40 protein-coding genes (2 of these 40 cut by a window edge) are annotated in these 57,671 nt (G+C 74.0%); 23 read left to right on the forward strand and 17 right to left on the reverse strand.

Annotated elements, in window-relative coordinates:
• Together ACFYP3_RS06150 and ACFYP3_RS06155 are read right to left on the reverse strand one after the other, a co-directional pair.
• On the reverse strand, nucleotides 1-1,273 hold the beginning of the coding sequence (locus tag ACFYP3_RS06150) for a BTAD domain-containing putative transcriptional regulator (RefSeq protein ID WP_388827493.1). The gene continues 2,123 nt to the left of window position 1, outside the view; only the first 1,273 of its 3,396 coding nucleotides appear in the window; it begins with the start codon at nucleotides 1,271-1,273; the stop codon falls past the left edge of the window.
• 171 nt (nucleotides 1,274-1,444) lie between these two features.
• Nucleotides 1,445-2,422, reverse strand: coding sequence for a LuxR C-terminal-related transcriptional regulator (locus tag ACFYP3_RS06155; protein WP_388827496.1), 978 nt, complete (start codon nucleotides 2,420-2,422; stop codon nucleotides 1,445-1,447).
• Between the two features lie 263 nt (nucleotides 2,423-2,685).
• Between ACFYP3_RS06155 and ACFYP3_RS06160 the strand changes: the two genes are divergently transcribed.
• The 18 genes from ACFYP3_RS06160 (at nucleotide 2,686) to ACFYP3_RS06245 (ending at nucleotide 35,282) form a co-directional block, all read left to right on the forward strand.
• Nucleotides 2,686-2,889, forward strand: a complete 204-nt coding sequence (locus tag ACFYP3_RS06160) for a hypothetical protein (RefSeq protein ID WP_388827498.1) — start codon at nucleotides 2,686-2,688, stop codon at nucleotides 2,887-2,889.
• Between the two features lie 8 nt (nucleotides 2,890-2,897).
• The gene (locus ACFYP3_RS06165) at nucleotides 2,898-3,212 is read left to right on the forward strand and encodes a hypothetical protein (RefSeq protein ID WP_388827501.1); all 315 of its coding nucleotides are present in this window, start codon (nucleotides 2,898-2,900) and stop codon (nucleotides 3,210-3,212) included.
• 11 nt (nucleotides 3,213-3,223) lie between these two features.
• Nucleotides 3,224-3,436: an MbtH family protein gene (locus ACFYP3_RS06170; RefSeq protein ID WP_376609272.1), complete on the forward strand. Its 213-nt coding sequence runs from the start codon at nucleotides 3,224-3,226 to the stop codon at nucleotides 3,434-3,436.
• Between the two features lie 4 nt (nucleotides 3,437-3,440).
• Nucleotides 3,441-4,289: a dimethylargininase gene (gene ddaH / locus ACFYP3_RS06175; RefSeq protein WP_388827504.1), complete on the forward strand. Its 849-nt coding sequence runs from the start codon at nucleotides 3,441-3,443 to the stop codon at nucleotides 4,287-4,289.
• A gap of 44 nt (nucleotides 4,290-4,333) precedes the next feature.
• Nucleotides 4,334-5,362, forward strand: coding sequence for a TauD/TfdA family dioxygenase (locus ACFYP3_RS06180; protein ID WP_388827664.1), 1,029 nt, complete (start codon nucleotides 4,334-4,336; stop codon nucleotides 5,360-5,362).
• The gene (locus ACFYP3_RS06185) at nucleotides 5,355-7,145 is read left to right on the forward strand and encodes an amino acid adenylation domain-containing protein (RefSeq protein WP_388827507.1); all 1,791 of its coding nucleotides are present in this window, start codon (nucleotides 5,355-5,357) and stop codon (nucleotides 7,143-7,145) included. Before ACFYP3_RS06180 ends, ACFYP3_RS06185 begins: the two co-directional genes overlap by 8 nt.
• On the forward strand, nucleotides 7,142-7,960 hold the full coding sequence (locus tag ACFYP3_RS06190; protein ID WP_388827510.1) for a thioesterase II family protein: 819 nt from the start codon (nucleotides 7,142-7,144) through the stop codon (nucleotides 7,958-7,960). The genes ACFYP3_RS06185 and ACFYP3_RS06190 overlap by 4 nt, the downstream gene beginning before the upstream one ends.
• Nucleotides 7,957-9,039 (forward strand): 4-hydroxyphenylpyruvate dioxygenase, encoded by a 1,083-nt coding sequence (hppD, locus tag ACFYP3_RS06195; RefSeq protein ID WP_388827513.1) that lies wholly within the window; start codon nucleotides 7,957-7,959, stop codon nucleotides 9,037-9,039. Before ACFYP3_RS06190 ends, hppD begins: the two co-directional genes overlap by 4 nt.
• Nucleotides 9,036-10,142, forward strand: a complete 1,107-nt coding sequence (locus tag ACFYP3_RS06200; protein ID WP_388827516.1) for an alpha-hydroxy acid oxidase — start codon at nucleotides 9,036-9,038, stop codon at nucleotides 10,140-10,142. The genes hppD and ACFYP3_RS06200 overlap by 4 nt, the downstream gene beginning before the upstream one ends.
• Nucleotides 10,139-11,449, forward strand: a complete 1,311-nt coding sequence (locus ACFYP3_RS06205) for a PLP-dependent aminotransferase family protein (protein ID WP_388827519.1) — start codon at nucleotides 10,139-10,141, stop codon at nucleotides 11,447-11,449. Before ACFYP3_RS06200 ends, ACFYP3_RS06205 begins: the two co-directional genes overlap by 4 nt.
• 61 nt (nucleotides 11,450-11,510) lie before the next feature.
• A complete protein-coding gene (locus tag ACFYP3_RS06210) occupies nucleotides 11,511-13,037 on the forward strand; it encodes an AMP-binding protein (protein ID WP_388827522.1) in 1,527 nt (508 codons plus the stop codon).
• 52 nt (nucleotides 13,038-13,089) lie between these two features.
• Entirely contained in the window at nucleotides 13,090-14,841 is a 1,752-nt protein-coding gene (locus ACFYP3_RS06215) for a condensation domain-containing protein (RefSeq protein ID WP_388827525.1), read from the forward strand.
• A gap of 67 nt (nucleotides 14,842-14,908) precedes the next feature.
• Nucleotides 14,909-22,777 carry an amino acid adenylation domain-containing protein gene (locus tag ACFYP3_RS06220; RefSeq protein ID WP_388827528.1) on the forward strand — a complete coding sequence of 2,623 codons (7,869 nt, stop codon included), beginning with the start codon at nucleotides 14,909-14,911 and terminating at the stop codon, nucleotides 22,775-22,777.
• A gap of 46 nt (nucleotides 22,778-22,823) precedes the next feature.
• Nucleotides 22,824-29,993, forward strand: a complete 7,170-nt coding sequence (locus tag ACFYP3_RS06225) for an amino acid adenylation domain-containing protein (protein WP_388827531.1) — start codon at nucleotides 22,824-22,826, stop codon at nucleotides 29,991-29,993.
• Nucleotides 29,990-31,270, forward strand: a complete 1,281-nt coding sequence (locus ACFYP3_RS06230; protein WP_388827534.1) for an MFS transporter — start codon at nucleotides 29,990-29,992, stop codon at nucleotides 31,268-31,270. Before ACFYP3_RS06225 ends, ACFYP3_RS06230 begins: the two co-directional genes overlap by 4 nt.
• Nucleotides 31,271-31,628: 358 nt before the next feature.
• Nucleotides 31,629-32,999 carry a hypothetical protein gene (locus ACFYP3_RS06235; RefSeq protein ID WP_388827537.1) on the forward strand — a complete coding sequence of 457 codons (1,371 nt, stop codon included), beginning with the start codon at nucleotides 31,629-31,631 and terminating at the stop codon, nucleotides 32,997-32,999.
• Nucleotides 33,000-33,157: 158 nt separating this feature from the next.
• On the forward strand, nucleotides 33,158-33,808 hold the full coding sequence (locus ACFYP3_RS06240; RefSeq protein WP_388827540.1) for a hypothetical protein: 651 nt from the start codon (nucleotides 33,158-33,160) through the stop codon (nucleotides 33,806-33,808).
• Nucleotides 33,809-34,007: 199 nt separating this feature from the next.
• Nucleotides 34,008-35,282, forward strand: a complete 1,275-nt coding sequence (locus ACFYP3_RS06245; RefSeq protein ID WP_388827543.1) for a YhgE/Pip domain-containing protein — start codon at nucleotides 34,008-34,010, stop codon at nucleotides 35,280-35,282.
• A 57-nt stretch (nucleotides 35,283-35,339) separates the two neighbouring features.
• Here ACFYP3_RS06245 and ACFYP3_RS06250 read toward each other — a convergent pair whose 3' ends face one another.
• Nucleotides 35,340-36,848, reverse strand: a complete 1,509-nt coding sequence (locus ACFYP3_RS06250; RefSeq protein ID WP_388827546.1) for a hypothetical protein — start codon at nucleotides 36,846-36,848, stop codon at nucleotides 35,340-35,342.
• Between the two features lie 230 nt (nucleotides 36,849-37,078).
• Between ACFYP3_RS06250 and ACFYP3_RS06255 the strand changes: the two genes are divergently transcribed.
• Nucleotides 37,079-37,645 (forward strand): DM13 domain-containing protein, encoded by a 567-nt coding sequence (locus ACFYP3_RS06255; RefSeq protein ID WP_388827549.1) that lies wholly within the window; start codon nucleotides 37,079-37,081, stop codon nucleotides 37,643-37,645.
• A 274-nt stretch (nucleotides 37,646-37,919) separates the two neighbouring features.
• The gene (locus tag ACFYP3_RS06260) at nucleotides 37,920-38,873 is read left to right on the forward strand and encodes a polyphosphate kinase 2 family protein (protein WP_388827552.1); all 954 of its coding nucleotides are present in this window, start codon (nucleotides 37,920-37,922) and stop codon (nucleotides 38,871-38,873) included.
• Here the strand turns inward: ACFYP3_RS06260 and ACFYP3_RS06265 are convergent.
• From ACFYP3_RS06265 to ACFYP3_RS06325, 13 genes are all read right to left on the reverse strand, one after another.
• Complete coding sequence (locus tag ACFYP3_RS06265) at nucleotides 38,870-39,112, reverse strand: hypothetical protein (RefSeq protein ID WP_388827555.1); 243 nt, start codon at nucleotides 39,110-39,112, stop codon at nucleotides 38,870-38,872. The genes ACFYP3_RS06260 and ACFYP3_RS06265 overlap by 4 nt on opposite strands.
• Nucleotides 39,113-39,200: 88 nt before the next feature.
• Nucleotides 39,201-39,467: a DUF4235 domain-containing protein gene (locus tag ACFYP3_RS06270; RefSeq protein WP_388827558.1), complete on the reverse strand. Its 267-nt coding sequence runs from the start codon at nucleotides 39,465-39,467 to the stop codon at nucleotides 39,201-39,203.
• Entirely contained in the window at nucleotides 39,464-39,862 is a 399-nt protein-coding gene (locus ACFYP3_RS06275) for a DUF3618 domain-containing protein (RefSeq protein ID WP_388827561.1), read from the reverse strand. The genes ACFYP3_RS06270 and ACFYP3_RS06275 overlap by 4 nt, the downstream gene beginning before the upstream one ends.
• Nucleotides 39,859-40,272, reverse strand: a complete 414-nt coding sequence (locus tag ACFYP3_RS06280) for a phage holin family protein (RefSeq protein ID WP_388827564.1) — start codon at nucleotides 40,270-40,272, stop codon at nucleotides 39,859-39,861. The genes ACFYP3_RS06275 and ACFYP3_RS06280 overlap by 4 nt, the downstream gene beginning before the upstream one ends.
• 244 nt (nucleotides 40,273-40,516) lie before the next feature.
• Nucleotides 40,517-41,563 carry a YihY/virulence factor BrkB family protein gene (locus tag ACFYP3_RS06285; protein WP_388827567.1) on the reverse strand — a complete coding sequence of 349 codons (1,047 nt, stop codon included), beginning with the start codon at nucleotides 41,561-41,563 and terminating at the stop codon, nucleotides 40,517-40,519.
• A gap of 178 nt (nucleotides 41,564-41,741) precedes the next feature.
• On the reverse strand, nucleotides 41,742-42,740 hold the full coding sequence (locus ACFYP3_RS06290; RefSeq protein ID WP_388827570.1) for a magnesium and cobalt transport protein CorA: 999 nt from the start codon (nucleotides 42,738-42,740) through the stop codon (nucleotides 41,742-41,744).
• A gap of 146 nt (nucleotides 42,741-42,886) precedes the next feature.
• Nucleotides 42,887-45,127, reverse strand: a complete 2,241-nt coding sequence (locus tag ACFYP3_RS06295) for a catalase (protein WP_388827573.1) — start codon at nucleotides 45,125-45,127, stop codon at nucleotides 42,887-42,889.
• A gap of 82 nt (nucleotides 45,128-45,209) precedes the next feature.
• On the reverse strand, nucleotides 45,210-46,394 hold the full coding sequence (locus ACFYP3_RS06300; protein ID WP_388827576.1) for a zinc-dependent alcohol dehydrogenase: 1,185 nt from the start codon (nucleotides 46,392-46,394) through the stop codon (nucleotides 45,210-45,212).
• 351 nt (nucleotides 46,395-46,745) lie between these two features.
• Entirely contained in the window at nucleotides 46,746-48,212 is a 1,467-nt protein-coding gene (locus tag ACFYP3_RS06305; protein ID WP_388827579.1) for an aminotransferase class I/II-fold pyridoxal phosphate-dependent enzyme, read from the reverse strand.
• Nucleotides 48,213-48,254: 42 nt separating this feature from the next.
• On the reverse strand, nucleotides 48,255-50,375 hold the full coding sequence (locus ACFYP3_RS06310; protein WP_388827583.1) for a S9 family peptidase: 2,121 nt from the start codon (nucleotides 50,373-50,375) through the stop codon (nucleotides 48,255-48,257).
• 39 nt (nucleotides 50,376-50,414) lie between these two features.
• Entirely contained in the window at nucleotides 50,415-52,196 is a 1,782-nt protein-coding gene (locus ACFYP3_RS06315; RefSeq protein ID WP_388827585.1) for an N-acetylglutaminylglutamine amidotransferase, read from the reverse strand.
• Nucleotides 52,197-52,569: 373 nt separating this feature from the next.
• The gene (locus ACFYP3_RS06320) at nucleotides 52,570-52,833 is read right to left on the reverse strand and encodes a DUF5133 domain-containing protein (RefSeq protein WP_388827667.1); all 264 of its coding nucleotides are present in this window, start codon (nucleotides 52,831-52,833) and stop codon (nucleotides 52,570-52,572) included.
• A 37-nt stretch (nucleotides 52,834-52,870) separates the two neighbouring features.
• Nucleotides 52,871-54,223, reverse strand: coding sequence for a PP2C family protein-serine/threonine phosphatase (locus tag ACFYP3_RS06325; RefSeq protein ID WP_388827588.1), 1,353 nt, complete (start codon nucleotides 54,221-54,223; stop codon nucleotides 52,871-52,873).
• A gap of 271 nt (nucleotides 54,224-54,494) precedes the next feature.
• Here ACFYP3_RS06325 and ACFYP3_RS06330 point away from each other — a divergent pair, with 271 nt between their 5' ends.
• Both ACFYP3_RS06330 and ACFYP3_RS06335 read left to right on the forward strand, forming a co-directional pair.
• Entirely contained in the window at nucleotides 54,495-54,773 is a 279-nt protein-coding gene (locus ACFYP3_RS06330) for a GlsB/YeaQ/YmgE family stress response membrane protein (protein WP_388827591.1), read from the forward strand.
• Between the two features lie 167 nt (nucleotides 54,774-54,940).
• A complete protein-coding gene (locus ACFYP3_RS06335) occupies nucleotides 54,941-55,831 on the forward strand; it encodes an SDR family oxidoreductase (RefSeq protein ID WP_388827594.1) in 891 nt (296 codons plus the stop codon).
• A 66-nt stretch (nucleotides 55,832-55,897) separates the two neighbouring features.
• Here the strand turns inward: ACFYP3_RS06335 and ACFYP3_RS06340 are convergent, their stop codons facing one another.
• The gene (locus ACFYP3_RS06340; RefSeq protein ID WP_388827670.1) at nucleotides 55,898-56,809 is read right to left on the reverse strand and encodes an SDR family oxidoreductase; all 912 of its coding nucleotides are present in this window, start codon (nucleotides 56,807-56,809) and stop codon (nucleotides 55,898-55,900) included.
• Between the two features lie 164 nt (nucleotides 56,810-56,973).
• Between ACFYP3_RS06340 and ACFYP3_RS06345 the strand changes: the two genes are divergently transcribed.
• Nucleotides 56,974-57,671: the 5' portion of an amidohydrolase gene (locus ACFYP3_RS06345; protein ID WP_388827597.1), read on the forward strand. Its footprint extends 508 nt past the window's final position; 698 of the gene's 1,206 nt are visible here — the first part of the coding sequence; the start codon lies at nucleotides 56,974-56,976; the stop codon falls past the right edge of the window.

A 57,671-nucleotide genomic window follows, 5' to 3' on the forward strand; every position in this document is an offset into this window, starting at 1 on the left:
GTTGGGCGGGCCGGACGTACCCGGCCGCGCCCTGCCCCTGCGTGAGGCCGGTCGCTGCGGCAGCCCCCGGCACCGCGGCCCGGACCCCGTGCCGCATCCCCGCATGGCCGGCTCCCTGGTCCCCGGCCCGCGGAGCCCCGAAGGCGCCGGGAACCCCTGGGACCCCGGTATCTTCGGGGCCTCCGCTGGCTGCCGCGGCACCGGGCCCGTGCGCCTCCGCCACCGTGGTCCCCGCCACCGTGGTCCCCGCCGTCCCGGCCGGACCGGTGCCGTAGGCACCCGCCGGCTCTGCGGCGGGCGCCCCCGCGAGCCCGGCCGGCGCCCCGGCAGCCCCGGCGGACGCCGCCGGGAACCCCGCGGATCCCGCGGGGGCGCCGTCGGAAGCCGGTGCGCCGCCCGGGGCGACCCCGGGCGTTCCCCCGGGTGCCGTCGGCACGGCGACGCCCGAGGGCGCGGCCGGAAGCCGTGCGGGCGGCTCGCCCTCCCGGCCGGGGGCCCGGGACGCGGCGGCGGGGAGGAGGGCCGGGTCGCCCGACAGGATGCGGGCGTGCAGGGCGCGGAGGTCCGGGCCCGGGTCCAGGCCGAGTTCGTCGGCCAGCACCTCGCGGGCCCGGCCGAAGACGGCGAGGGCGTCGCCCTGCCGACCCGCGGCGTACAGCGCGCGCATCAGGAGCCCGTACGGGCGCTCCCGCAGCGGCTCTTCGCGGATGAGGGCGGTGAGCTCGGGCACGGCCCGCTCGTGCCGCCCGAGCAGCAGGTCCACCCCGAGGCGCTCCTCCAGCAGGTGCAGCCGCAGCTCCGTCAAGCGCGAGCGCTGGCTGTCGGCGAACGGCCCCGGCACCCCGGCCAGTGGCTCGCCGCGCCACAGGGACCCGGCCTCGGCCAGGGCTTCGGCGCAGTCCTCCAACTCACCGGCCGCGTGGGCGCGGGCGGCCTTCGCGGCCAGCTCCTCGGCCCGTACGGCGTCGACGGAGCCCGGCGGCACCGCCAGCCGGTAGCCGTCGTTCGCGGACTCCAGGATCCGGGCCCCGGTCTGCCCGGACTCGCCGCTCTCCAGCAGCTTCCGCAGCCGCCAGACGTAGGTCCGCAGGATCATCACCGCGGAGCCCGGGGCGGACTCCCCCCAGACGGCGGCGGTCAGTTCGTGCAGGGGCACGACGTGGCCCGCGCGGAGCACCAGGACGGCGAGGGTGGCCTGTTGCTGCGGCGGCCCACCGGCCAGCACCTGTCCCCCGTGGGACACGCCCATGGATCCGAGCACGAAGAATTTCACGAGTTCCCCCTGTGCGCGCGCACAGCTCCACACGGCGGTTGGTCCCCAGTTGTCCTGGCCCGCCGATGTACGGAGCGTCATCCTAAGCGGTTCACATGACCATGCCGTCGGAACGGGTCGCGGCGGCGGCCCGGCCGGGCCCGCGCGGCCGAGCGAGGGACCCGGTCCGGGTCACACCCATCCGAGGCGGGCCGCGCGCAGACCCGCCTCGAACCGGCTTCGGGCGCCCAGCCGTTCGATCAGCGAGGCCATGATGCGCCGGGCGGTGCGGGCCGAGATGTGCAGCTGTCCGGCGGCGGATTCGTCGGTGTGGCCCTCGGCCAGCAGGCCCAGCAGGGAGCGCTCCTGCTCAGTGGGTACGTACACGGCCTCCGACGGATCCGCGCCCAGCGGTACGGCCGCGCCCCACTCCCGCTCGAAGAGCGCGACCAGCGGGGCGAGCATGCCGGGCGTGGCGAGGAACAGCGCGCCCTGGCGGCTGTCCGCCGGGTCGATGGGAACGAGGGCGTGGGTCCGGTCGACCAGCACCATCCGGGTCGGCAGCGCGGCGACCGTACGGAAGGCGCCGCCGCCCGCGAGCAGCGCCCGGCTGTAACGCAGGGTCCCCGGATCCTCCCGTACGAGGTCCAGCCCGATGGTGCGGATGGCGACGCCGCGGCCGAGCACGAGGGCGTTGTTGCGTTCGGCGGCCTCCAGCGCGGCCGCGGACTGGGGACCGCCGGGCATGAAGGTCAGCACCTCGGTCCTGGCCTCCAGCGCCAGGCGCTCCAACCGCCGCTGCACGGCGTCGAGTCCGGCCAGCCGCTCGACGCCCTCGGCCGGGCGGCCGCCGGAGCCGGCGCCCGCGAGGATCCGGACCAGGGCCTGCTGGTGGTCCGCGGCCTGCCGGTGCCGGCGCACCAGTTCCTCGTGCTGCTGGTCCAGGAGCCGCTGCATCCCGAGAACGGGGTCGACGACGGTGAAGCGGCCGGGCGTCTCGAAGGACGCCTGGACCAGGCGCAGCGCGAAGAGCCGGTCGAGGCAGGCGCGGACCCTCCCGGGCTCCACCCCGAGCCGGGCGGCGAGTTCGGCCAGTCCCAGTTCGGGCCGGGCCAGCACCTCCTCGTACACGGTCTGGTCGAGCTCCTCCAGGTCGAGCGTCACGGACATCGGTTCCCCTCTTGGCATGCGGTCGTCCCCGTCGATCTGTCAGCAGCCTGCCTGCCGGAGATCTACGGCACATAGACGCGCCCTCTACGCGCGTCGACGCGGCTTCGGCCGGCCGTCGGCGCGGGTGCGGCCGGCGGCGGCTGTGTCCCAAAGCGTCCTGGCCGCTTCCGCCACCCCTGAACCCGTTCCCCCAGGTCAACACCTTGGCCAGGATGGAGGCGTGCCGCTCGGCACCCTTCCCCACTCCCGATGAGGGCACCTCCATGACTTCTCGCGCCCACACCACCGTCCGTCCGGTCCGCACCGCTGCCGTGACCGTCGCCGCGGCCGTCGCCTGCGCCGCGCTCGCGCTCACCGCCGGCGGGCCGTCCGGTGCGGACACGGCCGGGGCCGCCACCGCCCAGGCGGCCTCGGCACCCCTCCCGGCCACCCCGGGCGCGGTCGCGTACGGCCTCATCTGGGACTGACCGGGCGCGTGGAGCTGACCCTCGTCTCCCTCGTCCCGCCCGGGCCCGGCCCCGGTCCCACGGACGACGGACGCCTGCTGCGCCTGCTCTGGGGCGCGGCCCGCCCGGAGGAGCGACTGGAGCACATCAGCGTGCGGAGCGGTCCGTACGGCGTGGACCTCGGACTCTTCACCGTCGCCACGCCCGCGGCGACCGCCGCGGAGGCCGCCCTGGCCATCTGCCTCCGCGTGCTCGCGCCTCCCTCCCCCTTCCACGGCTGGCACCTCGCCACCGAATCCCCCGGCCTCGCGCGACCCGGCGCGATCCCCACCACCACGACGTGACAGGAGCACCCGTGACCAACCCCTTCGAGGACGACGAAGCCACCTACTTCGTCCTCGTCAACCAGGAGAACCAGCACTCCCTGTGGCCCGCCTCGATCGAGGCGCCCGCCGGCTGGACGGCCACCCACGGCCCGGCCTCGCGCCAGGACTGCCTGGAGCACATCGAGAAGACCTGGACCGATCTGCGTCCGGCCACGCTGGTCGCCGCCCTCGGGGAGGTCTGAGCCGATGACCGTCCAGCGCACCGCCCGTCCCCGGCACTACCTGATGTGCCGCCCGTCCCACTTCACGGTCGACTACCGCATCAACCCCTGGATGGACCCGGCCAAGCCGACCGACACCGGACTGGCCGTCCTGCAGTGGGAGCGGCTGTACGCCCTCTACCGGGAGCTCGGGCACACGGTCGACCTGATCGACCCGGTCCCGGGGCTGCCCGACATGGTCTACTCGGCCAACGGTGCCACCGTGCTCGGCGACCGCGTCCTGATGGCCCGGTTCCGCCACCCCGAGCGCGCCGCCGAAGCCCCCGCCTACCAGGCCTGGTTCGAGGCCAACGGCTATGCCGAGGTGGTCGCCCCGGAGCACGTCAACGAGGGCGAGGGCGACTACCTGGTCGCCGGGTCCCGGATCCTGGCGGGCACCGGCTTCCGCACCGACGCGGCCTCGCACGCGGAGGCCGAACGGGTGCTCGGGGCCCCGGTGGTGGGCCTGACCCTGGTCGACCCGCGCTTCTACCACCTGGACACCGCCCTCGCCGTGCTCGACGACGACGAGATCATGTACTTCCCCGGTGCCTTCTCGACCGCGTCGCAGGCGGTGCTGCGCGAGCTGTACCCGGACGCGCTGCTGGCCACGGAGGAGGACGCCGAGGTCTTCGGGCTGAACGCGCTCTCCGACGGGCGCAACGTCCTGCTCGCCGAGGCCGCCCGCGGGCTCGCGGACCGGCTGGCCGAGCGCGGTTTCACGCCGATCGGCGTCGACCTGTCCGAACTGTTCAAGGGCGGCGGCAGCGTCAAGTGCTGCACCCTGGAGCTCCGGCACGCCGCGCAGGCGCCGGCCGCGGGTGGTGCCGCGTGAGCGCCTACCCGACCACCCCCGCGGCGGCCACCGCCGCCGAGGGCGTGCCCTTCGCGGGCGTCCTCGACTGGCTGATCGAGCCCGGCGCCCCGGCCACCGTCCGAGCCCCCCAGCTGGCCGACGCCGCCGCCGCACGCGACTGGTTGGCCGAGCACCGCGTCGAACTGCGCGCCGGACTCGACCGGTTCGGCGCCGTGTACGTGAGCGGGCTGCCGGTCCGCGGCATCGACGACTTCGCCGTCGTCCGCGACGAGCTGGTCCGCCGGGCCACCCCGTACCGCGAGAAGGCCACTCCCCGCTCCGACTTCGGCTCGGGCGTCTTCTCCTCCACCGACCTGCCCGCCGCGCAGGCGATCCGCCCGCACAACGAGAACAGCTACACGCTGACCTTCCCCGGCCTGCTCCTCTTCGGCTGCCTGACCGCCCCCGAGGAGGGCGGCGCGACACCCGTCACCGACTGCCGCGAGGTGCTGCGCTCGCTCCCCGCCGCTCTGGTCGAGCGGATGCGCGCCGGCGGCTGGGTCCTGACCCGCACCTATTCGGAGACCCTCTCGGTCGCCTGGCAGTCCGCCTTCGGGGCCACCACACGGGAGGAGGTCGAGGCGTACTGCGCCGAGAACGCCATCGGCTGCGCCTGGGACGAGGAGGGCACGCTGCGCACCAGCCAGCTCCGGCCGGGCATCGTCCGCCACCCGCAGACCGGCGACGAGGTCTGGTTCAACCACATGGCGTTCTGGAACAGCTTCTCGCTGGACGAGGAGCTGCGCGAGGTCCTGCTCGACGAACTCGGCCCCGGGGGGCTGCCCTTCGACACGGGTCTCGGTGACGGCATCCCGCTGACGGAGGCGGACCTGGCGGCCGTCAACGCCGCCTACGAGCGGGCCACCGTACGCCGCGCCTGGCAGCCGGGGGACCTGCTGATCGTCGACAACGTCCTGACCGCGCACGGCCGCGACCCCTTCCGCGGCGACCGGCGGATCGTCGTCGCCATGGGCGACCCGGTCGCGGTGGCGGACTGCGCCCCGACCGTCGCCCCGCGCGCCGCGACCGTGACGGCGGTGTCCCGTGGCTGAACCGACGAACCTGGTGGAGCGGTTCCTGGAGACCGCCCGCACCTTCCCCGGCCGGGCCGCGGTGCACGCCGCGGACGGTGCCCTGACCTTCGAGGAACTGGCCGGGCACACGGCCCGGCTGGCGGCGGCGCTGCGCGCGCTCGGCGTCCGCCCGGGCGACCGGGTCGGCGTCAGCCTGCCCCGCGGCACGGGCTGGGCCGTGGCCCCGCTGGCGGTGTGGCGGGCCGGTGCGGCCTACGTCCCGCTGGACCCGGCGTACCCCGGGGAGCGGCTCGCGCACATCGCTGCCGACGCCGGGCTGCGTGCGGTGCTCGCCCGGCCGGGTGCCGCGGCCGAGTGGGCCGGGGGCCTGCCGGTCCTGGACCCGGGCCCGGCCGTCCCGGTCACGGCGTACCCGGACCCGGCGACGGCTGCCGCGCGGGCCGACGCGGAGCCGTCCGGCCGCGCCGGACACCCGGCCACCGCGGCCTACGTCATCCACACCTCGGGCACCAGCGGACCGCCCAAGGGTGTGGAGGTCACCCACGCCAACGTCGCCGCCCTCGTGGCGGGACTGGAAGAGCGGGGCGTCTACCCGTCCGGCCACCGCGTGGTCGCGTGGAACGCCAGCCTGTCCTTCGACGCGTCCGTGCAGCAGTGGGTCCGCGTGTGCCGCGGCGACACCCTGGTCGTCCTGGACGACGAGGACCGTACGGACCCGGCCCGGCTGGACGCGCTGCTCGACGAGTACGGCGTGACCGACCTCGACTGCACCCCCTCGCACTGGCGGCTGACCGGTCCGCGGCTTCGGCCCGGGCGTCCACTGCGGCTGCTGCTGGGCGGCGAGCCGGTGCCGGTAGCGATGTGGCGGGCGCTGGCGGAGGACCCGGCCGTGGAGGCCTGGAACCTGTACGGCCCGACCGAGTGCACCGTCGACGCCACCGCGACCCGGATCACCGGGGCCGCCCCGCGCCTGGGCGAGCCGCTGGCCGGGGTCCGCGCCCAGGTCCTCGACGAGCGACTGCGGCCGGCCGCCACCGGCGAGCTGTACCTGGCCGGTCCGGGCGTGGCCCTCGGCTACGTCGGCCGGCCCGGGCTGACCGCCTCGCGGTTCGTCGCGGACCCCTTCGCCATCGACGGCAGCCGGATGTACCGCACGGGCGACCTGGTGCGCTGGCGGGCCGACTCCGGCCTGGAGTTCCTGCGCCGCACCGACCGGCAGCTCAAGGTCCGTGGCTTCCGGGTGGAGCCGGGCGAGCTGGAGGACCGGCTGCGCGGCCACGCGGCGGTGGAGGCGGCCGTCGCCGTGGCCCGGACCGGGCCGGACGGCGACACCCTCCTCGCGGCGTACTGCGTCCTGGCTCCCGGAGCCCGGGTGAGCGACGCGGAGCTGCGCCGGCACTGCGAGGCCGCGCTGCCCGCGTACTTCGTCCCGTCCGTCTTCGTCACGGTCGACGCGCTCCCGCTGACGCCGAACGGCAAGGTGGACACCGAGGCGCTGCCGCCGCTGCCGACGGCCCCCGCGGCCGGGCCGGAGTCCTCCGGGCGCGCCCCCGAGGGCCCCCTGGAGGAGCTGATCGCGACCGTGTGGGCCGAGGTCCTCGGCCGGGACGGCGTCGACGCGGAGGCGAACTTCTTCGCGCTCGGCGGCCATTCGCTGCTGGCGCTGCGCGTGGTGTCCCGGCTGAAGAAGAACGCCGGGATCACACTGCGGACCAAGGACGTCTACCGCTTCCCCGTCCTCGCGGACCTGGCCCGGCACGCGCGGTCGGTGCACGCCCTGACCGTCGGGGAGGCCTCGTGAGCGTCCTCGACACCACCGCGGTGCGCCTGAAGGAGACCGCGGGGGGCGCGCCCACCCTGGTGTGCCTCGCCTTCTGCGGCGGGGGCACCGCCACCTTCCACGACTGGATCCCGGCCCTGCCGGACGGCGCCGGCCTGGTGGCCGTGTGCTATCCGGGGCGCGAGGGGCGGTTCGCCGAGGAGTTCGCCCGGACCTGGGACGCGCTCGCGACGGACGCCGCCGCCGGGGTCGCGGCGGTGGCCGGGCAGGGCCCGTACGTCCTGTTCGGGCACAGCATGGGCGGCTGGATGGCCTTCGACGTCACCGTACGGCTCGCGGCGGCGGGCGCGCCCCCGCCGCGCGCCCTGGTCGTCTCCGCCTGCAACGCCCCGGACCGCGGGGTGACCGACCAGGACCGGTTCCTGGCGCAGGGACAGCGCGACGACGAGTTGCTGGGCTGGATGACCACCCACGGCCTGCTGCCCGAGCACGTACTCGACGAGCCCGAGCTGACCGAGATGGCCGTGGAGCTGATGCGGGCCGACCTGGCCGCCCGGGACACCTTCGCCCACACCCCCGGTGCCCGGACCGGCGTCCCGCTCCAGGTCTTCTCGGGGGACGCGGACCCGGTCATCGGCGAGGACGTGGGTCCGCGCTGGGCGGCGCTGACCGACGGCCCGTTCCGCCACGACGTCCTGCCCGGCGGCCACTTCTACACCCCGCAGGTGTGGCGGGGCCTGCCCGCCCGGATCACCTCCCTGACGACGGGGGCCGCCCCGGCCCCCGCCCCCGTCCTCTCCGTGTCCGCCGCCCCGCGAGGGACGGCGGCCCCATGACGAACGGCAGCTCCATGACCTTCTCCCCCGCCTTCGGCATCAGCCACGTCGAGTCCTACGTCGCCGACCTCGCGTCGGCGGCGGCCGAGATGACCGGCCGTTTCGGTTTCCGTGCGGTCGCCCGCGCCGCCGGCGCCGACGCGGAGTCCCTGCTCCTGCGCCAGGGCCGGATCTCCCTCGTCCTCACCCAGGCCCGCTCGCCGCACCACCCGGGCGCCGCCTACGTCCTGGCCCACGGCGACGGAGTCGCCGACATCGCGCTGGGCGTGCCCGACGTGGCCGCCGTCTTCGACGAGGCGGTCTCCCGCGGCGCGGTCCCCCTGGCCGTGCCGTGCCGGCACCCCGACGGCCGCACCCGGGCCGTGATCGCCGGGTTCGGCGACGTCGTGCACACCCTCGTCGAGCCGGACCCGGCCGGGCTGCCCCCGGGCTTCACCCCGCTGCCGGACGCCGCCGCACCGGACGCGGACGGCGAACTCCTGGAGGAGCTCGACCACTTCGCCATCTGCCTGGCCGCCGGACAACTCGAGCGGACCGTGGAGTTCTACACCCGCGTCCTCGGCTTCCGCATGATCTTCCAGGAGCTCATCCGGGTCGGCGCGCAGGCCATGAATTCCAAGGTGGTGCAGAGCGCCTCCGGCGAGGTCACCCTGACCCTGATCGAGCCCGACACCTCCCGCGAGCCGGGGCAGATCGACCGGTTCCTCGCCGAGCACGGCGGCCCGGGCGTCCAGCACGTCGCCTTCGCCTCCCGGAACGTCGTGCGGGCGGTCTCGGCGCTGCGCGAACGCGGCGTGGAGTTCCTGAGCGTCCCCGACACCTACTACACGATGCTCGCGGACCGGCTCGACCTGGCCCGGCACTCCACGCAGGAGCTCCGGCGCATCAGCGTCCTGGTCGACGAGGACCACGACGGGCAGCTCTTCCAGATCTTCACCCGCTCCACCCACCCGCGCCGCACCCTCTTCCACGAGGTGATCGAGCGGTTCGGCGCCCGCACCTTCGGCAACGGCAACATCAAGGCCCTGTACGAGGCCGTGGAGGCCGAGCGGCTGGGCGCCGGAGAGGTCCTGCGGTGAGCGCCGGTCACGACACGGCGCAGGTCCCGGTCCGTCTGGAGGACTTCGCCGGTCCCGCCCGCCGGGCCCTGCCCCCGGAGATCTGGGACTTCGTCGCGGGCGGCAGCGGCGAGGAGCTGACCCTGGCCGCCAACCGGGCCGCCCTGGACCGGATCCGCCTCGTCCCCCGCGTCCTGTCGGGCTCCGGCGCCCTCGACACCTCGGCCGAACTCCCGGGCGGCCGGGCGGCCCTGCCCGTGGCGGTCGCGCCGATGGCCTACCAGCGGCTGCTCCACCCCGAGGGCGAGCTGGCCACGGCCCGCGCGGCGGCGGCCGCCGGGGTGCCGTTCACCCTGAGCACGCTGAGCAGCGTGCCGGTGGAGGAGGTCACGGCGCTGGGCGGGACCACCTGGTTCCAGCTGTACTGCCAGCGGGACCCCGGGCTCACCGCCGAGCTGGTGCGGCGCGCCGAGGACGCGGGCTGCGCGGCGGTGATGGTCACGGTGGACGTCCCCTCGATGGGCCGGCGCCTGCGCGACCTGCGCAACGGCTTCGCCCTGCCGGCGGGCGTGGCGGCCGCGCACCTCGACCCGGCCACGACCCGCCGGGCCGCCGAGCGCCGGGCCGGGACGTGCGCGGTGGCGGAGCACACCGCCGAGTCCTTCGCCCGCACCCTGGGCTGGGACGACCTGGCCCGGCTGCGGGAGCAGACGGGACTGCCTCTGATCGTCAAGGGAATCCTCGATCCGGGTGACGCCGCGACGGCGACCGCGGTCGGTGCGGACGCCGTCGTCGTCTCCAACCACGGCGGCCGCCAGCTCGACGGCGCGGTCGCCAGCGCGGACATGCTGCCCGCGGTCCGTGAGGCGGTCCCGCCGTCCTGCCGGCTGCTGCTGGACAGCGGGATCCGCGGCGGGACCGACGTCCTGAAGGCACTGGCGCTCGGCGCGGACGGGGTGCTGCTGGGCCGGCCCGTCCTGTGGGGCCTGGCCGCCGACGGCACGGAAGGCGTGTCCGGTGTGCTGGGGCTGCTGGCGGCCGAACTGCGCTCCGCCCTGGAGCTGTCGGGCTGCGGCACCCCCGCGGACGCACCCTGGCTCACGACGCTGGGAGCGGGCCGGTGAACCGCACGGCCGTGGCCCTGGACCGGGCCGAACTGCACGCGTCCCTCGCGGACCCCGCGCTGCTCTCCATGACCTTCCTCAACGAGATCGCGGGACGGTTCCCCGAGGCGGTCTCCTTCGCCCCCGGGCGGCCGACGGAGGACTTCTTCGACCCGGCCGACCTGCACCGCTACCTCGACACGTACATCCACCACCTCACCGCGGACAAGGGCTACGACGAGGCCGGGGTGCGGCGGGAGCTGTTCCAGTACGGCCGCACCAAGGGCGTCGTGCCCGAGCTGATCGCCCGTCACCTGGAACGCGACGAGGGCATCGTCTGCGACCCGGAGGCCGTCCTGGTCACGGTGGGCGCCCAGGAGGCGCTGTGGCTCGTGCTGCGCGCCCTGAAGGCCGGCCCGCGGGACGTGGTGCTGGCCCTGGACCCGACGTACGTCGGGCTGACCGGCGCCGCCCGGCTGCTGGACCTCCCGGTGCGATCGGTGCCCGAGGGCCCCCGCGGGGTGCGTCCGGAGCAGGTGCGGGAGCGGATCCGTGAGGTCCGCGCGGCCGGGGAGCGGCCCCGGGCGCTGTACCTGGTGCCGGACTTCTCCAACCCGAGCGGCCACTCCCTGGACACGGGGACGCGCCGGGAGCTGCTGGAGGTCGCGGAGCAGGAGGACGTGCTGCTGCTGGAGGACAACCCGTACGGGTACTTCCGGGCGGCGGACGGCTCCCGGCCGCCGACGCTGAAGGCCCTCGACACGGGGCAGCGGGTCGTCTACCTGGGCTCGCTGTCCAAGACCTGCTTCCCCGGCGCCCGGGTGGGCTTCGCCGTCGCGGACCAGCGGGTCACGGGTGTGGGCGGCCCGGCGCTGCTGGCCGACGAGCTGGCCCGGGCCAAGAGCATGCTGACCGTCAACACGTCCCCGGTGACGCAGGCGCTGGTCGGCGGCATGCTGCTGGAGCACGGCGGCAGCCTGCTGGAGGCCAACCGCCGCCAGATCGACGTCTACCGGCGCAACCTGCGCGCCCTGCTCCAGGGGCTGCACCGGCGGTTCGCCGGGACGCCCGGTGTCCGGTGGATCTCCCCCGCGGGCGGCTTCTTCGTCGTCCTCGACGTGCCGTTCGAGGTGACCGACGCGCTGGTCGAGGAGGCCGCCGTCCGGCACGGGGTGCTCTTCACCCCGATGCGCCACTTCAGCGACCAGGACCGCGCCGGGCGCCAACTGCGGCTCTCGTGCAGCTCCTTGGACCCCGACCGGATCGAGGACGGGCTCGACCGGCTGGCGGCGCTGATCGACGAGCACGGCGCGGCACCGCATGACTGAGCCCCTCACCCCGCCCGCACCCCTCCCCCCTCTCCTCGCACCACCCCCAGAAGGGACGTCCATGCACACCGACGACGACCGCGGACCGCGGCATTCGCTCGTCCGGCCCCTGATCCGAGCCGTCCGGCGCGACCCCGCGGCGGTGGCCGTCGTCGACGGCGGCGTCGCCCGCACGTACGGCGAACTCGACCGTCTGTCGGCCGAGATCGCGGGCGGGCTCGCCGCCCGCGGCCTGGGACCGGACGACGTGGTCGCCGTCCACGGCGAACGGTCCTGGGAGCGCTGCGCCGCGGTGCTCGGCGCCTGGCGGGCCGGCCTGGGCGTGGTCTGCGTCGACCCGGGCATGCCCGCGCCGCGGGCCGCGCGGATCGCCCGGCTCTGCGCCCTGCTGGTCCGTCCCGACCACATCGCGCCGACCGGGCTCGGCCCCGCCGAGGTCGCCTTCGGCGAGCTGCGCGGCGCCCCGCTGGAGGAGCTGCGCGAGGGGACCGTCGGGTACGTCATCCCCACGTCCGGATCGACCGGTGAGCCCAAGTCGGTGGCCGTTCCCCCGTCGGTGCTGGCCGCGCTCGGCGACTGGCACGTGCGGCACTGGGCCCATGACCGCCCGCCGCACACCCTGCAGGCGGCCTCGATCGGCTTCGACGTGGGCTACGAGGAGATCGTCACCACCTGGCTGGCCGGGGCCGCGCTCGTCGTGGTCTCCGACGAGGAACGCCAGGACCCCTTCGCGCTGATGGACTTGATCCGAGAACAGCGCGTCGCCCGGCTGTTCCTGCCGGTGGTGGGGCTGCACGCGCTGGCCACGGCCGCCGTGTTCGAACCGGACGCGATGCCCGACCTGAGGGAGATCGCGGTCGCGGGCGAGCGCCTCGTCGTCAACTCCGAGGTGCGTGAGTTCTGCGCGGCCGCCGGCGTCTGGCTGGTCAACGAGTACGGGCCCAGCGAGACCCACGTCGTCACGCAGTTCCGGCTGGACCCGCGGGAGACCGCGTCCTGGCCCGAGCACCCGCCGATCGGCGGTGCCGTCGCCGGGGCGGAGCTGCTGCGCGAGGCGGACGGCGTGCTGCGGCCGTTCGCGGCGGGCGAGGAGGCGGAGCTGGTCGTCGGCGGGGGCAGTGTCGGCCTCGGCTACCTGGGCGACCCGGAGCTGACCGCGGCCCGCTTCCGGACCCTGCCCCACCGCGACGGGGGCCCGCGCCGTACGTACGCCACGGGGGACGTCGTCCGGTTCGACGGGGCGGACTTCCACTTCGTGGCGCGGGCCGACGACCAGCTCAAGGTGAGCGGGTACCGGGTCGAGCCCGGCGAGGTCGAGGCGGTCCTGGGCGCGCTCCCGGGGGTCCGCCGGGCCGTGGTGGTGACGGTGGAGGTCGCGGGCTCGCGCCGGCTCGCGGCCGTGTGGACCCGGACGGGGGCGGACGGTCCCGGGCCCGAGGAGCTGGCCGCGGCGTGCGCGGCGCACCTGCCCGCGTACATGGTGCCCCGGCACTTCCGGCCCGTGGAGGACCTGCCGGTGACCGCCAACGGAAAGGTCGACCGGGCCGCTCTGCGGGCGCTGTTCGCCCCGGCCCGCGCCGCCGTCTGACCAGCACGCGCAGGCCCGAGGGGGCCCGCGGCGAACGAGAACGAGGAAGACCATGAGTGGAATCGACGTGACCGAGGCGGAGCGGATCCTGTGCGGTGTCCTGGCGGAGCTGTTCGCCGTCCCGGAGGTCGGCCCGCAGGACGGTTTCGTCCGGCTCGGCGGTGACAGCATCATCGCCGTGCAGGTGGTTGGCGCGGCCCGCCGCGCCGGGCTGCGCATCACCGTCCGGGACGTGCTGACCCTGCCGGACACGGCGGCCCTGGCCGCCGCCGCCCGGCCGATGGCCGGGTCCGCCCGGTCGGGCGCCGACGACGGGGTCGGGCCGGTCCGGCCGACCCCGGTGATGCACTGGCTCGACGAGCGCGGCGGGCCCGCCGACCGCTACTACCAGTACCTGGTGGTGCGGACCCCGGCCGCACTGACGGGGCAGAGCGCGGCCGAGGTGCTCCAGGCGGTCCTGGACCGGCACGACATGCTGCGCGTGGTCCGTGACGGCTCCGGCTGGCGGACCCGCCCGGCCGGATCGGTGCGCGCCGCGGAGTGCCTGCGCCGGGTGGCGACGGAGGGCCGCGAAGCCACCATCGAGGAGGTCGGGCGGGAGGTGCGCGCGGCCCGCGACCGGCTCTCGGTCGGCGGCGGGGTGATCGTGCAGGCCGTCTGGTTCGACGCCGGGGCCGGGCTGCCCGGGGCGCTGGCCCTGGTCGTCAACCACGTGGTCGTGGACGGCATCTCCTGGCGGGTGCTGACCGGCGACCTCACCCGGGCCTGGGAGGCGGTCGCCGCCGGACGGGCCCCCGCCGCCGCCCTCGACCCGGTGGCCACCTCGTTCCTCCGCTGGTCCGAGCTGCTCACCGCGGAGGCGGCCGGGGAGCGGACCGCTGCCGAAGCCCCGTACTGGCGCGGTGTGGTGCGGCCCGGCGCGGGCATCGCGGGCCGCCGCCCGCTGGATCCGGCCCGCGACCACGAGGACCGTGCCGGGCACCTGGTGCTGAGCCTGCCCGCGGCGACGGCCGGGCCGCTGCTGACGTCGGTGGCCGAGCGGCTGGGCGCCGACGCCAACGAGGTGCTGCTGACCGGGCTCTCCCTGGCCCTGGCCCGGTGGCGGCCCTGCGGCCCGGAAGTGCTGGTGGAGCTGGAGGGCCACGGCCGGGAGGACATCGGCGCCGAGGCCGACCTCTCCCGTACGGTCGGCTGGTTCACCACCCTCTTCCCCACCCGCTTCGCCCTGGACGGCCTGGACGCGGCGGACGCCGAGGACGGCGGCCCCACCGCCGCCGAGGCACTGCGGCGGGTCCGGGAGCAGCTGCGGGCGATCCCGCGCAAGGGCATCGGGTACGGCCTGCTGCGCCACCTCGACCCGGTCGCGGGCAAGGAGCTCGCCGCGGCGGAGCCCGCGGGCCTCGGTTTCAACTACCTGGGCCGGCTGGGCGGTCCGGGCGGCGGCGACTGGCAGCTGCTGCCGGCCCACGGGGCCCGGCTCGACGCCCCCGGCCCGGGCATGCCGATGGCGCACGCCGTCGAGGTGAACGCATTCGTCCTGGAGTCGGCGGACGGACCCGTCCTGCACGCCGACTGGGCCTGGGCCGACGGCGTCCACGACGAGGCGGAGGTACGGGCGCTGGCCGAGGGCTGGTTCCGGATGCTCGGCGCCCTCGTCGTCCACGCCGACCGCACCGGTGCCGCGGCCCCGTCCACCGTCCCGCCCACCGTCCCGCCCACCGTCCCGCCCACCTCCGCCCTGACGCTCGACGCGATCGACCAGGACGAACTGGACGACCTCGCGGCCACCCTCGGCCTCCTCTGACCCCGCCCGGACCGCACCCCCGCCCCGCCGCCGTCCTCCGACGGTCTCCACGAAAGCGACATCACCCATGAACACCAGCCGGCCGGCCATCGAGGACGTCCTGCCCCTCTCCCCGCTGCAGGAGGGCATGCTCTTCCACTCCGGGTACGACGAGGACTCCAAGCACCTCTACATCGCCCAGTTCACCGTCGACCTGGACGGGACGCTCGACGCGGGACGGCTGCGCCGGGCCGCCGGCGAGCTGCTGCGCCGCCACGCCAACCTGCGGGTGGTCCTCACCCACCGCAAGAACGGCGATCCCGTCCAGGTGGTGCGCCGGGACATGGAGCCGGCCTGGCAGGAGCACGACCTCGGCGCTCTGCCCGCCGGGGCGGCCGCGGAACGGGCCGCCGAGCTGACCGAGGAGGACTGGGCACAGGGCGTCGACAGCCGCCGCCCGCCGCTGCTGCGGTTCACGCTGCTGCGGTTGGCCGACGACCAGCACCGCCTGCTGGTGACGGCCCATCACATCCTGCTGGACGGCTGGTCGTTCGGGCTGCTCTTCCGCGAGCTGTTCACCTTGTACGCGGGTGGCGAGCCGGAGCCGGTGCGCCCCTACCGGGAGTACCTGGCGCACCTCGCGGGCTGCGACCGGCCCGCCGCCGAGGAGGCCTGGCGCACCGCCCTGGCCGGTCTCGACGCGCCCGGCCGGATCGCGGACGGCGCCGGCCGGGTCTCCCCCGGCGCCACGCCCGAGGACGTGGTGGTGCGGCTGGACGAGGAACGGACGGCGGCGCTGACCGCGCGGGCGCGGGAGTGCGGGCTGCTGCTGACCAGCGTGGTCCAGGGCGCCTGGGCGGTGCTCATGGCCCGCGCCACCGGGCAGGACGACGTGGTCTTCGGTCTCACGGTCAGCGGCCGCCCCGCCGAACTGCCGGGTTCGGAGCGGATGATCGGCATGCTGATCAACACCGTGCCGGTGCGGGCCCGGATCGACGCGGCCGCCCCCCTGCGCCGGGTCTGCGCGGAGCTCCAGCGCGAGCGGGCCGAGCTGGGGGAGCACGACCACCTGGGGCTGACGGAGATCCAGAAGCTGGCCGGTTCCTCCTCCGCCCTCTTCGACACGAACCTGGTCTTCGAGAACTTCCCGATGAGCGACTACGCGCTCGACCTGCCCGGCTTCGGCCTCCAGGCGCGGATCCGGTTCCGGGACACCACGCACTTCCCGCTGACGCTGGTGGTCGAGCCGGGCGCGGCGCTCGGGCTGCGGCTGAGCCACCACCCCGGGCTCGTCGCCGCCGAGCGGGTGCGGGAACTGGGCGAGCGGCTGGTACGGCTGCTGGAGCGCTGGACGGCCGACCCGGACGCGTCGGTGGAGGTCCTGGACGCGCTGACCGCGGCCGAGCGCCACCGGGTCCTCGCCGAGTGGAACGACACCGCCGCCGCCCTCCCGGAGTCGACGCTGACCGCGCTGCTCGCCGAGCAGGCGGCCCGGACCCCGGAGGCCACCGCCGTCGTCTTCGAGGGAGAGTCCCTGACCTACCGGGCCTTGGACGAGCGGGCGAGCCGCCTCGCCGACGTGCTCGCGGCCCGCGGCATCGGACCGGAGAGCCTGGTCGCGGTCGCCGTACCGCGCTCCCTCGACCTGATGGTCGCCCTGTGCGGGGTGCTGAAGGCGGGCGCCGCCTACCTGCCCGTCGACCCCGGCCAGCCCGAGGAGCGCAACCTCCAGATCATGGCCGACGCCGCCCCGGCGCTGGTGCTGAGCACCGGCTGGGCGGCGCCGGGGACGCCGACGCTGCGGCTGGACGCCCCGCTCCCCGCGGCGGATCCCGCGCCCCGGCCGGTGGCCCTGCCCGACCACCCGGCGTACGCGATCTTCACCTCCGGTTCCACCGGCCGCCCCAAGGGCGCGCTGGTCCCGCACCGGGCCATCGTCAACCGGCTGGAGTGGATGCAGCGGGAGTACGGGCTGGGGGCCGGGGACCGGGTGCTGCAGAAGACGCCGAGCGGATTCGACGTATCGGTGTGGGAGTTCTTCTGGCCGCTGCTGACCGGGGCGACCCTCGTCGTCGCGAAGCCCGGCGGCCATCAGGATCCCGCCTACCTGGCCGACCTGATCGCCCGGGAGTCCGTCACCACCGCGCACTTCGTGCCGTCCATGCTGGAGGTGTTCCTGCGCGAGCCCGCCGCGGCGGACGCCCGCTCGCTGCGCCGGGTGATCGCCAGTGGCGAGGCCCTGCCCCCGCACACCCAGGACGCCTTCTTCCGGGTCCTGCCCGGCGCGGAGCTGCACAACCTGTACGGCCCGACCGAGGCCGCCGTCGACGTCACGCTCTGGCCCTGCCGGGCCGGGGACGCCACCGTCCCGATCGGCCGGCCCGCCGCCAACACCCGTACGTACGTCCTGGACGCCCGGCTCGCCCCGGTGGCGCCCGGTACCGCGGGCGAGCTGTACCTGGCCGGCGTGCAGCTGGCCCGCGGCTACCTCGGCCGGCCCGCTCTGACCGCCGACCGGTTCGTGGCCTGCCCCTTCGAGCCGGGGGCCCGCATGTACCGCACGGGCGACCTGGTGCGCTGGCGGGCCGACGGCGTCCTGGAGTACCTGGGCCGCACCGACGACCAGGTCAAGATCCGCGGCTTCCGCATCGAGCCGGGCGAGGTCCGGAACGCCGCCGCGAGCTGCGCGGGCGTCTCCCACGCGGCGGTCGTCGTCCGCGAGGACCGCCCGGGCGATCCCCGGCTCGTGGCGTACGTGGTGCCCCGCCCGGGCGCCGCACCGACCCCCGCCGGGGTGCGCGGCGAGCTGGCCGCGTCGCTGCCGGAGCACATGGTCCCGGCCGTGGTCGTGCTGGACGAGCTGCCGGTGACGCCGAACGGCAAGCTCGACCGGCGGGCCCTGCCCGCCCCCGCCCTGCGCGCCGGCGGCCGCGGCGGACGCACCGAGCGGGAGCGGATCCTGACGGGTCTGTTCGCGTCGGTGCTGGGCCTGCCCGAGGTGGGCGCCGACGACGACTTCTTCGAGCTGGGCGGCCACTCCCTGCTGGCGATGCGGCTGGTGGCGCAGGTGCGCGGGGCGTTCGGTGCGGAGCTGGGCATCCGTGAGGTGTTCACCGCCCGCACTCCGGCCGCGCTGGCCGCGCTGGTCGACGGCGCGGACCGGGCCCGTCCCGCGCTGCGGCCGCAGGAGCGCCCGGCGCGGCTGCCGCTCTCCCCGGCGCAGCGCCGGCTGTGGTTCCTGGACCGGCTCGAGGGGTCGAACCCCGCCTATCACAGCGCGGTCGCCGTCCGGCTCGGCGGTCCGCTCGACGTGGAGGCGCTGCGCGGTGCGCTGGCCGACCTGACCGGCCGCCACGAGATCCTGCGCACGATCCACCCGGCGGCCGACGGCGAGCCCCGGCAGGTCGTGCTGCCCCCGGCCGCGCCCGTCCTGGAACTCCTCGACGCGGCCGGCGCGGACATCGACGCGATCGCCGCACGCCCCTTCGACCTGGCCACCGACACGCCCCTGCGGGCCGCACTGCTGACGGCCGGGCCGGAGAGGCACACGCTGGTGCTGGTCCTGCACCACATCGCCACCGACGGCGAGTCCTGGGGGCCGCTGCTGGGCGACCTCTCCCACGCCTACGCGGCCCGCACGGGCGGCGGCGCCGAGCCGCGCCCGCCGCTGGCCGTGCAGTACGCCGACTACACGCTCTGGCAGCGCGCCCTGCTGGCCGGCGCGGCCGAGGAGCAGCTGTCGTACTGGCGCACCGCGCTGGCCGGGCTGCCGGAGGAGCCGGTGCTGCCCACCGACCGGCCCCGGCCGGAGGTGGCCGATCCGGCGGGCGCGGCCGTCGCCTTCGGCCTGGACGCGGCCCTGACCGCGCACGTGGAGGCGCTGGCCCGGGCGCACGGCTGCACCGTCTTCATGGTGCTCCAGGCGGCTCTGGCGGTGGTGCTGTCCCGGCTCGGCGCGGGCACCGACGTGCCGATCGGGACGGTCGTCGCGGGCCGTACCGACGAAGCCCTGGACGACCTGGTGGGCTTCTTCGTCAACACCCTGGTCCTGCGCACCGACCTGTCCGGGGACCCGACCTTCGCGGAACTGCTGGAGCGGGTGCGGGAGAGCGACCTGGCGGCCTTCGCCCATCAGGACGTGCCCTTCGAGCAGGTCGTCGAAGCGGTCAACCCGCGGCGCTCGCTCTCCCACCACCCGCTGTTCCAGGTGGCGCTGACGATGCGCCGGGCGGCCGCCGCCGGCCTGGAGCTGCCCGGGCTGACCGCGGTGGCCGAGGAGGTGGACGTACCGCGGGCCGAGTTCGAGCTGGCGCTTCAGTTCACGGAGGCGGCCGGCGCGGGCGAGGGGCTGAGCGCGGTGGCCAAGTACCGTACGGAGCTCTTCGACGAGGCCACCGTGCGCGCCCTCGTGGAGCGGCTGCGCGGGGTCCTGGCGGCGGCGGTACGGGCACCGCGCGGCCGGGTCTCGGCCCTGGAGGTGCTGTTGCCGCGGGAGCGGCAGCGGCTGCTGGCCGACTGGCAGCCGCCGGCCCCGCCTCGGGCGGGTACGGCGGTGCACCTGGAGTTCGCCCGGCGCGCCGCACTGCACCCGGCCACCGTGGCCCTGGTCTCCGGCCCCGACGCCATCACCTACGGGGAGCTGGACCGGCGCGCCGACCGGTTGGCGCGCCGGCTGGCCGGCCTCGGGGTCACCGGCGAGACCCCGGTGGGCGTGCTGATGGGGCGCTCCCCCGAGGTGGTCGTGGCGATGCTGGCCGTCCTCAAGGCGGGCGGCGCGTACCTGCCGCTGCACGCCGGCCAGCCCGCCGACCGCACCCGGCGGATCCTGGACGCCGCGGGCTGCTCCGTGCTGCTGGTCGACGAGGCGCACGCCGGGCTCGCCCCGGAGGGCGTGCGGACCGTTACGTCCGGCGCGGCGCAGGCTCCCGGCGCTCCCGCGGACGGCGGGGGGTTCGCGGCCGCGCCGTGCCCGCCCGGACAGCTCGCCTACCTGATGCACACCTCGGGCTCGACCGGCGAGCCCAAGGGCGTGGCCGTCACGCACCGGGACGTCCTGGACCTCGTGGCCGACCGGGGCTGGCACACCCGGGGCGCCGAGCGGGTCCTGTTCCACGCGCCGCACGCCTTCGACATCGCCGACTACGAGCTGTGGGTGGCGCTGCTGTCGGGCTGGCAGGTCGTCGTCGCCCCCGAGGGCGAGCCGACGGTCGCCGGGCTGGGCGCCCTGATCCGCGGGGCGGGCATCACCGCCGTGCACCTGACGGCCGGTCTGTTCCGGGTGGTCGCCGAGGAGGACCCCGGCCTGCTGGCCGGCGTCCGCGAGGTGCTGACCGGCGGCGACGTGGTCAGCCCCGCCGCGGTCCGCGCCGTGCTGGCCGCCTGCCCGGACACCGTGGTCCGCCACCTGTACGGGCCCACCGAGGCGACCCTGTGCGCGACCAGCCACCTGATCACCGCCGCCGCGGACGCCGACGGCCCGGTGCCGATCGGCCGCCCCCTGGACGGCACCCGCGCGTACGTGCTGGACGAGCGGCTGCGGCTGGTGCCGCCGGGCACCCCGGGCGAGCTGTACCTCGCCGGTGCCGGGGTGGCGCGCGGTTACCACCGACGTCCCGCGGCCACCGCGGAGCGGTTCGTCGCCGACCCGTTCGGCGCGGCCGGGACGCGGATGTACCGCACCGGCGACCTCGCCCGGTGGCGGGCCGACGGGCTGCTGGAGTTCCTCGGCCGGGCCGACCAGCAGGTGAAGGTCCGCGGCTTCCGTGTGGAGCCGGGCGAGGTCGAGGCCGCGCTGGCCGCCTGCCCGGGCGTCCGCCAGGCCGTGGTGGCCGTACGGGCCGCCGCGGACGGCGAGAAGCGGCTGGCCGGGTACGTGGTCGGGGAGGTCTCCGGGCCGTCGGTGCGGCGTCGGCTGGAGCGGCTGCTGCCGGATTACCTGCTGCCCTCGTACGTCCTGGTCCTGGACGCGCTGCCGCTGACCCCCAACGGCAAGGTGGACTACCGGGCCCTGCCCGAGCCCGCGCTGCCCGCTTCCGGTGGACGTGCCCCCCGTACCCCCCGGGAGGAGATCCTGGCGGGGCTCTTCGCCGAGGTGCTCGGCCTCGACGCGGTCGCCGCCGACGCGGGCTTCTTCGACCTGGGCGGCCACTCGCTGCTGGCGACCCGGCTGGTCAGCCGGATCCGTACGGCCCTCGGGGTCGAGCTGCCGCTGCGCGACGTCTTCCGCGCGCAGACGGTGGCCGCGCTCGCGGAGCTGGTCGGGAGCGCCGACCCGGCGCGGCCGCCGCTGCGGCGTGCGGAGGCCGGGGAGGGCGCGCCGCTGTCCTCGGCGCAGCACCGGTTGTGGTTCGCGCACCAGGCCGAGGGTCCGTCCGGCCACCACAACGTGCCCTTCGCCTACCGGCTGACGGGTCCGCTGGACGCGCCGGCGCTGCGTGCGGCGCTCGGCGACGTGGTGGCCCGGCACGAGGTGCTGCGGACCGTCTTCGACGAGTGCGGGGGCGAGCCGGTGATCCGGCTGCTGGAGGGGGCGGAGGCCGACGTGCCGCTGGAGGTCCTCGCCGTCGCGGAGCCCGGTGCCGTCGCGGACGCGGTACGGGAGGTGACGGGCCACTGCTTCGACATCTCGGCCGAACTGCCGCTGCGGGCCCGGCTGCTGGAGCTGGGCCGGGAAGAGTGGGTGCTGGTGCTGGTGGTGCACCACATCGCGACCGACGGCTGGTCGTGGGGTCCGCTCCTGACCGACCTGGCCACCGCGTACGCCGCCCGTCTGGCGGGTGCGGAGCCCGCCTTCGAGCCGCTGCCCGTGCAGTACCGGGACCACACCGTCTGGCAGCGGTCCGTGCTCGGCGCGGAGGGCGACCCGGACGCGCCGGTCACCCGTCAGCTCGGCTTCTGGGCCAAGGAGCTGGCCGGATCCCCGGCCGAGCTGGCCCTGCCCTACGACCGGCCCCGGCCGGAGGTGGCGAGCTTCGCGGGCGGCTCCGTCCCCCTGGAGCTGGACGCGGAGCTGCACGGCCGGCTGTCGGAACTGGCCCGGCAGCACGGCTGCACCCTCTTCATGGTCCTCCAGGCCGGCCTCTCGGTGCTCCTGTCCCGCCTCGGAGCCGGCACCGACATCCCGATCGGGACGGTCGTCGCGGGCCGCACGGACGAGGCACTGGACGACCTCGTCGGCTTCTTCGTCAACACCCTCGTCCTGCGCACCGACCTCTCCGGCGACCCGGCCTTCACGGACCTCCTCGCCCGCGTGCGGGAGACCGACCTCGCCGCCTACGCCCACCAGGACGTGCCCTTCGAGCGGGTCGTGCTGGGGGTGAACCCGGAGCGGTCGCTCGCCCGGCACCCGCTCTTCCAGGTGCTCCTCCAGGTCCAGAACGAGCCGCCCGCCCTGCCCCGCCTGACGGGCCTCACGGCACAGCCGCACCCCGTCGAGTGGGCGGTGTCCAAGTTCGACCTCGGCGTGGACCTCGGGGAGCGGCGCGCCGCCGACGGCACCCCGCTGGGTCTCACCGGTGAACTCACCTACGCCACCGAGCTGTTCGACCATACGAGCGCCGAGCGACTGGCGGCGGACCTGGCCCGGGTGCTGCGCGCTCTCGCGGCCGCCCCGGAGCGGGCGGTCGGCTCGGTCGACGGCCCGGCCCCGCGCACGGCCGCGGCCGCTCCCGCCGCGCCGGAGCCGGCCGCGGACCCGGGCGGCAGCACCGAGGACCGCGTACGCGCCCTGTACGCCGAGGTCCTGGACCGGGACGAGGTCGGCCCGGACGACAACTTCTTCGCCCTGGGCGGCCACTCCCTGCTGGTCACCCGCCTGATCAGCCGGATCCGGGCCGAACTCGGCCGGGAGCTGAAGATCCGCCAGCTCTTCCAGCACCCGACCCCGGCCCGCACCGCCGCCCTGCTCACCGACGCGCCGAAGGCCCGTCCCACGCTCCGCCGCTCCGCCGATGCCTGAGCCGTCCCCCGCCCCGCGCCCCACCCCGTACGCCCCCGGAGGTCCTGTGTTTCCCGTTTCGTTCGCCCAGCGGCGGCTTTGGTTCCTGGGCCGGCTCGGCGAGACCGGCGCCGCGTACAACTGTCCGCTCACCACCCGGCTGCGCGGTCCACTGGACCCGCGGGCGCTGGCCGCGGCCCTCGGTGATCTGACCGGGCGGCACGAGGTGCTGCGGACGGTCTTCCCCGAGGTGGACGGCGAGCCCGTGCAGCAGATCACCGACCGGGTGCCGGAGCTGCCCGTCGTCCGCCTGGGCGAGGCGGAGCTCGCCGACGCGCTGGCCGCCGAGGCCGCGTACGTCTTCGACCTCACCACCGAACTCCCGCTGCGGGCACGCCTCTTCGCCCTGGGCGACGGGGAGTGGGTGCTGGCGCTGGTGATCCACCACATCGCCACCGACGGCTGGTCCTGGGGTCCGCTCCTGACCGACCTGGCAGCCGCCTACGCGGCGCGGTGCGCGGGCGGGGCACCCGCCTTCGAGCCGCTGGCGGTGCAGTACCGGGACTACACGCTGTGGCAGCGCGAGCTGCTGGGCGCGCAGGACGACCCGGAGAGCCTGCTCGCCGAGCAACTGGCCTACTGGACGCAGGAACTGGCCGGATCCCCGGCCGAACTCGCCCTGCCCTACGACCGGCCCCGGCCGGAGGTGGCGAGCTTCGCGGGCGGCTCCGTCCCCCTGGAGCTGGACGCGGAGCTGCACGGCCGGCTGTCGGAACTGGCCCGGCAGCACGGCTGCACCCTCTTCATGGTCCTCCAGGCCGGCCTCTCGGTGCTCCTGTCCCGCCTCGGAGCCGGCACCGACATCCCGATCGGGACGGTCGTCGCGGGCCGCACGGACGAGGCACTGGACGACCTCGTCGGCTTCTTCGTCAACACCCTCGTCCTGCGCACCGACCTCTCCGGCGACCCGGCCTTCACCGAGCTCCTGGAGCGGGTGCGGGACAGCGACCTCGCCGCCTTCGAGCACCAGGACGTGCCCTTCGAGCAGGTCGTCGAGGCGGTCAACCCCGAGCGGTCCCTCGCCCGCCACCCCCTCTTCCAGGTGATGATGACCCTGGACAGCGGCGAGGGCCCGGCCTTCGCCCTGCCCGGCCTGGAGTGCGCGGAGCAGTCCGCCGCCTGGGACGTCGCCAAGTTCGACCTCACCGTCGACTTCCAGGAGCGGTGGGGCCCGGACGGCGTCCCGGCCGGGATCGGCGGAGCCCTGGAGTACGCGACGGACCTGTTCGACCGGGCCACCGCCGAGGACCTCGCGGCCGCCCTCGCCCGGGTGCTGGAGCGCCTCGCCGCCGCCCCCGCCGCCCCGGTCGGGCAGGCCGATCCGCTCTCCGCCGCGCAGCGCGCGCTGGTCCTGTCCGGCTGGAACGACACGGCCGCGCCGGTGCCCGCGGGGACCCTGCCCGAGCTGTTCGAGGAGCAGGCCGCCCGCACCCCCGGCGCGACGGCCCTGGTCTTCCGGGGCACCGCGCTGACCTTCGCCGAACTCGACGCCCGCGCCGACGCGCTGGCGCACCGGCTCGCCGGGCACGGGGTCGGCCCGGAGCACCTGGTGGCCCTGGCCCTGCCCCGGTCCGCCGACTCCGTCGTGGCGCTGCTCGCGGTGCTCAAGGCGGGCGCCGCCTTCGTGCCCGTCGACACGGACTACCCGGCCGAGCGGATCGCCCGGCTGCTGTCCACGACGACCACCGTCGTCACCGACGCCGCGACCGCCCCGGGGCTCCCGGACACCGGCGCCGTCCGCGTCCTCGTCGACGCGCCGGGCCCGGTCCCGGCGGGCGCCGCCGGCCCCGTACCGGGCCGCCGGATCCTGCCCGGCAGCGCCGCGTACGTGATCCACACCTCGGGGTCGACCGGCGAACCCAAGGGGGTCGTCATCGACCACGCGGGGCTGCGCAACCTGTACGCCTTCCACCGGGCCGGGGTCATCGCCCGTGCGGAGGAGCTGCACGGCGGGCGCCGGATGCGCATGGCGCTGACGGCCGCGCTGTCCTTCGACACGTCGTGGGAGGGGCTGCTGTGGATGGTGGCCGGCCACGAGCTGCACCTCGTCGACGACGACACCCGCCGCGACGCCGCCGCGCTGGTCCGGCACATCGCCCGTGCCGGCGTCGACGCCCTCGACGTCACCCCGACGTACGCCGAACAGCTCGTCGAGGAGGGCCTGCTGGACGATCCCGCGCACCGGCCCAAGGTGCTGCTGCTCGGCGGCGAGGCGGCGGGCGCGGCCCTGTGGACGCGGGTCCGGGCCGCCGACGGGATGCTCTGCCACAACCTGTACGGGCCCACCGAGTGCAGCGTCGACACCCTGTGGTGGGACGCCGCCCTCAGCGAGGAGCCGCTCGTGGGCCGCCCGCTCGCCAACACCCGGGCGTACGTCCTGGACGCCGGGCTGCGGCCCGTCGCCCCGGGCGTCCCCGGCGAGCTGTACCTGGCCGGACCGAGCCTGGCCCGCGGCTACCTGAACCGGCCCTCGCTCACCGCGGGCCGCTTCGTGGCCTGCCCGTTCGAGGACGGCGCCCGCATGTACCGCACCGGCGACCTGGTCCGCTGGGACCGCGAGGGCCGCATCGAGTACCTCGGCCGCGCCGACGACCAGGTCAAGATCCGCGGCTTCCGCATCGAACCCGGCGAGATCGAGGCGGCCTTGCGGGCCTGCCTGGAGGTGGCACAGGCCGCGGTGCTCGCCCGGGACGGCGGGCCCGCCGGGAAGCGCCTCGTCGCGTACGTGGTGGCGGCCGCGGGCCGCGAGCCCGAGCCGGGCGCGCTGCGCGGGTGGCTTTCCGCGCGGCTGCCGGACCACATGGTGCCCTCGGCCGTCGTGGTCCTGGAGGCCCTCCCGATGAACCGGAACGGCAAGCTGGACCGGGCGGCGCTGCCCGCGCCGGACTTCGGCGCGCTGCTGACCTCCCGTCCCCCGCGCGGACCCCGGGAGGAGGTCCTGGCGGCGCTGTTCGCGCAGGTGCTGGGGCTGCCGTCGGTGGGCGCCGAGGACAACTTCTTCGAGCTGGGCGGCCATTCGCTGCTCGCGACCAGGCTGCTCTCGAGGATCCGGGCCGTCCTGGGCGGCGACCTCGGCATCCGCCAGCTGTTCCGGCACCCCACGGTGGCCGGGCTGGCCGCCTGCCTGGCGCAGGGCACCGCGGCCGGGGCGGCCCCTCGTCCGGCCCTGACCGCGGCGGCGGAGCGACCCGAGGCCCCGCCGCTGTCGGCCGCCCAGCGCCGGCTGTGGTTCCTGAGCCGGGCCGGCCAGTCCGCGGGCTACCACTGCCCGTTCGCGCTGCGGCTGCGCGGCCCGCTGGACACGTCGGCGCTGGCCGCGGCCCTGGGGGACGTCACCGACCGGCACGAGGCCCTGCGCACGGTGTTCCCGGAGGCGGCGGGCGAGCCGTACCAGCGGGTGCTGCCCGCCGGGGGCGGCGTGCCCCTGGACCTAGTGGAGTGCGGTCCGCAGGGGACCGTCGGGGCCCTCGACGCCCTGCTGGCCCGCCCGTTCGACCTGGCCGCGCGGCCCCCCGTACGGGCGGCGCTGCTCGCGGCCGGGCCGCAGGAGTGGGTGCTGGCCCTGGTGGTGCACCACATCGCACTCGACGGGTGGTCCTGGGGGCCGCTGTTCGGGGACCTGTCCGAGGCGTACGCGGCCCGGTGCGCGGGCGCCGCGCCCGCTTTCGAACCGCTGCCGGTGCAGTACGCCGACTACACGCTGTGGCAGCGGGAGCTGCTCGGCGCGCAGGACGACCCGCAGAGCCCGCTCTCCCGTCAACTCGCCTTCTGGACGGGGGCACTGGCCGGTGCGCCCGTCGAGCTGGCCCTGCCCTACGACCGGCCGCGCCCGGCGGTGGCGGACTTCGCGGGCGGCTGCGTCCCCGTCGGCCTGGACGCCGAGCTGCACGGACGGCTGCTGGAGGTGGCCCGCGCGCACGGCTGCACCCTCTTCATGGTGGTGCAGGCGGCGCTGGCCGTGACCCTGTCCCGGCTCGGCGCCGGCACCGACGTACCGATCGGGACGCCCGTCGCGGGCCGCGGCGACGAGGCCCTGGACGACCTCGTCGGCTTCTTCGTCAACACCCTCGTCCTGCGCACCGACGTCTCCGGCGATCCGACCTTCGCCGAACTCCTGCGCCGGGTGCGGGACTTCGACCTCGCGGCGTACGAACACCAGGACGTGCCCTTCGAGCGGGTCGTGGAGGCGGTCAACCCCGAGCGGTCCCTCGCCCGCCACCCCCTCTTCCAGGTGCTGCTCCAGGTGCAGGACGGCGAGGACGGGACGCTCACCCTGTCCGGCCTCGACGTCCGCCCCGAGCCGTTCCGCTTCGACGTCGCCCAGTTCGACCTGACGCTCGACGTCCAGGAGCGCCGGGACGCCGAGGGGCGCCCCGCCGGGATTTCGGGCTTCCTGGAGTACGCGGCCGAGCTGTTCGACCACGCCACGGCCGAGGACATCGCCGCGGCCCTGGTACGGATGGTCGGGCTGCTCGCGGCGGCGCCGGAGCTGCCGGTCGGGGCCGCCGACCCGCTGACCCCCGCCGCCCGCCGGCGGGTGCTGGAGGAGTGGAACGACACCGCGCTGCCGGTGCCGCACGCCACCGTGCCCGAGCTGTTCGCGGCGCAGGCGGCCCGCACCCCGGACGCGACCGCGCTGGTGCACGGCACCGAGCGGATCGGCTTCGCCGCCCTCGACGCCTGGTCCGGCCGGCTCGCCCGGCGCCTCGTCCGGGACGGGGCGGGGCCGGACCGGGTGGTGGCCGTCGCCCTGCCGCGCTCCCCGGCGGCGGTGGCCGCGATCCTGGCCGTCCTCAGGACCGGTGCGGCGTTCGTCCTGGTGGACACCGGATACCCGGCCGAGCGGATCGCGCACATGCTGGCCGACTCCGGGCCGGCGCTGCTGGTCACGGACTCCGTGACCGCCCCGCTGCTGCCGCTCGCGCAGTCGCCCCGGGTCCCGCTCGTCCTCACCGACGAGGCGGACGACGAGAACGCGGCCGCCGTCTCCGCGCCCGGTGCCGGGCCGCTGCGGCCGCCCCGGCCGGGCGACGCCGCGTACGTCGTGTACACCTCGGGGTCCACGGGCCGGCCCAAGGGCGTCGTCGTCGACCACTCCGCGCTGAGCAACCTGTACGCCTTCCACCGCGCCCACACCATGGCCGAGGCGGAACGGACCTCTGCCGGGCGGCGGTTGCGGGTGGCGCTGGTGGCCTCGCTGTCCTTCGACGCCTCCTGGGACGCCCTGATGTGGATGGTGGCCGGGCACGAACTCCACCTGATCGGCGACACCATGCGCCGCGACGCCGCCGCCTTCGCCCGGCACGTCGCCGACGCCGCCCTCGACGTCGTCGACACCACCCCGACGCACGCCGAGCACCTGATCGAGGCGGGCCTGCTCGACGCCCCGCCGCGGCTGCTGCTGATCGGCGGGGAGGCCGCGGGCGAGGGCCTGTGGAGCCGGCTGCGCGCCACGGAGGGGATGCTCGCATACAACCTGTACGGACCCACCGAGTGCACGGTCGACGCCCTGTGGTGGGACACCGCGCGCAGCGAGCGCCCGCTCATCGGCGGGCCTGTCGCCAACACCCGCGCCTACGTGCTCGACGCGGCGCTGAACCCGGTGGCGCCGGGGGTGCCCGGCGAGCTGTACCTGGCGGGTGCCGGGCTGGCGCGGGGCTACCTGCGCCGCCCGGGGACGACGGCGGAGCGCTTCGTGGCCTGCCCGTTCGAGGACGGCGCCCGCATGTACCGCACCGGCGACCTGGTCCGCCGGGACCGCGAGGGCCGCATCGAGTACCTCGGCCGCGCCGACGACCAGGTCAAGATCCGCGGCTTCCGCATCGAACCCGGCGAGATCGAGGCCGCGCTCGCGGCGGCGCCCGGGGTGGACCGGGCGGCGGTGACCGTACGGGAGGACGGCCCCGGCGGCGCGAAGCGGCTGGTCGGGTACGTGGTCCCGGCCCCCGGCGGGGGTAGCGGCTCCCTGGTCGACGCGGCGGACCTGCGCGCCCATCTGGCGGGGACGCTCCCGGCGCACATGGTGCCGTCGGCGTTCGTCGTGCTCGACGCCTTCCCGCGGACCCCGAACGACAAGCTCGACCGGGCCGCGCTGCCCGCGCCGGAGCCCGGTGCGGCCGGGGACGGCCGCCTCCGCCGGGTGCCGCGCGGCCGGCGGGAGGAGGTCCTGGCGGGCCTGTTCGCCGAGGTGCTGGGGCTGCCCGCCGACGCCGTCGGCGCCGACGACGGCTTCTTCGACCTGGGCGGGCACTCCCTGTTGGCGGCGCGGCTGATGTCCCGGGTGCGCGAGACGCTGGGCGAGGAGCTCGGGGTCCAGGACCTGTTCGCCGCGCCCACGGTCGCCGCCCTCGCCGCCCGGTCCGGCGGCGCGGTCCCGCGCGGGGACGCCGACCCGCTGGCGCCACTGGTCACGCTGCGCACGGGGGCGCCCGGGGCGCCCGCCCTGTTCTGCGTCCACCCGGGCGCCGGCACCGGCTGGCTGTACCGGGGGCTGCTGGAGCACCTGGATCCGAAGCAGTCCGTGCACGCCCTGCAGTCGCGGGCGCTGAGCGAGCCGGGGGCACGGCCCGGCAGCGTCGCGGAGATGGCCGCGGAGTACGCGGCGCGGATCCGCGCGGTGCAGCCGCACGGCCCGTACCACCTGCTGGGCTGGTCCTTCGGAGCGGTCGTCGCGCACGAGGTGGCCGTGACGCTCCAGCAGGACGGCGAGGAGGTGGCCGGGCTCACCCTGCTGGACGGGTATCCGGCGGCCCCCGGCGAGACGTCGGCCCCGGCCGCGGACCCGCTGCGGGACCTGCTGGAATCGCTCGGCTACCCGCCGCGGGAGGAGTGCGGCGCGGCCGCGGGGGCTCCGCTGACCCTCGCCGGGCTGGTGGCGGCGGCCGCCGGGGAGGGCCCGTTGTCCGTCTTCGACGGTGACACCGTCGCCGCCCTGGGCGAGGCCTACGTCCACCACGACCGGCTGGCCGCCGATCACCGTCCACGGGTGTTCCGGGGCGGGGCGACGCTGGCCGCCGCCGCCCACGAGCCGGACGCGCCGGGCCCGCAGGTCTGGGAGCCGTACGTCACCGGCCCGGTCGCCCACCACGAAGTCCCCTGCGCGCACGGCGAGATGATGGCGTCCAAGCCCGCGGCCGAGATCGCCGCGCTGCTGGGCCGGGGCACGGTGGGCCGGTGAGCGCCGGACGCGGCGCGCTGCGCCGCCGGGACTTCCGACTGCTGTGGGCGGGCGAGTCCGTCAGCCAGTTCGGGAGCGCGGCCACGCGAGTGCTGCTGCCGCTGATCGCGGTGGACACGCTGGACGCGGGACCCTTCACCATGGGAGTGCTGAACGCCGCGGCCTGGGTGCCGTGGCTGCTGTTCGGGCTGCCCGTGGGAGCGTGGACCGACCGGATGCGCCGCCGGCCGGTGATGATCGTGTGCAACGCGGTGTCGGCGCTGCTGATGCTGTCGCTGACCGCGACGGTCTGGCTGGGGGTCCTGACGACCTCCCAACTGACGCTGGTGGCCGTCCTGGCGGGCACCGCCGACGTGTTCTTCCGGGCCGCCTACAGCGCGTACCTGCCGACCGTGCTGCCGCACGAGGAGCTCGCCGACGGCAACGCCAGGCTCCAGACCAGCGAATCGGTCGCGGAGGTCGTCGCACCGGGGGTGGGCGGCGCGCTGGCCCAGGCCGGGAGCGCAGCGGCCGGTTTCCTCGCCGACGGGCTGAGCTACCTGGTCTCGGCGGCGCTGCTGCTGCGGATCCGGACCCCGGAGGGCCCGCCGGGCGGTGCGGAACGAGCCGCCGCGAAGAGGTCGTTGGTCAAGGAGATCCGTGAAGGCGTCTCCTTCCTCACCCGGGACCCGTTCCTGCGGACGATCCTGCTGTGCGACGCCGCGATGAACCTGTTCCTGGCCGGCGCGCAGTCCCTGTCGATCCTGTTCCTGAGCCGGACGGTGGGCGCGCCGGGCGCGCTCATCGGTGTCCTGATCGCCTTGGCCGGGCTGGGCGGGGTCCTGGGCGCGGTGGTCTCGCCGCGCCTGGCCCGCCGGTTCGGGTCGGCCCGGGCGGTCCTGCTGTGCGCCTTCTGCGGGGGCCCGTTCGGGCTGCTGATCCCGCTCACCACGGACGGGGTGGGGCTGCTGGCCTTCCTGGTCGGGGAGTTCTTCCTGATGACCGGGGTGGTCGCCGGGAACGTCGTCATCGTGAGCTTCCGGCAGGCGTACTGCCCACCGGACATGCTGGGCCGGGTCGGCTCCACCATCCGCTTCGTGATGTACGGGACGATCCCCGTCGGCAGCCTCCTCGGCGGCGCCCTCGGCACCCTCCTCGGCGAACGCGACGCCCTGTGGATCCTCTACGGCGGCAACGCACTGTGCGCGCTGCTCCTCCTGACGGGCCCCCTGCGCGCCGGCCAGGACCTCCCGCCGGCCCCGGAGCCGGCCGGAAGGGCGGACGAGGTCACCCCGTGAGCACCCGGGTCGCCGGCACCGGGCCCGCCCCCGGCGGACGGGTGCCGGCGACCCGGCCGGCTTCGGACCGGTCGATGGTGCCGGTGAGGTACGGAGATCCCGGAGGCGCTGCGGGAGGCGCACGGGGGCGCGGGGTCCGACGGGTCGGTGCGCCTTGGCGCGGTGCGCGCGCCCGGTGTCGCTGCCACCCGGACCCGATCAGCGCCCATACCTTCCCCGGTGGCAGGACCGCGCAGGCCATCGGTGGTGCGACAGCGGCGCGGGCCGGGCGTATCCGGGCGGCCGCGACCGCGGCACCGCCCGGCCGACGGCGGTTCCTGCGGTGACTCATCCGACTGACAAGGCAAGGCGGCAGTACATGGCTATGCGCAGTGGCGAACCGAGGGTCGACGTCAGCACCGATGCGTGGACGGACGCGGAGGGCGCCGACCAGTCGCAGGGCAGCGCGCCGGAAGCACTCCGGCAGGGAGTGCTGTTCACCCCCGCACTGCGGGCGGACACGGCCCGCAAGGTGAACAAGCCGAACACGGTGTGGCAGCTCACCGGCGCGTGGGAGTACGAGGGCGAGACGGCCACCGGCACCGCCGCCGTCTACTACGGCCTCGCCCCCGACGGCACGCCCCACGAGGGCCTCGTCAACCCGATGGTCTTCGCGGACGGGTTCAACTACGGCGAGAGCGAACTCGGTGATCTCTACGCCCACCTCGACGCGCCCTACAGCGCCGACGGCAAGCGGCTGCTCAGCCAGCTGCTCGCCGCGGGCGTGGACGTCATCCTGCTGGGCTTCAAGGAGCGCCACACCCACATCCAGGCCAACGCCGCCGTCGCGGTCAGCGCCATCCGCAAGGCCATCGCCGACCGGCAGCAAGGCGGCGCCCCCCTGATCGTGGGCGGCGTCAGCATGGGCGGACTCATCACCCGCTACGCGCTGACCTGGATGGAGAACGAGGGCGAGGACCACGAGAGCCGCATCTACCTGTCCTACGACTCCCCGCACAACGGGGCCTGGATCCCGATCGCGCTCCAGCAGCTGGCGTACTTCTTCGAGTCCGTCCCGGACCCCTCGGGCAAGCCGAAGCAGGCCGAGCTGATCAGGAGCGCCGCCGCCCAGCAGCTCCTGTGGGCCTGGGTACCGAACGCCAAGGACTCCGGCGCCGTCGCGACCTGGAGCGAGAAGCGCGTCCGGTTCCTCCAGGACCTGAAGGACATCGGATGGTTCCCGTCCAAGCCGGGCCTGCGCAGGATCGGCGTCGCCAACGGCACCGGCGACGGCACCCAGGGCCCGCTGCTGCCCGACGAGCTGGTCTTCGACTGGACGGCTCCGGGTATCGCCCGCGCGGTACTGCGCACCCAGCCGGCCTTCGGTCAGCTCCAGGAAGTCGTACGGATGTCGGCCCTGTTCCTCGGCTACCGTACGAGCCGCACCAGCGAGATCCCCCCGCTCGACGGCGCGCCCGGTGGCACCCTCGCCTCCTACGGCATGCTGGCCGACGCGCTCGGCGCCACGATCGACGAGCGCCACCGCTCCGGCTGCTTCGTGCCCTCGGTCAGCGCCGTCGCCCTCAAGTACGATCCCGTTACCTGGGACGTCGACCCCGCCACCCCCCTCGACGACCTTCCCGCCGGCCGCAGCGAGCTGGACGCCTTCCACTGCGACGACACCAACTCCGAGCACAGCCTCGTGACGGAGCGCCTCGCCGAGTGGATCCTCGCCGAACTCATCGGCTGACCGCACCGGCCGCAACCGGGCCCCCGCGCACGCAGCGCGAGGGCCCGTCGCGTCGACCATCTCGGTCCGCAGGGGCGCGTGTTCCGATCGGCGGCGCACCCCATAGGCTGAGCGCCGGGCCGACCCCAGGGACGGGGTCCCGGGGGGCGAGGAACAGGATGTCCACAGAACGTCACACAGCGGGGCTGCTCCAGCAGATCGCCCGTCAGCAGGACATCGTCGAGATCGCCCCCCAGGGCACCACGGCGAAGGCGGCCGCCCTGGCACTCGTGGCGGAGCACTACGGCTACACGTACGGCACGGCGTACAGGACCGGGTACAAGAACTCGCTCGTCCAGGTCCGGATGTACCGCGACCCGCGGCCCGAGGCGCGCGTCCGCGAGGCGGCCACCCTGACCGCCCACCCGCAGGCGGGCAACGGCGGGACAGTGCCCGGCCTGGAGCAGGGCTCGCTGACACCTCTCCCCGAGGCGGTCGGTGCCGCGGCCGTGCTGAAGGACCTCGTCACCTTCGACGTCATGGCCCTGTACATCGCCAACCGAAGCCAGAAGGTGACGGGCTACCTCGCCTGCGCGGTCCTGACCGCCCTCATGCTCTTGGACAAGTCGCCGGTCGAAGCGGTCGCCTCGGGCGGGGCGGTCGCGCTGCTCTTCACCGTGGCGTTCCAGGTGGGCACCATCCGCCGCAGGAAGATCGCCCGGCGGCTGACGGCCGCCGGCTTCCACGCGGTACGCGACGAACAGGGCAACCAGCGCTTCCTGCACCCCGGTCGGCAGCTGCCGGGCCACGCCAACCCGTACGCCGCCTGAAGCCTGCGGAAGGCACCCCGGCGCGTCGGGCACCGCGGGGTGGGAGGTGGGCTGTTCCGGTGGTCCGTCGAGCGGGTTCGGGGGAGGCTGCGCGCGTGTGCGGCGGTCTTCAGCGGTACGGGGGGATTCTGGGATCCGGTGCGGCGTGGCCGCCTCCACCGTCGTTCGAGCCCGGCCCGCCGGGAAGGTACGGAGACCGATGCCCCCGACCGTCACCCCCGAAGCCACCGCCGCTGCCCTCGTGCGCCGCCCCCAGCTGTGGCTCGTGCCCACGATCCTCACGGGGCTGCTGGCCCTGCTGCTCTCCCTCCTCTACATGGGCGGCATCGTCAACCCCAACGCGGAGCTGCGGGACCTCCCCATCGCCCTGGTCAACGAGGACACGGGCAAGCCGCCGCCCGGGGAGCGGCAGAACCTGGGTGCTCAGATCACCGCCTCCATCGCCGCCGACCCGGCGGGCGGCAAGGCGCAGTGGCGCGAGCTGACCCTCACCCAGGCGCGGGACCAGCTGGACTCCGGCAGGGTGTACGGCGCGCTGGTGGTCCCCGCCGGATTCACCGACGCCGTCACGGCGCTGCCCACGGCCGCGGCCACCCGCCTGCCGACGCTGACCGTGCTCACCAACCCCGGCAAGGGCAGCCTCGGCTCCTCGCTGGCCGGTCAGATCACGACGCAGGCCGCCCACCGCGCCTCCCGGGCGGTCGGCGAACAGCTCACGGCGGCCGCCGGCGCCTCCGCCACTCCCACCACGAAGCTGCTGCTCGCCGATCCGGTGGACGTGGTCACACAGGTCGGGCACCCGATCGGCACCCACAGCGGACTGGGCCTGACCGCCTTCTACTACACCCTGCTGCTGGTGCTGGCCGGATTCATGGGCGGCAACGTCATCAGCAACGGCGTGGACACCGCCCTCGGCTACGCCGACAACGAGATCGGCCCCTGGCACACGCGCCGCCCCACGGTTCCGATCAACAGGACGCAGACGCTGCTCCTGAAGATGCTGATGACAGCCGGCATCACGCTCGTCAGCACCACCCTGGTGATGGTGGCGTGCGTCGGCATCCTGGGGATGGACGCCTCCCACCTGCCGCTGCTGTGGGTGTACTCGTACTGCGCGGCGCTCGCCGTGGGGCTGGGCGTGCAGGCCATCAACGCCGCGTTCGGCGGCATCGGTCAGCTCGTGTCGATGTTCGTGTTCATCGTGCTGGGTCTGCCCTCGTCGGGCGCGACGGTCCCGCTGCAGGCCGTCCCGGCCTTCTACCGCTTCCTCTCGCACTTCGAACCGATGCGTCAGCTCAGCGACGGCGTACGGGCGATCCTCTACTTCGACGCGCGCGGCGACGCCGGCCTCACCCACTCCTGGCTCATGATCGCCCTCGGTACGGTCCTGGCGCTCCTCTTCGGCTTCGCGATGACCGCCTACTACGACCGCAAGGGCCTCAAGCGGCTCACCCCCCAGCCGGTACAGGGCTGACGGTCTCCCAGCGACGCACCCGGGGCTTGCCCATGGGGCCGCGCGGCGTGGCCGGTCTCAGTAGCGGGCCGCTGTCGGCGGGGTGGCGACGGCGTTCAGGCAGTGGTCGAGGAGTGCGTGCATGCGCGGAAGGGGGAGGGACGGGTTGGCCGCGGCGCCCTCCGCGGTGCGGGGGTCGGTGAGGAGGGTTTCCAGGGTCTCCGGTGTGAGGGCCGGGTTGGCGGCGGCTGCCCGGCGTACCGCGTCGTCGGGGTCGTCCAGCGGCGGTTCGGGGAGGGTGGGGTCGGCCGCGGCCAGGGCGCGTACCTCGGGGTCCGGGTGGCCGATGAGGTGGCTCCGGCCGGTGCGGGGGAACGCGGGCAGCGTCAGCAGGTGCGGACGGTGGGCCGGTCGGGTCACGAAGACGTCCAGCAGGAGGTGCGGCGGAGCCAGCGGGTGGTGGCAGGCCAGCCGGATCCGCACTTCCTCGTCGTCGTCCCGTGCCAGCGTCCCGACGAGCTCGGCGGGCAGGCCGGGCCAGCTCGCCGCCACCCGACGGAGCACCGGCTCCTCGGCCGCCGCGCAGGTGGCGTACCAGTCGGGGGACGGCTCGGTGGCCGGCTTCGTGATCGGGCAGGTGCAGTCGGGACCGTGATCGACGACCTTGCGGACCTCCTCGAATGCGGCCCAGGTACGGATGGAGGGCTGGAGGCGGGCACGCATCCGCACGTCCTCGTCCGGATCCTGCCTGAGCTCCGCCGCCGCCTCCGGTCCCAGGTCGGGCCGGGTGGCGACCAGCCTGCGGATCTCTGCGTCGGTGTGGCGGGCCAGCCGGGCGAGGGCGTCGGTCGGGGTATGGCGGTTGTGGGCCAGCGGGTGCACTTGGTCGGCCGCGAAGCACTGTTCGACGACCGCGGGTGACAGGGCACGGGTGCTGAGCACGAACCACGCGTTGCGTGGTTCGAGGGACGGCAGCTCGGCCTCCACCGCCTCGGGGTCCAGCTGCAGGCTGCCCCTCCTGGCTGCTGCCCGTACGGCGGGGTCGGAATCATCGAGCAGGGCAGCGCGCTGCGCGGGGGTGAGCGACTGCCACTGGAAGGCGGCGTGCAGACGGAGCGCGGGGTGGTCGTGACCGGCCATGTCCTGCGGGAAGGACAGAGGGACCTGCCGGGAGGACCAGAGCTCCCCGGCGATCTCCCCCTCGGTGACCCTGCCGTCCTCGCCCCCGTCCTGGGCGGTCAGGAAGGTGACGAGGATGTCGGCCGGCAGGGGCCGGACCCACCGGGGCTCGAACAGGCTGCGGGTGCCGCGGGCGAGATGCGCGCGGACGATTCCCGACGGATCCGATGCCAAGGGAGCGAGCCGTGCGGGGTCGACGTGCAGGTTGCGGGCGAGGGCGCGGCGGATCCGCTCGACGGGATGGCGCAGGGCCGTGTCGATGACGGCGTCGGGAAGGTCGCGGCCCTCGCACATCAGCAAGCCGGCCTCACCGGCCGCTTCGTCCAGGAGACGTATCAGCACGTCGGCGGGCGCCGCCGTGTTGAAGGCGACGCCGCGCAGCCACAGTTCGGAAAGGGAGTCGGACACCACGTCATCCTGCCACCGATGACGAGGAGCGGTCAGTGCGCGTGCCCCGCCGGCCCTGCGCGGTCAGCCGCCCGCGCGTCGCATGGGCGTGGCCACGTCCGGATCCGGCTGCGCGTGCGGGGGGCGGCGGACTGCGGACGTAAGCCTTTCGTCATCAGCGCCGACCTGGTGGCGCCCTGTTCCCGTCGCGTTCAATACGAACGACGCACCGACGAGGAGAGGCATCCGCAGTGACTGAGAAGAAGCGACGCAGCCGACTGTGGGGCGGGATCATCGTGGCGGCAACGCTGGTGCTGGGCGCCGGCCTGTACTGGTTCCAGCCGTGGAAGTTGTGGCAGGACGCGACCGTCCACGAGGCCCTCCCGGCGGTGTCCCCGTCCGCTGCCACACCCGGGCCCACCGGCTCACCCACGACCCCGGGGGCCACGAGCGCTCCGGCCGGCCCGACGACCCTGGCCCAGGGCACCCTGATCAGCCACGAGCACACCACCACGGGCACGGCGAAACTGATCCGCCTCCCCGACGGCTCGCGCACCCTCCGTCTGGAGAACCTCGACACCAGCAACGGCCCGGACCTGCGGGTCTGGCTCACCGACGCCCCGGTGAAGGAGGGTGCCGCCGGCTGGACCGTCTTCGACGACGGCAAATACGTGAGCCTGGGCAAGCTCAAGGGAAACAAGGGCGACCAGAACTACGAGATCCCGCCCGACGTCGACCTCGCGGGCTTCAGCAGCGTCACCATCTGGTGCGACCGCTTCGACGTCTCCTTCGGCGCGGCGGCCCTCACCTCGGCCTGACACCGCCCCCGACCGGGCCCCGACGGCGCACTCCTGGAGGGCGATCTTGTCGAGTCGAGCAGAGAATGACCCCGAGGGACATCCTCAGGCGATGCCGAACGCGCGGATCGACACTCCGAAGGTCGTGGGACATGGCACCCGTATCGCTGCGTACGAGGACTTCCGGCAGGCCCGGGTCAGGGCCCGCACCCCGATCCTGGCGGTGCGCCGGTCCCGCAGGACGCTCCGCGCCGTCTGCCGCACCGTATCCGGACCGGAAAGTGGGTGACGGGTGATGTCGGGCGAGTGGGCCGAACGCATCGCGGAGTTCATCGAGCCGCTACGCGTACGACCGGGTTCGCAGGTCCGCCTGGAGCGGGACTTCGACCCCCGCTTCAAGGCCGGCATGAAGAAGCGGGAGGGGGCCGAACTGCTGCGGACGGGGGTGTCCTTGCTCGCCGAGTACCAGCAGCGGCTGGCGGCCCAGGGCACGTACGGCGTCCTGCTCTGTCTCCAGGCGATCGACGCCGGGGGCAAGGACGGGACGATCCGGCACGTGATGAGCGGCGTCAACCCCCAGGGTGTCCGGGTCAGCAGCTTCAAGGTGCCCTCCTCCGAGGAACTGGCCCACGACTACCTGTGGCGTTACGTCCGGCGGCTGCCCGAGCGCGGCGAGATCGCGATCTTCAACCGCTCGCACTACGAGGAGGTCCTCGTCGTCCGGGTCCACCCCGAACTTCTCCTGCGCCAGAAACTGCCGGAGGGCCTGCTCGGGGAGGACATCTGGGACCGCCGGTACCGGGAGATCAACCGTTGGGAGCGCTACCTCACGGACAACGGGTTCAAGGTGGTGAAGATCTTCCTGAACCTGTCCAAGGAGGAGCAGCGCCTGCGCTTCCTGAAGCGGATCGACCTGCCGGAGAAGAACTGGAAGTTCTCCGCCGCCGACATCCGGGAGCGGCGCCGGTGGGACGACTACCAGGACGCGTTCTCCAGGATGCTGTCCGCCACGAGCACGCGTTGGGCCCCCTGGTACGTCGTACCGGCGGACCGGAAGTGGTTCGCGCGGATCTGCGCGGCGGCGGTCCTCGCGCACACCCTGATGGAGATCGACCCGCAGTACCCCGAGATGGCGCAGGAGGAGCGCAAGGACCTCCTCGTCATGAAACGGAGGCTGGAGCGGGAGGCCCCTGCCGGAGCCCCGGCCGATCCCTACGCAGCCCGGCAGGAGAAGAAACCGGGCAGCTAGCGCGGGTAGAGCGGGGAGATGCTCGCCCAGTACCGGTCGAGGTGCGCGTCCGCCGCCTTCAGCGTCTGATCGCCTGTCAGGTCGAGGAAGGCGGCGTGCAGACTGACCACACGGTCGTGACCCGAGCCGGCGCCGTGCCCGTGGTCGCGTCGGGTGCGGGTGAACCACCACCGTCCCGCGAGGACGCCGGCGGTGACGGCAGCGGCGGCCAGGACGTGCCGACCGGGATGCCCGGCCATGGCTTCCTCCAGGAAAGGAGCGTTGTCGGTGAGGGAGGCGTCGGGCGGTGCCGGCCGGTCCGGGGAAGGGGGCCGGCACCGCGGCCGATCAGCCCGGCCAGGTGCCCGTCACACGCCGAATCGTCACGGCCCCCGACCGTTCGACCGAGGCCTTGACCACGGCGAAGATCGCCCCCTGGATGGCCGCGGCGAGCAGGATCTGCTTCCAGGTCCGGTCCTCGTCAGTGGCGTCGGGAGCATCACCCTCGCCCTCGACGAGCTTCCACGCCTGCTTGAACGCGGCGCCCGCGATCACACCGCTGAGGGCGCCCAGGGCCAGCCCGACGGGCTTGTAGGCGATCGTAGATGCCTTCATCGGCGACCTCCCCGACCACGGCGGATCAGCAGGAAGACGACTACGACCGCTCCGGCCACCAGGAGCGGGGTGCGGTTGGCGCGTGCGGCCGTCACTGCCTGATCGGCCTTCTCCAGGAGCGGGTCGGGGGTCTTGGCCTTCACCAGCTGGACGGCGTGCCCCGCCGTTTCGCGGATCTGTTCCGAGACCAGCGCTGCCTTCTCGGCCGCCTGGTCCTTGACCGCGGCCGCCTTCTCCTTGGCCTGGGCCTTGACGTCGGCCTTCGCGGCGAGGGCTTCGACGGTCTGGCCGAGCTCGTCGCGGGTGCGCTCGACCTGTTCGCGCAGTTCGGCGGAGCCGGGGCCGGCAGGGGTGGGGGCGGGGGTGCCGATGTTGGTTCGGGCGTCGTCGTTCATCGGTGTGCCTTCTCCTTGATCTCGGCCAGGTCGGCCTTGACGCTGTCGATGGTCTGCTCGGGAGCCGGGGAACCGGCCCGAGCGATCTGCTTCTTTCCGGCCAGGGCGGTCCCGCCCGCCACGATCGCCAGGACGGCGGTGAGGACGAGGGCGGAGGCCCACACCGGCAGCACGAGCGCGAGGGCGGCGATACAGGTGGCCACCAGGGCCTGGAGCGCGAGGAGGCCGGTGACTCCCGCGGTCCCGAAGAGTCCACCGCCCTTCCCGTAGCGCTTGCCCTTCTGGGCCATCTCCGCCCGGGCCAGTCGCATCTCCTCGCGTACCAGCTCGGAGATCTGCTGCGAGGCGCGTGAAACCAGGACGCCCACGGAGGCGTCAGCGGCGTCGGGCTGCCGCTCTACCGTGCTCATGTCGGGAACACCTTGCCTTTCTTCATCTGCCGGAACGGGTGACACGTCTGCCCGGCTGCTCCGCACAGCCCCGGCCGCGTCCCGGATGGGGGCCTCGGCGCTGCGCTCGACCGAGTCGATGCCGTTCCGGTTCACGGGTGGCCGTGTCGTCGTCACGGCGCGCCTACCCCGCAACCGCGCCCGCACCCGCGCGCCAACCAGCCTTGTACGAAAGGTGACTCGGCGGCAGCCCGCAGGCGATGGGTCAGTGCTCCGTCCGGCGGCGGTCGCCCTCGCTCCACGCACGGGTGTCGCGGGGCTCGACGTAGGGCTCCTCGTCCTCGGGCAGTCCGCCGGCGATCGCGCGCTGTCGGGCCATTTCCGCGTCGAACTCCAGCCCGAGGAGGATCGCGAGGTTGGTGATCCACAGCCACACAAGGAAGACGATCACCCCGGCGAGGGTGCCGTAGGTCTTGTTGTAGGAGGCGAAGTTCGCGACGTAGAACGCGAAGGCCGCCGAGGCGGCCATCCAGATCGCCAGCGCCAGGAAGCTGCCCGGCGTCACCCACTTGAAGCCGCGGCCTTTCGCGTTCGGGGCGGCCCAGTAGAGAATCGCGATCATGATCGTGACGAGGAGGACCAGCACCGGCCACTTCGCGATCGACCACACGGTCAGGGCGGTGTCCCCGATCCCCAGGGCGGTGCCCGCCTGCCGGGCGAGAGAGCCGGAGAAGACGACGATGAGCGCGCTGGCACAGGCGAGGACCATCAGGGTGACGGTGAGGGCCAGGCGCAGCGGGAGGACCTTCCAGACGGGGCGGCCCTCCGGCATGTCGTAGACGGCGTTCGATGTGCGGATGAACGCGGCGATGTAGCCGGACGCCGACCACACGGCGACGACGAGGCCGACGACCGCCAGGAGCGAACCGACGCCGGACTGGCCCTGGAGCTGCTGCACGGCGTCGGTGATCACGTCCCGCGCCGAACCGGGTGCCAGTTTCTGCAGGTTTTCCAGGACCTGCCGGGTGGCGGACTCCCCCGCGAGGCCCAGCAGGGACACCAGCACGAGCAGGGCGGGGAAGAGGGCGAGGACTCCGTAGTAGGTCAGCGCTGCCGCCCGGTCGGCGAGCTCGTCGTCCTTGAACTCCTTCACGGTGCCGCGCAGCACGGCCTTCCACGAGCGTTCGCGCAGCTCGGTGGGCCGGTCGGGGGCCCGCTCCTCCACCTGCGGGTCCGGGCCCGCCGGCTTCTCGGGGCGGGTGTCCCCGCGGTCGTCGTATCCGCCCGGTCCTGGCTTCGGTGTGCGTGTCATACCCTGCGGCTTTCCACCACGGCGCCACTCATGTCCGCGAAGGCGCACGAGAAACCGGGCCTTGCCTGGAGGGACGTCTGGATCGCCCACGTCTCGGTGGGGGCGGCTGCCGCACCTGCCCGAGGCGCGACACCACGGCGGGGAGCCGGCGGGGCCGGGGCGTCGCCGGTGCCGGCTGCTACAGCCAGCCGTTGCGGCGGAAGGCCCGGTAGAGGGCGCCTGCCGCGATCGCCATGAGAACGAGGGCCGACGGGTAGCCGTAGGTCCAGCGGAGTTCCGGCATGTGTTCGAAGTTCATGCCGTAGACGCCGGCCACCATCGTGGGGATCGCGAAGATCGCCGCCCAAGCGGAGATGCGTCGCATGTCGTCGTTCTGCCAGGTACCCACGCGGGCCTGCTGCGCGCCGAGGACGGAGTCCAGCAGTTCGTCCAGGGTCCGCACCTCGGTGTCGGTTCGGTGCAGGTGATCGGCGACGTCACGGATGTACGGGGCGATCTTCGGCAGGTGGTCCTTCTCGCCGGGGTCGCCGGACAGGAGGCCTTGGACCACCGGCACGAGCGGCTGCACGGCGTCACGGAACTCGCGGACCTCGCGCTTGAGGGAGTAGATGCTCTCGGTGTGGTCGACGCGGGACGTCGAGAACACCTCGTCTTCGAGCCGGTTGAGCGTGGCGCGCACCCTTCGGGCTGCGTCGCTGTACGCGTCGACGGCGACGTCCAGCACGGCGTGCAGTACGGCCCTGGGGCCGTGGCGCAGCATGTCCGGATCGGCGTCCAGCCGACGGGCGGCCTCGCCACAGGGATCGATCGCTCCATGGCTCACGGTGAGGACGCTGCGGGGTCCAACGAAGATCATGACGTCGCCGGTCTCCACCGCCGTTTCCTCCTCCACATACCGGAGGGTCTTCAGTGCGACGGCCAGGACGTCACCGAAGCGCTCGCGCTTCGGACGCTGTCGCCCGTGGAGGGCGTCCTCGACGGCCAGCGGGTGGAGGCCCAGTTCCGCGGCCAGCTCCACCAGTTCACCTTCCGAGGGGCCTGCCAGCCGGACCCAGGCGAACTCGCCTTCGCTCAGGCTCCGCAGCCGCTTGAGGGCAGACTGGCAGGCATCGTCCGGCAGCTCGCACTCCACGTGCTCCGCCCGGCCCGAGCCCTGGTCGTAAATGAGGCATTCCATCTCCCGCGCATGCTTCACCCGCTTCATTTCATGCGCCCACAGACGGCTCTCGTCTTGCGTTCGCCGCTGGCGGCGGGCAGGCGGGAACGGGCTCACCGCACCGGCGGCACGGTGGGCCCGTTCTCGTCGTTCCCGCCTCCGGCCGGTCAGGCAGCCGGCGGGAACCTGTCCCAGGCCCGGTGCTCGGCCAGGGCTGCCGCAACCGTGCCCACGACCGCCGTACCGTCCTCCTCCAGGGCGATACCCGGGTCGTCGGCTGTGATGCCTGCGGTCTGGAGGAGCTGCTCCGCGCCGTTCCAGCCGCCGATGGCCTTGCCGTGTCGGTACGCCTCGGTGACGAGCAGGAGCACGCGCGGGTCGGGGGCCTGGGGCGGCTGCGCCGTGCCGGCCTTGGCGTCGCGGGCGCCGTACGCGTCCGCTCCGGCCTGGGGGGCACCGGCGAGCAGGACGGCATCGAATTCCGTGGAGCGGGCGGTGGCGTAGGTCCGCTGGACGGTGATCGGATCGCCGTCCGGGCCGAGGGTGCCGCCCGTCGGGGCGATGACGAGGGGCACCATACCTGCGTCCAGGATGGCTTGCCGGGCGGCCCGTACGCCGTCCAGGTCGGCTTCGGCGTCGGCGATGATGCCGATGACGCGGCCGTCGACCGGCCAGGTCCCGCCCATCTGGGAGAGGGCCGGGCTGGGGTCGGGCTCGGCGAGCGGCTCGGTGGCCGCGGGGGCCGGCAGACCGAGTCCGGTGGCGACCTGTTCGCACAGCTGCGGGTCGATGTTCGCGAGGACCTGGAGGGCGCGCTCCTTGATGGCCTGTTCGTAGCACTTGTTCAGCTCGAAGGTGTACGCGGCGATGATGTGCTCGCGCTCGGCCGCCGTCATGCTGAGCCAGAACAACCGCGGTTGGGTGAAGTGGTCCGAGAACGAGGCCGGCGCTTCACGGACCTTGCTCGCCGCCGGGATCTTCACCGGCGTTTCGATGAAGGCGCCCGTGTCGGCTCCGGCGAAGAAGGGGCAGCCGCCGTCGAGGCTGTTGGGGTGATAGGGGGCGACCCCGGTGTGGACGGCGCTCTGGTGCATGCCGTCGCGCAGCATGTCATTGACGGGGGCCTGCGGCCGGTTGATCGGGATCTGGCCGAAATTGGGGCCGCCGAGGCGGCTGATCTGCGTGTCGAGGTACGAGAAGAGCCGGCCGGCCAGCAGCGGGTCGTCGGTGACGTCGATGCCGGGAACCAAATGTCCGGGATGGAAGGCGACTTGCTCGGTCTCGGCGAAGTAGTTCTTGGTGTTGGCGTTCAGGGTCATGAGCCCGATCGGCTGGACCGGGGCGAGCTCCTCCGGGACGATCTTCGTCGGGTCGAGGAGATCGATGCCTTCGAAGGTCTGGTCGTCGGTGTCGGGGAAGACCTGGATGCCCAGTTCCCACTGCGGGAAGGCGCCGGCCTCGATGGCGTCGAAGAGGTCCCGGCGGTGGAAGTCCGGGTCCATCCCGTTGATCAGCTGCGCTTCCTCCCAGACCAGGGAGTGCACGCCCAGCTTGGGCTTCCAGTGGAACTTCACCAGCACGCTCTCGTCGGCCGCGTTGACCAGGCGGAACGTGTGGACGCCGAAGCCCTCCATCATCCGGTACGACCTGGGGATCCCGCGGTCGGACATGTTCCACAGCGTGTGGTGCGTGGCCTCGGTGTGGAGCGAGACGAAGTCCCAGAAGGTGTCGTGCGCGCTCTGCGCCTGCGGGATCTCCCGGTCGGGATGCGGCTTGCCGGCGTGGATGATGTCGGGGAACTTGACGGCGTCCTGGATGAAGAACACCGGGATGTTGTTCCCGACCAGGTCGAAGGTGCCTTCCTCGGTGTAGAACTTCGTCGCGAAGCCCCGTGTGTCGCGCACCGTGTCGGCCGAACCACGCGAGCCGAGGACCGTGGAGAACCGGACGAACACCGGAGTCTCCACGTCCCTCGCCAGGAAGGCGGCACGCGTCACTTCGCCTGCGGTTCCGTAGCCCCGGAAGACTCCGTGAGCGGCGGCGCCGCGCGCATGCACCACGCGTTCCGGGATGCGCTCGTGGTCGAAGTGCGTGATCTTCTCGCGCAGATGGTGGTCCTGGAGAAGGACCGGCCCACGCGGTCCGGCCTTCAGTGAGTGGTCGGTGTCGTAGAGCCGTGCCCCTTGGGCGGTGGTGAGGTAGGCGCCGCTCTGCGCCATGCGCGCCTGATCCGCGCCGGTGGGCTGCCCGGTGGGGCTCACGGTCTCCGGCCCTTCCTGGTCCGCTTTCGGCGGGAGGGGTTCGGAGGGCTGCGTCGGCTCGGCCACGGTCGGGGAGACCGGTCCCGGCTTGCCCGGCACGCCGTTCCCTTCCGGCTCCGACGTGGCAGGGCTGTGCTTCGTGGTCATCTCGCGTGTCTCCAAAAAGTGGGCTGCTGAACGGTTGAGCCATGACCGGGGAGCACCCGCTCCCCAACTCCGGCCGGGTGCTTCAGGGTGTGAAGAGGATCTTGACGGCGCCGTCCTGCTTCTTCTGGAACATCGCGTACGCGTCCGGCGCCTGCTCCAGGGGCAACCGGTGCGTGGCGAAGTCCTCGACGCCGAGGGGGTCTGCGTCGGTGAGCAGGGGGAGGATGTCGTCGACCCAGCGCCGGACGTTGGCCTGACCCATGCGCAACGTGAGCTGCTTGTCGAACATGGTCAGCAGGGGCAGCGGATCGGCTGCACCCCCGTAGACCCCGGACACCGAGATCGTCCCGCCGCGGCGGACGAGGTCGATGGCGGTGTAGAGCGCGGACAGCCGGTCGATTCCCGCGCGCTTCATCATGGCCGCGGCCAGGGCGTCCGGCAGGAGGGTGGTGATCCCCTGCGCGGCGGCGGCGATGCGGCTGCCGTGGGCCTCCATCCCGACGGCGTCGATGACGGCGTCGGGGCCCCGCCCTCCCGTGAGCGAGCGGACGGCGTCCGCCAGGCCCTCGCCGTACTGCCGGAGGTCCAGGGTGTGGACACCTCGCCGGCGCGCCCGCTCCAGGCGTTCGGGGACGAGGTCGATGCCGATGACCGTACCGGCGCCGCGGTGGGCGGCGATACGGCAGCTCATGTCCCCGATGGGGCCCAGGCCCAGGACGGCGACACTGCCACCCTGCGGGACGGCCGCGTACTCGACGGCCTGCCAGGCCGTGGGCAGCACGTCCGACAGGTAGACGAAGCGGTCGTCGGGAGGCCCGTCCGGGACCCGGATCGGGAGCGAGTTGCCGAAGGGGACGCGCAGGTACTGGGCCTGCCCGCCCGGGACCTGACCGTAGAGCTTCGTGTAGCCGAAGAGCGACGCGCCGGTGCCGTGCTCGTGGACCTGTGTCGTCTCGCACTGGGACTGCAGCCCCTGGTCGCACATGAAGCACGACCCGCACGAGATGTTGAAGGGGACCACCACCCGGTCGCCCGGCTTCAGGGAGGTGACGTCCGGTCCCACCTCCTCCACGATGCCCATGGGCTCGTGGCCCAGGATGTCGCCGGGGTCGAGAAAGGCACCGAGGACCTCGTAGAGGTGCAGGTCCGAGCCGCAGAGGCCAGTGGTCGTGATCTTGACGATCACGTCGTCGCGGTCGCGGATCGTGGGGTCGGGCACGGTGTCGACGCGTACGTCCCGCTTGCCGTGCCAGGTGAGTGCCCGCATGACACCTCCTTGCAGACTGTGCTGCTTCGCTTGTCGCTTCCTGCTGTGGCGTGCCCCCACCGTGCGCGTGCCCTGTGCCGGGCGCGCGAACCGGACTGTGGCCCTTCCGTTCCGGCGTGGCCGCGTCGGTACGGTGAGTGACCGACGGGAGCGACGGCGCAGCCCGGGTCAGGCCTCAATGTCTCGTCATGGGGCCACGCTAGGGCTCCGGAGGGGAAAGCCGCGTGAGGCTCACGCTCAGGCTGCCCGAACGGCACACCCGTCCACCGGGGCCCGTCCGCGGGTGCGCCCGATGGGGTGCTGCCGGTGGTCGGCGAGCTGGGGCCGACGCCCAGCCCGCAGTCCCGCCGGTCACTCCTCGCGGAGCACGCGGACGCTCGTGACCTCCGTGTCGACGGCGTCCGGTACGACCATCCCCGCCTCCACCCCGGTCCGCAGGTAGCGCAGAACGTCCTTGGTGAGGCGCTCGCCGGGCACGGCCGCCGGGATGCCGGGCGGGTACGGGGTCAGCATCTCGGCCGCTATCCGGCCGTCCGCCTCCTGCCAGGGCACCTGCTCCGTCCGGCCGAAGAAGGCGTCGCGGGGCAGCACCGCCTGCTCCAGCCTGAGACTCGACGGCGGCGGGACCTCCACGGGCTGTCCGGTCCGGAGCTCCGCGGCGTGCGCGGCCAGGTCGGTCAGGGCCGTCAGGAGCACCTCGACCGTGTCGGCGTCGTCGGCGTGGGTGAGTTGTGCGCTGATGCGGCGGTGGTCGGCGATGTGGAGGTTGATGCGGTGCTTGTCCCGCAGCCAGTCGGCGGCGCGGTAGCCGGTGACCTCCCATGCGCTGATGTCGATGATGATCTGGAGGGGGTCCATGTCCGCCGCCCGGCCCGGGCCGCAGAAGTCCTCGCGGCCGTGCACGTGCATACCGTCGATGCGGGAAATCCGCTCGCGGGTCTTCTGGGCGAGGGCGAGTGCGTGGTCGTAGAGCGCCTCGCCCTGCTCGACCATCTGCCGGCGCCAGCCGTCCAGCGCCGCGTAGACGAGGCACGAGGGGCTGGTGGTCCCCAACAGGTCCTCACGGCTCTTGAGCACCTCCGGTGCGACCAGATCCCCCTGGAGGTGGAAGACGGAGCTCTGTTCGAGTCCGGAGCCCATCTTGTGCACGGAGGTGACACAGACGTCGGCGCCGGCGTCCATGGCCCAGGTGGGCAGGTCCGGGTGGAAGGGCAGGTGGGCGCCCCATGCCTCGTCGACGATCAGGGGTCGACCCCGGCGGTGGCAGACCTCGGCGATGGCGGACAGGTCCGAGCAGGTGCCGTAGGGGGTCGGTGTGGTCACGAGTGCGCCGCGGGCGTCGGGATGCTCGGCGAAGGCCGCCTCGAACGCCTCGGCGGTCGGCGGATGAGCGAGGTGGCGTTCCCCGTCCCACTGCGGATCCACCCAGACGGGCCGTATGCCGGAGAGGATCAGGCCTGACACCAGGGATTTGTGCGCGTCCCGGCCGACCAGCAGCTTCTCGTGCGGTCCGGCGACCGAGAGCATGGCCGACTTCACCGACAGGGAACTGCCGCAGGTGGAGAAGAACGCATGGTCCGCTCCGACGGCGTCCGCCATCAGCGCCTGCGCTTCCTCCAGGACGCCGTGGGATGACGTACGGTCGTCCAGGCCGCTGGTGGCGAGGACATCGGAACGGAACACCGCTTCCCCGAGCACGGCCCGCACCCTCGGGTCGGCCCCCCGCCCCTGCTTGTGCCCCGGGGGCGTGAACGGGGTCTGCCCGCTTTCGTGGTAGGCGGCCAACGCATCGAGTACCGGCGCTTTCGACTGGTCCATGTCTCGCGCCTGCCCCGAGACCGGAGGCGAAAACGAACATCGTCACGGGGTCGGACGGAGATGCCGCTCCAGCCAGTCCGCGGCAGTGCGCCGGTAGAGACGCCGGTTGTCCGCCCGCAGGAATTCGTGGCCCTCGTTGCGCAGCGTCAGCTGTCGCGCCGGCACCCCGCGGTCGCGTGCCGCGCGGACGAACTGCTCCGACTCCGTCGGCGGAACGTTGGTGTCGTGCTCCCCGTGGACGGCCAGCACCGGGGCGCGGAGTTGATCGACGCGGCTCATCGGGGACAGGGAGCGCAGCAGTTCCCGGTCGTGTTCGGGGTGCCCGTACTTGGCGGCGGCGGACTGCGCGATCCACGGCTCGGTTCCGGCGAAGAAGGTGTCGAAGTCCGACATGCCGCAGACCGCCACCCCGGCGCGGAAGAGGTCCGGATGCCACACGAGAGAGGCCATCGTGAGGTAGCCGCCGTAGGAGCGGCCCATCACCCCCAGCCTCAGGGGGTCGGCGTAGCCGAGCGAGACCACATGGGCCGCGCAGTCCGCGACGTCGTCGATCGCCGCGAACCGGCCGGCGCCGAGGTCGGCGTCCACGAAGGAGCGGCCCCAGCCGGACGAGCCGCGGACATCGGGGGCGAACACGTCCAGGCCCCTGCCGAGGAGTTCGTGGTAGAGCGGATTGAACACGGGTCGTTCCTGTTCCTCCGGTCCGCCGTGGAGGTGGATGACGCACGGGGCCGGGCGGCCCGGGTCCTGCTCCGGCGCCCGGTAGTACCAGCCGCCGAGTACGAGCCCGTCCCGGGCCTCACACCGCAGGGGCACCGGGCGTACGGGAGGCCGCCCCGGCGGGACCGCGTCCTCGTCCCGTGCGGACCAGCCGGTGCGCGAGGGGACGAGGGCCTCGTCCAGTTCCCAGATGCCGGGCCTGCGCCGGGATCCCGAGAGGGCTGCGAACAGCCCGCCGCGCTCCACGGGCGCGATCCGGGTCACCACCTCGTGGGGCAGGACGGGATGGTGGCGCGGTCCGATGGCACCGTCCGCACGGTCGGGGGTGAGCCCGACGCTCTCCAGCTCGGTGGCGCCGTGCGCGTTCCAGGCGAGCACGGCCCACTGGCCGTGGTGGGGCACGCTCAGCAGATCGAGGGCGGAACCCTCCCGCTCGGCGGCGACGGACACTCCCCCGGACTTCCCCTCCTCGTCCAGACGCACCTTCAGCAGGGCCGCGAACTCCCGTTCCGCGTCGCTGCGCAGCCAGAGCGTCCGCGCGTCGGCCGAGAACCGGCCGATCCAGGGATCGCCGTCGGCGACGTGCAGGCCGAAGGTGGTGCGGCCCGCAGCGATGTCGAGTACGAGGGCCTCCCGACGCCCGCGCGGACCGCGGCGGACGAGTGCGAAGCGGCCGTCCGCACTCACGTCGCACACCCGGAGGGAGGCAGCTCCCTCCTCGCTGAACAGCAGAACCGGTGCGGTGGCCCCGTCCGGGTCGACCAGATAGGCCGCCAGCCCGCCGCTGCGGACCGGGCCGAGGGCGGGGCCGTCGCGTTCGGACGGCGCCGCTCCCCGTGTCAGACCGCCGGCCGGCGACGCACCTTCCGTTTCCGACGGCAGGTGTCCCGGGCCGGCGTGCTCCGAGCGCACCGGCGACGGATGGGCCACCGTGACGGCGAGGGCGGTGCCGTCTCGCGTCCAGCACCCGAGGTGAGCCGAACTCCCCGGCTCCGCGCCCGCGAGCACCTGGCGTCCGGTCCCGTCCGGGCGCACTACCAGAACCCGGGTGTGCTCCCCGCCCCCCGGCGCCGAGGTGTAGGCGATCCAGCGTCCGTCCGGCGACCAGGACACCTCGGTCACCGGGTCGGGGTCGCCGTCCAGCACGTGCACCTCCGCCCCCCGGGCGGGCCCGCTCCACAGCTGGGGCACCCCGGCCCGGTCGCAGATGAACGCCACGTGCCCGCCCGTCGGGTCGGCGGACGGGTACCAGCATCCGTGGGCGGCCAGGACGGTCGGCGGGTCGACGCCCCGGTGGGCGGGCATCGCCACCGGCGTCGGGGCCGACGCCGGAGCCGGTACCGGTACCGGGTCCGGCGGGCGAGCTCCGGCACCGGGGGGAGCGGCTGCCACACCGGGAGTTCCGTGCGCGTGCCTCAGGGGATTCGTGTGCTCCAGGGGCATGGGCCGCCTCTCCCGGGCTTCCGCTTCAGGCGGCGCCGTTCAGTTGATTCCGTGCGTCTGTAGCCAGATCTCCAACGACGCCACCTGCCAGAGGGTGTTGGCCCCGCGTTGGGTGCGATGGCGGTTGGGCGCCTCGAGCAACTCGTGGACCAGACGCTGGTCGAAGATGCCGCGCCGGCGTGCTTCCGGGGCCGTGAGGGCGTGGCGGACGCGGGCGAGCACGGGCTCGGCCATGTGGCGGACGGCAGGCACGGGGAAGTAGCCCTTCGGTCGGTCGACGACTTCGAGGGGGAGGATCTTGCGTCCGATGTCCTTGAGCACGGCCTTGCCGCCCTGTGCGAGTTTGAGCTGCGGAGGGCAGGCCGCGGCCAGTTCGACGAGCTCGTGGTCCAGGAAGGGCACCCTGGCCTCCAGGCCCCAGGCCATCGTCATGTTGTCGACCCGCTTGACCGGGTCGTCGGGCATGAGTGCGTGGACGTCCATGCGCAGGGTCGCGTCGAGGGCGGTCGTGGCCCCCGGCGCGGCCATGTGCGCCCGGACGAACTCCGTCGAGGCGTCGTGGTCGGCGGTGAAGCCGGGGTGCACCATGGCGGTGAGTTCGGCGTGCGTCCGGTCGAAGTACGCGTCCGTGTACGCGCCCTGGGCATCCGCCCGGGCGGCCGAGGCGATCTGCGGGTACCAGTGGTAGCCGGCGAACACCTCGTCCGCGCCCTGTCCGCAGAGGACGACCTTGACCTCCTTGGAGACGTGTTCCGACAGCATGTGGAACGCGACCGCGTCGTGGCTGACCATCGGCTCGCTCATGGCGCCGATCGCGGCGTCCAGCGCGGACGGCAGGCGGTCGGACGGGATCATGAGCTGGTGGTGGTCGGTGGAGAACCGTCGCGCGATCAGGTCCGAATACCGGAACTCGTCCCCGTCCTCGCCGTTCTCCGCCTCGAAGCCCATCGCGAAGGTCGCGATGTCCTCCTGCCCCGCCTCGGCGAGCAGCGCCACGATCAGGCTGGAGTCCAGCCCGCCGGACAGGAGCACGCCCACGGGGACGTCCGCGACCGTCCGCCGCCGCACCGCCGTGCGCAGCGCGTCGTGCACCGCCTCCTGCCAGAGCGCCGGGTCCTCGCCGAGTTCGGAGTGCCGGGTGTACGACGGCTGCCAGTAGCAGTGATCACGGTGCGTGCCGTCCCGCTCGACGACACGGACGGTGGCCGGCGGGAGCTTCCGTACGCCCCTCAGGACGGTGCGGGGCGCCGGGACCGTGCCGTGCCAGCTCAGGTACTGGTGCAGTGCCACCGGGTCGAGGGACGTGTCGACGCCTCCGCCCGCCAGAAGCGCGGGCAGGGAGGAGGCGAAGCGCAGCCGGTCGCCGTCCTGCGTGAGGTAGAGGGGCTTGATCCCCAACCGGTCACGCCCGAGGACGACACGGCCGGTGTGGTGCTCGACCACGGCGAAGGCGAACATGCCGATCAGGGACTCGACGCACTCCGGGCCCCACTCGGCGTAGGCCTTGACGACCACCTCGGTGTCGGAGCGGGAGAAGAAGCGGTGCCCCAGCCCTTCCAGGCGATCCCGCAGCTCGCGGTAGTTGTAGACGCAACCGTTGAAGACCGCGGTGAGTCCCAGCTCCGCATCGGTCATGGGCTGGGAGCCCCGCTCCGAAAGATCGATGATCTTCAGGCGTCTGTGCCCGAGCGCCACAGCGCCCTGCGACCACATCCCTCTGCCGTCCGGCCCCCGCGCCTCCAACGCGTCGGTCATGCGTTCGACAGCGGCCAGGTCTGGTCGTCGGCTGTCGAAACGCACCTCCCCGCTCAACCCGCACACGGGGAACCCCCCACAGCCACGGCGCCCCGGGGGCTGCGCCTCCGGAGGGCCTCGCTCTTCGCGGAGCATCTGGTCACGTACGCCATCACTACACTCCCGTGCCACTTCGACCGACGATGGGAAAGTCGGCCGAACAGACGATCTACATGGGAGGCGCCTGCCCACCCGCGCGCCCCTTAAGCGGTCGCTCTCCCTCGCCGCCCCTCGACGTGCGGGCCGCGCCCATCGGCTCGGGCGTGCGGCGTGGTGGAGGAAGGCTCGGGTGGCGTCGCGCGCCGATCTCGTGTGCCGCCCACTGCGGGGACGGACGGCCCCGCCGCAGGCACGGAAGTGCCGTACCGGCCCGACGGGGGGCCGGTACGGCACGGGCGGACTATCCCGCCGTGCTGCTCGAGGTCCGACCGGCCTGTGCCGCCGGCTCCGGGTCGTACGCGTCACCGAGCCATGCCGTGTGCAGCCGCTCCCGCGCCGCGGCCAGCGCCGCGTCTATGTCACGTGTCCCGGTCGACACGCACAGCGTGTAGATCACGTCCTCCATCTGCTGTCGTACAGGCTCGTGGGGGCCCGCAGCAGCCCGCAGCTCCGACTCCCTCTCGTACTCCTCCACCAGACGTGTCAGCACCGCGGGGTGGGTCATCAGCACGATCGCTCCTTCACACACGTCCCAGTCACGGTCAGCCGGCGGCCGCCGACGCGTCGCCTGCCCCGGCACCGGCATCCCATGCGTCACAGTCGCCGTCGCGAAACCCTCGGTGACGACCGGCGGTTCCCTGCGGTGCGGCTCGGTCCGCGCCGGGATCGGTCGGCGGAAGTCCGGCCAGGGCTGCGGCCCGAGCGGTCGGCCGCGGGACGGGACCGAGCCATTCGCAGAACAGCACGGTGGCGTCGTCCTGGAGCTGGCCGTCGTGGTGCTCGAGGACGGCGCGTACGAGGCGGCGCAGGGTTTCGGGGACGGGCAGGCCGGCAGCATGGTGGCGGATGAGGAAGTCGGTGAAGCGACGCAGGCCGAATTCCTCGTTGTCGGCCCGACGGGCCTCGGTGATGCCGTCCGTGTAGAGCACCAGACGGTCGCCGGGTTCCAACTGGTCCCGGCACAGGAGTACGGGAAGGCCGAGGGCGGTGCCCATGGGGTGGGCGGGCGGGCAGTCCAGCAAGGTGATCCAGCGGCCGCCGCGGATGACCACCGGGGGGTGATGGCCCCGATTGACCCACGTCAGGGCGCCGGTGCGGGTATCGAGGTCGGCGAGGATACCGGTGGCGTAGCGGGTCCGACCGTACTGTTCGAGCAGAACCTCCTCGATCCTCTCGCTCGTCTTCACCAGCCCGGCACCCGCGCGCCGCGCATTGCGGCAGGCGCCCATCGCCAGGTTGGCGGTCAGTCCGGCGGCCGTGTCGTGCCCCATCGCGTCGAACAGCGACAGGTGCACCACGTGTCCGGCGATCGCGTAGTCGTACGCGTCGCCGCTGATCCTGTAAGCCGGCTCCATCGCCGCGGAGATCATCACGCGGCCGTCCGCGTACGTGCGCGGCGGCATCAGGTGCCACTGCATCTCGGCCGCGACTGCGAGCGGCTTGACACGCGTCAACCGTGCGTAGGAGTCACTGCTGCGCCGCTTGCTGTCGATGAGCAGGGCGAGCAGGGCGGACAGCAGCTCCATGTCCTCCAGGGCCCGCTGATCGCCGTGGACGGTGGTGATGCGCAGGACGCCCAGGCGTTCGGTACCGTCCAGCAGCGGCACCCACCAGTGGCTCCCCACCCCACCCGTCTCGGCGCCGGCCACGATCTGCCCGTACTGGAAGGCGCGGCCCGCCACGGTGCCCTCGATCCTCAGCTCCGTCTCCTCCCCCGCCGCCCCCTGCCCGGCGTCCGAGCCCTCCCCGGTCAGCAGACGCAGCACCTCGCCCTGAAGATCGACCGCGTAGATCAGTACCTGGGTGAATCCGACCCCGGCCGCGTGTTCGGCCGCCTTCGCCGGCAGGAGTTCCAACGGCATCAGGTGGCTCGCCGCGAGCAGGCTTGCCAGCATGCGCCGCCCTTGTGTGTCCCGGTCCCGGTCGTCCACCGCATCACCCTTGGTCCTCGCCTCGTGCCGGCGGACTGCCGATGCCGATGCGCAGGTGCCCGCACCTCCACTCTCCTCCTGCGCAGCTCGGAGGGACACGCCGGCCGTAGCCATCGGGGGGACGCCGCCCGCGGCCCGCAACGCTCCGGCCGAAGCCGCGGCGCACGTTTGAAAGCGCGACCCGCGTGAAGAAGCGACGTGACCCCGACCTCAACGCACGAGCAGGAGACGCATCATGGGCATCATCGCGTGGATTCTCATCGGTCTGTTCGCCGGCCTCATCGCCAAGGCGATCATGCCGGGCAAGGACCCGGGCGGCATCATCATCACCATGCTCATCGGCATCGCCGGAGGCCTCCTCGGCGGCTGGCTCGGCAAGGTCGTCTTCGGTGTCGATTCCATCGACGGCTTCTTCGACCTCTCCACCTGGATCGCCGCCATCATCGGCTCCGTCATCCTCCTGGCCCTGTACCGCCTGACCCTCGGCGGCCGGCGCTCTCACCGGCACGCCTGATTGCGGCCGCGGCTGCGGAGCACCGTTCGTACCGCGTGCGCAGGGCCGTCAGGCCCGCGTGCGCGGGGCCGACCGCCGCCTCAGATGGCGGGCAGGTGCGGATGCGCCCACCATGACCGAGATGTGAAGCCCCCTGATCCGCCCGTGAAGGGCACCACGGAGATCCCATGCCCCAGGAAGAGCCCCGGGTCCCCGACCCGGTGACACTCCACCCACGCCCGCCCTTTCCCGACCAGGAGCAGGACCATCCCGGCTCCACGGAGCGGATGGAGCCGCGACCCGACCACGGCGAGGACTCCTACGAGGGCCACGACCTCCTGATCGACCGGGCGGCGGTCGTCACCGGCGGCGATTCGGGCATCGGCCGGGCCGTCTGTCTGGCGTTCGCCCGCGAGGGGGCCGACGTCGTCTTCACCCACCTGCCCGAAGAGGCGGACGAGGCGGAAGAGACGGCTCGCCTGGTCCGCGCGGCAGGCCGCAAGGCCGTCCCTGTCGCGTGTGACATCCGTGACGAGGAGCAGTGCGAGGCCCTGATCGACCGGGCCGTGCGGGAACTCGGGCGCGTCGACCTCCTCGTCAACAACGCCGCCTACCAGATGTCGCAGCCCGACGGCATCGAGGCGATCACCACGGAGCAGTTCGACCGGGTGATGAAGACGAACCTGTACGGGATGTTCTGGCTGACCCGTAAGGCTCTGGAACACATGCCGCGTGGCGGCTCGATCGTCAACACCACCTCCGTGCAGGGCTACCAGCCGAGCCCGCACCTCCTCGATTACGCGATGACGAAGTCGGCGATCATCTCCTTCACCCACGGACTGGCCCAGATGCTCGCCGAGCGGGGCATCCGCGTCAACGCGGTCGCACCCGGGCCCGTATGGACACCGCTGATCCCCGCGACGATGCCTGACGCGACGAAGTTCGGCGAGCAGTCACCCCTGGGCCGCCCCGCGCAGCCCGCCGAGATGGCGCCCGCCTACGTGTTCCTGGCTTCGCCGCAGGCGAGCTACATCACCGGAGAGATCGTCAACGCCACCGGCGGCACACCCCTGCCCTGACCGATTCGCCTGGCGGACGTCGGGCCGGGGCGTGTCCTGCCGATCGACGGCGGGACACGCCCCGGCTCATCCGTCCGCCCTCCCCCGCTCCGAACGCCGCGCGGCGTCGCGGCGTTCGTCGGCGTGGCCGCCGGCGCCCAGCAGACCGGTGGCTTCGAAGGGCTGCGTACGCTCCAGGCGGGGCAGTTCACTGCGGGCGATGCGGGTGACGAGGGGCGGTAGAGCGGCCCGTACCGGTTGGACGGCACGAAGCCAGGCAGGCATGTAGACGGACGAAGCCCGTCGTTCCGCGGCGGTGGCCAGCCGGTCGGCGACCTGCGCCGCCGGGTACACCTTGCGTGCGGGCGCCGGCATGTGGGCGCGCAGTTCGCGCAGGACGGCATGCCGGTCGGCGTCCCGGATCATGTCCGTGTCGGTCCAGTTGATGTAGGCGATGCCGACCGCCACCCCTCGGTGGGCGAGTTCCGCGCGCAGGGCGTGCGCGAAGGACTCGACGCCCGCCTTGGAGGCGCAGTAGGCGCTCATGAGGGGGGACGTCCCCATGGATGCCAGGGAGGCGACCTGCAGGTAGTAGCCGCGCGTGTCGAGGAGGTCGGGCAGGAAGCAGCGTGCCGTCGCCGCACTGCCGATCAGGTTGACCTCGATGACACGGCGCCAGACCTGCGGGTCCGAGTCGGCGAACGGGCCTCCTTCGGCGACTCCGGCATTGCCCACCACCACGGACGCGGGTCCCAGGCGGGTGCGGACCTGCCGGGCCGTGTCGGCCATGGCCGCGTCGTCGGTCACGTCGACTTCCCAGCAGGCGCAGTCGTTGTGCAACGCGTCGGCCACCTCTTGGAGGCGCGGGCTCTGGTGGCCCAGCAGGGCCAGTCGCGCCCCCCGCGCGTCGAACGCCCGCGCCAAGGCCGCGCCCAGCCCCCGCGCCGCTCCCGTCACCACGACCGTACGGCCCTGCAGGGGCCCGCTGTCCTTCCGCACGCCCACGTGGCGCCACCGCCCATCCGCAGCCCTGTCGTCCGGTCCCCTGGTTCCAGGATCGCCTGCTGAGCAGCCACCCGCAGGCCGAGGGATCGAGAGCGCGGCGAGCACGCGTAGTCGGGCGGCCTGCGGACAGAAGCGGGACGAGGCTACGAGGAGGCGACATGGGCGACGTGGGCGATCCGTCCGACGAGCTGCACGGGCGACTGCGGCGGGAGTGCGGTCGCCGGGCGGAGGACCTGTGGGCTGTCAGCCGCGCCCTGCACGCGGATCCCGAGCTCGCCTACGAGGAGCACCACGCGGCCCGGTTGCTGACCGGCGAACTCAGGCGGGCGGGGTTCGCCGTCGAGTCGGGGACGGCCGGACTCGACACGGCTTTCGTGGCCCGCGCGGGAAGCGGGCGGGGGCGGTGCGTGGCACTGCTGTTGGAGTACGACGCGCTGCCGGACCTCGGACACGCGTGCGGGCACAACCTGATCGCCGCTGCCGGGCTGGGAGCCGCTCTGGCGTTGCGCGGCGTCCTGGGGGCGGAGTTCGAGGGCACGGTGCTCGCCGTGGGGACGCCGGCGGAGGAGCGGGGCGGGGGCAAGGTCGCGCTGGCCGAAGCGGGCGTGTTCGACGGTGTGGACGCCGCGCTGATGTTTCATCCCGGCGTCCACGACTGGTCATGGGCGCCGCTGACCGCGCAGACGCAGGTGCGCGTGGGCTTTCACGGCCGGGCAGCGCATCCGACGGGCGATCCCACCCGGGGGATCGATGCCCTGGCCGCCCTCGTCCAGCTGTTCAACACGGCCGCCGTGATGGGCAGGCGGTTGCCGTCCGGGTCACACGTTCAGGGGATCGTCACCGACGGAGGCAAGGC

Origin of the sequence: Streptomyces sp. NPDC005533 (assembly GCF_042871845.1) — a bacterium.
In the GTDB taxonomy this organism is placed as follows: Bacteria; Actinomycetota; Actinomycetes; order Streptomycetales; family Streptomycetaceae; genus Streptomyces.

What these genes read in the sequence shown, in the direction of transcription:
- ACFYP3_RS06155 (WP_388827496.1), bottom strand. Translation starts at nt 2,422, where the DNA reads ATGTCCGTGACGCTCGACCTGGAGGAGCTCGACCAGACCGTGTACGAG.
- ACFYP3_RS06160 (WP_388827498.1), top strand. Translation starts at nt 2,686, where the DNA reads ATGACTTCTCGCGCCCACACCACCGTCCGTCCGGTCCGCACCGCTGCC.
- ddaH (WP_388827504.1), top strand. Translation starts at nt 3,441, where the DNA reads ATGACCGTCCAGCGCACCGCCCGTCCCCGGCACTACCTGATGTGCCGC.
- hppD (WP_388827513.1), top strand. Translation starts at nt 7,957, where the DNA reads ATGACGAACGGCAGCTCCATGACCTTCTCCCCCGCCTTCGGCATCAGC.
- ACFYP3_RS06210 (WP_388827522.1), top strand. Translation starts at nt 11,511, where the DNA reads ATGCACACCGACGACGACCGCGGACCGCGGCATTCGCTCGTCCGGCCC.
- ACFYP3_RS06215 (WP_388827525.1), top strand. Translation starts at nt 13,090, where the DNA reads ATGAGTGGAATCGACGTGACCGAGGCGGAGCGGATCCTGTGCGGTGTC.
- ACFYP3_RS06220 (WP_388827528.1), top strand. Translation starts at nt 14,909, where the DNA reads ATGAACACCAGCCGGCCGGCCATCGAGGACGTCCTGCCCCTCTCCCCG.
- ACFYP3_RS06235 (WP_388827537.1), top strand. Translation starts at nt 31,629, where the DNA reads ATGGCTATGCGCAGTGGCGAACCGAGGGTCGACGTCAGCACCGATGCG.
- ACFYP3_RS06240 (WP_388827540.1), top strand. Translation starts at nt 33,158, where the DNA reads ATGTCCACAGAACGTCACACAGCGGGGCTGCTCCAGCAGATCGCCCGT.
- ACFYP3_RS06245 (WP_388827543.1), top strand. Translation starts at nt 34,008, where the DNA reads ATGCCCCCGACCGTCACCCCCGAAGCCACCGCCGCTGCCCTCGTGCGC.
- ACFYP3_RS06260 (WP_388827552.1), top strand. Translation starts at nt 37,920, where the DNA reads ATGTCGGGCGAGTGGGCCGAACGCATCGCGGAGTTCATCGAGCCGCTA.
- ACFYP3_RS06265 (WP_388827555.1), bottom strand. Translation starts at nt 39,112, where the DNA reads ATGGCCGGGCATCCCGGTCGGCACGTCCTGGCCGCCGCTGCCGTCACC.
- ACFYP3_RS06270 (WP_388827558.1), bottom strand. Translation starts at nt 39,467, where the DNA reads ATGAAGGCATCTACGATCGCCTACAAGCCCGTCGGGCTGGCCCTGGGC.
- ACFYP3_RS06275 (WP_388827561.1), bottom strand. Translation starts at nt 39,862, where the DNA reads ATGAACGACGACGCCCGAACCAACATCGGCACCCCCGCCCCCACCCCT.
- ACFYP3_RS06280 (WP_388827564.1), bottom strand. Translation starts at nt 40,272, where the DNA reads ATGAGCACGGTAGAGCGGCAGCCCGACGCCGCTGACGCCTCCGTGGGC.
- ACFYP3_RS06285 (WP_388827567.1), bottom strand. Translation starts at nt 41,563, where the DNA reads ATGACACGCACACCGAAGCCAGGACCGGGCGGATACGACGACCGCGGG.
- ACFYP3_RS06290 (WP_388827570.1), bottom strand. Translation starts at nt 42,740, where the DNA reads ATGGAATGCCTCATTTACGACCAGGGCTCGGGCCGGGCGGAGCACGTG.
- ACFYP3_RS06295 (WP_388827573.1), bottom strand. Translation starts at nt 45,127, where the DNA reads ATGACCACGAAGCACAGCCCTGCCACGTCGGAGCCGGAAGGGAACGGC.
- ACFYP3_RS06300 (WP_388827576.1), bottom strand. Translation starts at nt 46,394, where the DNA reads ATGCGGGCACTCACCTGGCACGGCAAGCGGGACGTACGCGTCGACACC.
- ACFYP3_RS06305 (WP_388827579.1), bottom strand. Translation starts at nt 48,212, where the DNA reads ATGGACCAGTCGAAAGCGCCGGTACTCGATGCGTTGGCCGCCTACCAC.
- ACFYP3_RS06310 (WP_388827583.1), bottom strand. Translation starts at nt 50,375, where the DNA reads ATGCCCCTGGAGCACACGAATCCCCTGAGGCACGCGCACGGAACTCCC.
- ACFYP3_RS06320 (WP_388827667.1), bottom strand. Translation starts at nt 52,833, where the DNA reads ATGACCCACCCCGCGGTGCTGACACGTCTGGTGGAGGAGTACGAGAGG.
- ACFYP3_RS06325 (WP_388827588.1), bottom strand. Translation starts at nt 54,223, where the DNA reads ATGCTGGCAAGCCTGCTCGCGGCGAGCCACCTGATGCCGTTGGAACTC.
- ACFYP3_RS06330 (WP_388827591.1), top strand. Translation starts at nt 54,495, where the DNA reads ATGGGCATCATCGCGTGGATTCTCATCGGTCTGTTCGCCGGCCTCATC.
- ACFYP3_RS06335 (WP_388827594.1), top strand. Translation starts at nt 54,941, where the DNA reads ATGCCCCAGGAAGAGCCCCGGGTCCCCGACCCGGTGACACTCCACCCA.